The 57,671-nt window shown below is 34.4% G+C and carries 35 protein-coding genes and 2 pseudogenes (1 of these 37 running past the window's edge); 21 read left to right on the top strand and 16 right to left on the bottom strand.

Annotation, left to right across the window (positions count from 1 at the left end; translation table 11 throughout):
* From recA to ACHZDT_RS01850, 4 genes are all read right to left on the bottom strand, one after another.
* Window positions 1-64, bottom strand: the start of a protein-coding gene (gene recA / locus ACHZDT_RS01865) for a recombinase RecA (RefSeq protein ID WP_394773037.1). It extends 944 nt beyond the left edge of the window; the window shows 64 of its 1,008 coding nt (coding positions 1-64); the start codon lies at window positions 62-64; its stop codon lies off the left edge, out of view.
* Between the two features lie 194 nt (window positions 65-258).
* Complete coding sequence (locus ACHZDT_RS01860) at window positions 259-768, bottom strand: acyl-CoA thioesterase (RefSeq protein WP_394772966.1); 510 nt, start codon at window positions 766-768, stop codon at window positions 259-261.
* A 144-nt stretch (window positions 769-912) separates the two neighbouring features.
* On the bottom strand, window positions 913-1,296 hold the full coding sequence (locus ACHZDT_RS01855; RefSeq protein ID WP_394772965.1) for a DoxX family protein: 384 nt from the start codon (window positions 1,294-1,296) through the stop codon (window positions 913-915).
* A gap of 7 nt (window positions 1,297-1,303) precedes the next feature.
* Window positions 1,304-2,452: an ATP-binding protein gene (locus ACHZDT_RS01850; protein ID WP_394772964.1), complete on the bottom strand. Its 1,149-nt coding sequence runs from the start codon at window positions 2,450-2,452 to the stop codon at window positions 1,304-1,306.
* Window positions 2,453-2,886: 434 nt separating this feature from the next.
* Here ACHZDT_RS01850 and ACHZDT_RS01845 point away from each other — a divergent pair.
* The 11 genes and pseudogenes from ACHZDT_RS01845 to ACHZDT_RS01795 all read left to right on the top strand — a co-directional run bounded on the left by ACHZDT_RS01845 (window position 2,887) and on the right by ACHZDT_RS01795 (window position 35,095).
* Window positions 2,887-3,340: pseudogene (locus ACHZDT_RS01845) on the top strand (hypothetical protein).
* 203 nt (window positions 3,341-3,543) lie between these two features.
* The gene (locus tag ACHZDT_RS01840; protein ID WP_394772963.1) at window positions 3,544-4,836 is read left to right on the top strand and encodes a hypothetical protein; all 1,293 of its coding nucleotides are present in this window, start codon (window positions 3,544-3,546) and stop codon (window positions 4,834-4,836) included.
* Window positions 4,837-4,939: 103 nt separating this feature from the next.
* Window positions 4,940-5,356, top strand: coding sequence for a hypothetical protein (locus ACHZDT_RS01835; RefSeq protein ID WP_394772962.1), 417 nt, complete (start codon window positions 4,940-4,942; stop codon window positions 5,354-5,356).
* Window positions 5,357-5,427: 71 nt separating this feature from the next.
* Window positions 5,428-6,807: a gliding motility protein SprC gene (gene sprC / locus ACHZDT_RS01830; protein WP_394772961.1), complete on the top strand. Its 1,380-nt coding sequence runs from the start codon at window positions 5,428-5,430 to the stop codon at window positions 6,805-6,807.
* Window position 6,808: 1 nt separating this feature from the next.
* Window positions 6,809-11,620 carry a PorP/SprF family type IX secretion system membrane protein gene (locus ACHZDT_RS01825; RefSeq protein WP_394772960.1) on the top strand — a complete coding sequence of 1,604 codons (4,812 nt, stop codon included), beginning with the start codon at window positions 6,809-6,811 and terminating at the stop codon, window positions 11,618-11,620.
* Window positions 11,621-11,750: 130 nt separating this feature from the next.
* On the top strand, window positions 11,751-29,309 hold the full coding sequence (locus tag ACHZDT_RS01820; protein WP_394772959.1) for a T9SS type B sorting domain-containing protein: 17,559 nt from the start codon (window positions 11,751-11,753) through the stop codon (window positions 29,307-29,309).
* Window positions 29,310-29,353: 44 nt separating this feature from the next.
* The gene (locus ACHZDT_RS01815) at window positions 29,354-30,325 is read left to right on the top strand and encodes a type IX secretion system membrane protein PorP/SprF (protein ID WP_394772958.1); all 972 of its coding nucleotides are present in this window, start codon (window positions 29,354-29,356) and stop codon (window positions 30,323-30,325) included.
* A 146-nt stretch (window positions 30,326-30,471) separates the two neighbouring features.
* Window positions 30,472-31,659 carry a phosphoglycerate kinase gene (locus tag ACHZDT_RS01810; RefSeq protein WP_394772957.1) on the top strand — a complete coding sequence of 396 codons (1,188 nt, stop codon included), beginning with the start codon at window positions 30,472-30,474 and terminating at the stop codon, window positions 31,657-31,659.
* A gap of 110 nt (window positions 31,660-31,769) precedes the next feature.
* Entirely contained in the window at window positions 31,770-33,608 is a 1,839-nt protein-coding gene (locus tag ACHZDT_RS01805) for a LysM peptidoglycan-binding domain-containing protein (protein ID WP_394772956.1), read from the top strand.
* Window positions 33,609-33,655: 47 nt separating this feature from the next.
* Complete coding sequence (locus tag ACHZDT_RS01800; protein ID WP_394772955.1) at window positions 33,656-34,624, top strand: DUF4837 family protein; 969 nt, start codon at window positions 33,656-33,658, stop codon at window positions 34,622-34,624.
* Window positions 34,625-34,648: 24 nt separating this feature from the next.
* The gene (locus ACHZDT_RS01795) at window positions 34,649-35,095 is read left to right on the top strand and encodes a GNAT family N-acetyltransferase (protein WP_394772954.1); all 447 of its coding nucleotides are present in this window, start codon (window positions 34,649-34,651) and stop codon (window positions 35,093-35,095) included.
* On the opposite strand, the gene ACHZDT_RS01790 is transcribed toward ACHZDT_RS01795, so the two are convergent.
* Entirely contained in the window at window positions 35,096-35,425 is a 330-nt protein-coding gene (locus tag ACHZDT_RS01790; protein WP_394772953.1) for a helix-turn-helix domain-containing protein, read from the bottom strand. It abuts the gene before it with no gap.
* A gap of 293 nt (window positions 35,426-35,718) precedes the next feature.
* Here ACHZDT_RS01790 and ACHZDT_RS01785 point away from each other — a divergent pair, with 293 nt between their 5' ends.
* The 4 genes from ACHZDT_RS01785 to ACHZDT_RS01770 all read left to right on the top strand — a co-directional run bounded on the left by ACHZDT_RS01785 (window position 35,719) and on the right by ACHZDT_RS01770 (window position 38,588).
* Complete coding sequence (locus ACHZDT_RS01785; RefSeq protein ID WP_394772952.1) at window positions 35,719-35,907, top strand: hypothetical protein; 189 nt, start codon at window positions 35,719-35,721, stop codon at window positions 35,905-35,907.
* Between the two features lie 61 nt (window positions 35,908-35,968).
* A complete protein-coding gene (locus ACHZDT_RS01780) occupies window positions 35,969-36,448 on the top strand; it encodes a glycine-rich domain-containing protein (RefSeq protein WP_394772951.1) in 480 nt (159 codons plus the stop codon).
* Window positions 36,445-37,347, top strand: a complete 903-nt coding sequence (locus tag ACHZDT_RS01775) for an alpha/beta hydrolase family protein (protein ID WP_394772950.1) — start codon at window positions 36,445-36,447, stop codon at window positions 37,345-37,347. Before ACHZDT_RS01780 ends, ACHZDT_RS01775 begins: the two co-directional genes overlap by 4 nt.
* Window positions 37,348-37,595: 248 nt before the next feature.
* Window positions 37,596-38,588, top strand: a complete 993-nt coding sequence (locus ACHZDT_RS01770) for a hypothetical protein (RefSeq protein ID WP_394772949.1) — start codon at window positions 37,596-37,598, stop codon at window positions 38,586-38,588.
* 45 nt (window positions 38,589-38,633) lie between these two features.
* Here ACHZDT_RS01770 and ACHZDT_RS01765 read toward each other — a convergent pair whose 3' ends face one another.
* The 5 genes and pseudogenes from ACHZDT_RS01765 to ACHZDT_RS01745 all read right to left on the bottom strand — a co-directional run bounded on the left by ACHZDT_RS01765 (window position 38,634) and on the right by ACHZDT_RS01745 (window position 42,622).
* Complete coding sequence (locus ACHZDT_RS01765; RefSeq protein ID WP_394772948.1) at window positions 38,634-40,271, bottom strand: S41 family peptidase; 1,638 nt, start codon at window positions 40,269-40,271, stop codon at window positions 38,634-38,636.
* A gap of 2 nt (window positions 40,272-40,273) precedes the next feature.
* Window positions 40,274-41,077, bottom strand: coding sequence for a DUF4349 domain-containing protein (locus tag ACHZDT_RS01760; RefSeq protein ID WP_394772947.1), 804 nt, complete (start codon window positions 41,075-41,077; stop codon window positions 40,274-40,276).
* 80 nt (window positions 41,078-41,157) lie between these two features.
* A pseudogene (gene rnpA, locus ACHZDT_RS01755) lies at window positions 41,158-41,561 on the bottom strand (ribonuclease P protein component).
* Window positions 41,562-41,612: 51 nt separating this feature from the next.
* A complete protein-coding gene (locus ACHZDT_RS01750) occupies window positions 41,613-42,365 on the bottom strand; it encodes a hypothetical protein (protein WP_394772946.1) in 753 nt (250 codons plus the stop codon).
* On the bottom strand, window positions 42,353-42,622 hold the full coding sequence (locus tag ACHZDT_RS01745) for a hypothetical protein (protein WP_394772945.1): 270 nt from the start codon (window positions 42,620-42,622) through the stop codon (window positions 42,353-42,355). The genes ACHZDT_RS01750 and ACHZDT_RS01745 overlap by 13 nt, the downstream gene beginning before the upstream one ends.
* Window positions 42,623-42,830: 208 nt before the next feature.
* Between ACHZDT_RS01745 and ACHZDT_RS01740 the strand changes: the two genes are divergently transcribed.
* From ACHZDT_RS01740 to ACHZDT_RS01730, 3 genes are all read left to right on the top strand, one after another.
* Complete coding sequence (locus ACHZDT_RS01740) at window positions 42,831-43,571, top strand: lysophospholipid acyltransferase family protein (protein ID WP_394772944.1); 741 nt, start codon at window positions 42,831-42,833, stop codon at window positions 43,569-43,571.
* A gap of 53 nt (window positions 43,572-43,624) precedes the next feature.
* Window positions 43,625-44,617: an acyl-ACP desaturase gene (locus ACHZDT_RS01735; protein WP_394772943.1), complete on the top strand. Its 993-nt coding sequence runs from the start codon at window positions 43,625-43,627 to the stop codon at window positions 44,615-44,617.
* Between the two features lie 221 nt (window positions 44,618-44,838).
* Window positions 44,839-45,492, top strand: coding sequence for an HD domain-containing protein (locus ACHZDT_RS01730; protein ID WP_394772942.1), 654 nt, complete (start codon window positions 44,839-44,841; stop codon window positions 45,490-45,492).
* 79 nt (window positions 45,493-45,571) lie between these two features.
* Here the strand turns inward: ACHZDT_RS01730 and ACHZDT_RS01725 are convergent, their stop codons facing one another.
* Complete coding sequence (locus tag ACHZDT_RS01725) at window positions 45,572-46,969, bottom strand: di-heme oxidoredictase family protein (RefSeq protein WP_394772941.1); 1,398 nt, start codon at window positions 46,967-46,969, stop codon at window positions 45,572-45,574.
* Between the two features lie 64 nt (window positions 46,970-47,033).
* On the bottom strand, window positions 47,034-48,212 hold the full coding sequence (locus ACHZDT_RS01720) for an imelysin family protein (RefSeq protein ID WP_394772940.1): 1,179 nt from the start codon (window positions 48,210-48,212) through the stop codon (window positions 47,034-47,036).
* A gap of 130 nt (window positions 48,213-48,342) precedes the next feature.
* On the opposite strand from ACHZDT_RS01720, the gene ACHZDT_RS01715 reads away from it, so the two are divergent.
* Genes ACHZDT_RS01715 through ACHZDT_RS01705 form a run of 3 tightly spaced genes read left to right on the top strand, consistent with a single transcriptional unit; the run spans window position 48,343 to window position 53,238 of the window.
* Window positions 48,343-49,464 carry an imelysin family protein gene (locus ACHZDT_RS01715; RefSeq protein WP_394772939.1) on the top strand — a complete coding sequence of 374 codons (1,122 nt, stop codon included), beginning with the start codon at window positions 48,343-48,345 and terminating at the stop codon, window positions 49,462-49,464.
* Between the two features lie 2 nt (window positions 49,465-49,466).
* Window positions 49,467-50,834, top strand: coding sequence for an HTTM domain-containing protein (locus ACHZDT_RS01710; RefSeq protein ID WP_394772938.1), 1,368 nt, complete (start codon window positions 49,467-49,469; stop codon window positions 50,832-50,834).
* A complete protein-coding gene (locus ACHZDT_RS01705) occupies window positions 50,815-53,238 on the top strand; it encodes a TonB-dependent receptor domain-containing protein (protein WP_394772937.1) in 2,424 nt (807 codons plus the stop codon). Before ACHZDT_RS01710 ends, ACHZDT_RS01705 begins: the two co-directional genes overlap by 20 nt.
* 864 nt (window positions 53,239-54,102) lie before the next feature.
* Here the strand turns inward: ACHZDT_RS01705 and ACHZDT_RS01700 are convergent.
* The 4 genes from ACHZDT_RS01700 to ACHZDT_RS01685 form a co-directional block, all read right to left on the bottom strand.
* Window positions 54,103-54,225, bottom strand: coding sequence for a FeoB-associated Cys-rich membrane protein (locus ACHZDT_RS01700; RefSeq protein ID WP_394772936.1), 123 nt, complete (start codon window positions 54,223-54,225; stop codon window positions 54,103-54,105).
* A 6-nt stretch (window positions 54,226-54,231) separates the two neighbouring features.
* Window positions 54,232-56,331, bottom strand: coding sequence for a ferrous iron transport protein B (feoB, locus tag ACHZDT_RS01695; protein WP_394772935.1), 2,100 nt, complete (start codon window positions 56,329-56,331; stop codon window positions 54,232-54,234).
* Window positions 56,328-56,570 (bottom strand): ferrous iron transport protein A, encoded by a 243-nt coding sequence (locus ACHZDT_RS01690; RefSeq protein ID WP_394772934.1) that lies wholly within the window; start codon window positions 56,568-56,570, stop codon window positions 56,328-56,330. The genes feoB and ACHZDT_RS01690 overlap by 4 nt, the downstream gene beginning before the upstream one ends.
* A gap of 104 nt (window positions 56,571-56,674) precedes the next feature.
* Entirely contained in the window at window positions 56,675-57,340 is a 666-nt protein-coding gene (locus ACHZDT_RS01685; RefSeq protein ID WP_394772933.1) for an SCO family protein, read from the bottom strand.
* Window positions 57,341-57,671 lie beyond the last annotated feature (331 nt).

Genomic DNA, 57,671 nt, shown 5'->3' with positions numbered 1-57,671 from the left:
TCTTATCTAGTTTGTCAAGCGTAAGTTGGAGCGCTTTTAATTTGGCTTCTTTTTCTGAACTCATCTCTTTTTTTTCTTTTACTTCTTTTACTTTTTCTTTCATCTAAATTTTTATAATTCTTTCATTTTCAAAAACAAATCCGAAAATTTAAATAACTTCCTGACTTAGATTTCTATGGGCTTATATTTTTTTGTAAAATTAGTTCTTTTTTTTGGAGTTTGATTGTCTCAAATTGTTACAAATTGTCACAAATTGTACTACAAAAATAAAGCCTTTAATTCTGTTGCTTCGGATGGTTTTATTTTACCTGCAAGCAATAAACTCAATTGTTTACGACGAAGTGCAGCTTCAAAACGTTGTATTTCAAGGTCTGTTTCCGGAGCAATTGGCGGAACTTCAACAGGTCTTCCGCTATCATCTACTGCAACAAAAGTATAAATGGCTTCGTTGGCTTTGGTTCTGCTTCCGGATTCACGGTCTTCTACCCAAACATCAATAAAAACTTCCATAGAACTTTTAAAAGATCTAGAAACCTTTGCTTCTATTGTTACTACAGCTCCAAGGGGAATGGCTCTGTTAAAAGCAACGTGATTTACAGATGCCGTAACCACAATTCGGCGTGAATGTCTGCGAGCCGCAATACTTGCCGCGCGATCCATTCTGGCTAATAATTCGCCACCAAAAAGGTTATTTAAAGGATTTGTTTCGCTCGGTAAAACTAAATCGGTTAAAATAGTTAGTGATTCTGAAGGATGTTTTGGATTCATTTTTTTAATATAAAATTTTGTTTTGCTGTCCGCTTAAAGCGAACTATTTTTTTTGCCACAGATTTCATAGATTAAAATGATTTTTCAGTTATTCTACTTTTTAATCGGTAAGAATCTGTGAAATCTGTGGCTTTTTTTTTAAATTTAATTCAGCCAGTAAACCGCCATTACAGCAGGGATGAAATAAATGACAATGGTTCTTGCGCCATCATAATCTTTTGCTAATCGTTGTCCGAAAAGCATCATTAACAAAGAAATGCATGAAAATATTGCGCCGTAAAAACCAAATTCACGTCCGCTATTTGTTAACAATTGTATGGCACCAACTACACATAAAATCCCGGAAATTAATTCCAAAATTAAAAGATGAAATAAGGCAAGAGGAACTTGATTTTTTAATGGTGTTTGAGCAAAATGTCCTTTAAGCCAATCGACATTATCTTGCCAATAAAATATTTTTTCATATCCTGATTGTAAGAACGTTAAGGCTAAAAATGCTAATAATAAAATGGAAGCAACATTATTCATTTGAAAATTATTTTTTATGAATTAAACGAGTCAGTTTTATAGATAAATCGGTTAGGATTATTTTTGCATTTCCGTTTCTTTCAATGTGATACATCGCATCTGAAAGTTCTTTGAAAATTTCGTGAATATTATTTCCGTTTACGAAAGGAGCAAAATTTTCCAGTTTGAATTTATCGACTTTCGGTTCAATATAAACCAAAGTTGGAGTCTGATAATTGAGCAAAAGTGCCTGACGAAACATTTCGATACAAAACTGAATAAATTTTTTCTGGCTTTCGCGACCCAAACCTGCAATTTCTTCACTCCAGGAAATTAAATCCTGAATTGCGGCTGCATTTCCTTTTGCCCTGAAAGCGGCACGAACCCAATTGACGAACCATTGTTCAAAGGGATATTCAGAATCATCATCTTTTAAAAGATGTAAAGCTTTACTGAAATTTCCCTGTGCCTGATGCGCAATTTTATAAGCTGCTTTTTCGTCGATATTTTCTTTTGAAATTAAAGCTTCGGCAATCACCTTTTCCGGTAATCCATTAAAGTGAATTACCTGACAACGAGAACGTATGGTTTGAATAATATCTTCTTCATTTTCAGAAATCAGAATAAAAATTGTTTTATCGGATGGTTCTTCCAGCAGTTTTAATAATTTATTTGAAGCGGCGATATTCATTTTATCGGCCATCCAGATAATCATAATTTTGTAACCTCCTTCGTACGATTTCAGCGAAAGCGATTTTAAAACTTCTATTGCATCTTCAACCCTAATTTCTCCTTGTTTGTTTTGAACGCCCAGAATTTTGTACCAGTCAAATAAACCTCCATAAGGCATTTCGTGTATAAATGTGCGCCAATCCTGAATAAAATCTAAGCTTTTGGGTTTAGTTTTTACGTCTTCGGTTGTAACCGTGGGATAAATAAAATGTAAATCGGGATGAGAAAGGTTTTGAAACTTCAAATTGCAGGAATCGTTTCCGTTTGAGTTTTCGTTTCCTGTATTGTTACACAAAATATATTGCGCGTAAGCAATTGCCGTTGATAATGTACCGCTTCCTTCTGGCCCAATGAATAATTGTGCGTGCGGAATTCGTCCGGAAGCTGCACTTTTTATCAAGTGGCTTTTGATGTAATCTTGACCTAAAATTTGAGAAAATTGCATGAAGCAAAGATAGAAGAAAATGATGTAGTCAAAAATTTTCAACTAAAAGTTTATCACTTACATTTTATTTTGTGTTGTTATATGATTTTTTTTTATAACTTTTTGAAGTTTGTTAACCAACTTTTGTTAATAACGAGCATAAATCGAGCAGATATCAATAGTTTTTTGTTAATAGTTTTTTCGTTAAACCGATAAACGTAAGGTTTTTTTTGTTATTAATTTAAAGGAATTGATTTTTTTTATGGCGAATATCTTACGGTTTAAATTTTAACAAATTTAACAAAAACCTCGTTAAAACGCAGATTTTCTCGACATAGGACGACTTTTTAGGGTTTCTTTAAGCTTTTTTTTTGAAAAAAGAAATCAATAAAGTTGCAATTTAAGTTAATTTATATATTTTTGTTTTCATCAAGAACCATTTATAAAAAGAATCTATGAAAGGGAAAATTATTTTATTAAGCGCAGTTTTTTTCATGACAACCGGAGCTATTTCGGCTCAGGCAAAAAAATGCTCCAAGAAGTATTATTAGCACAACGGCTCTTATTCGTAAATACCATGATCAAAAAGAATTGAGTGGTATGCAGAAAGGGGAACTTTTGGAATTATACATTGAGCGTATTAAAGTTTTGGTTAAAACCCTTCCTTACATTGCTTTGGTTACTAAACCAGGTGTTACAATGGCAGACTTAGGTATTCCGGACGATGGTGAACACAAAAAAGTATTAGATGCTCAGGCTGTTGGTACAACTACGTTTTTAGATACTACAGTTGAGTTTCAAAGAAAGATGATGCCATATTCTGACAAAGGAAATTTAATTGCTGCAATTTTATTTTACGAAAACACATTGAAATCTTTACATGAGTTCAACGAATTGAACGAAATGTAATAAAGTATAATTTTTTTAAAACCTTTTTTGAAGTGTTTACGTAAATGAGTTAAATTTTTTACGCCATGTTTGAGAAAGATATAAAAAACAACTCGTTCTCGATGTGTTCTGATTTTTATCAGAAAAGTCGAGATGAGTTTTTTCATTTACGCATACGATTACGCATACCCAAATTTATTATTAACCGTAATACCCCCCTTATCATGAAAAAAATTACTCAAATGATCTGCGTTCTTTTGACAGTTACTGCTATGAGTGCTCAACAAGAAAAAGGAATTATGGGCTACAACAATTGGTTGAACAACTGGACCGAATTTAAGCCTCACAAAGTAGAATATGGAGAAGCAAACCAAATTTTAGCAGGAAACATTTCTGTTAATACTAAATTGCTGAAAAGGAATATTTATGTTTTGCAAGGGAACGTTTATGTTACTAACAATGCTGTTTTAACAATTGAACCAGGAACTTTAATTATTGGTGATTTTGAAACTAAAGGAACATTGGTAGTTACAAAAGGTGCTCAACTTGTTGCAGACGGATTAGAAACTGACCCAATTGTATTTACATCAAACCGCAGCCAGAAAAAAGCTGGTGACTGGGGAGGAATTGTAATGCTTGGTGATGCGCCAATCAATAAATTTGGAAATGTAGGTTCTTATAACTTAGATCTTGACCCAACTCTTACTACCTACGGTGGAGACAATGCGGCTTCAAACTCTGGAGTTTTAAGATATGTAAGAATCGAATTTGCAGGAAAAAAAGTAAAAGGACTTGATACTTTCAACGGTTTAACTTTAGCTGGTGTTGGTAACAAAACAGTTCTTGAAAACATTATGGTTAGCTACGCTGGTGGAGATTCATTTGGATTTTTAGGTGGTGATATCAATGCTACAAAATTTGTTTCTTACAAATCAATCAACGACGATTATAAATTCACTCAAGGAGTTCAATGTCGTTTTTATAACTCTTTAGCTGTTAGATCTTCATACTTTTCAAGTACTAAAGACGGTTCTCGTTGTATGGAAGTAAAATCTTACGAAAAGAAAAGCGAAACTGATTTTACTAAAAAACAGACTTTCGTAGTTGCAACTAATATTACTATGCTTAATGACAGTGAAAACATCAAAGCAGATATTCAGGCTGGTTTAGTAAAAGAAGCTGTTTATGTAGCTGAAAATGCTTCTCTTGAAATGAAAAGAAGTGTAATCTCCGGATTTAATCCTGCGGTATTACTAGACAGCAAAACAGAAATCAATGATGCTAATCTTAAGAAAATCAAAATTGAAGAAATGTATTTAAACCTATGTAATGGAAACATCTTTACAGAATACAATTCTAACAATGAAGATTTAGAAAGCTGGTACGGAAACCCTGTGTTTTTCAATGTTATGTCACAAAGTGATAACAAAGAAACATTCATTGACATCTACAATGCTAAAAAACCTGATTTCAGACTTCAATTAGGAAAAATCACAGCTTCAAGCGGAAACAGATAAATAGATTTAGATTTTTATTTCAAAGCGTAAATTTTATTAATAAAGTCCCCAGACACAATTTATGTATTCGTCTTAAACCGGACCAAATAAAGATCAAAACATAATGGCTCAATCTAGAAAAAGATATTTTTTAAATATAATATTTTTGGTTTCACCTATTACGTTAAGTCTGTTTGCACAAAGTTCAGTAGAGAAGCCTACGGTTTCTATTGAATCTAGCTGTGTAATGGCTGCGTCTAATAACCAAGAAAATAGTTCAGCTGATAAAGTTATCGGCAAATTAGATACTAATTCTAATCAGTTTATAGTAGGGCTATCCAACCCCAAGGATAGCCTTGTTATGGCGACTGAAATGAATAATGATCAGACTTTAAATTGTGATGAAAACATATCAGTAACAGCTTTTCATTCTGTTCTTGCAAAAGACATTATAGAAAACTATAAGTATGATTTTTCAGAAACATTTATAGATATTTTGTTTTTTGAGAATATAGATTTGGCCAGAAAACGCACTATATGATTCGAAAAATTACTCTATCTTTAACTAATTGCTTTCTTTTTTTGAGTGTCTTTTTCGTTGTAAATTCAAAAATGCAAGCGCAAACTATTGTACCACAAACACTTGATGGTCTGGAAAAGTTATGCGCGGGTAATAATTTCAACGAATTTTACGCCACATTTAGTTATATAGATTTTCCTGCGGGAACTACCTTCGTGATTGAACTTTCAGACAGTCAGGGTAATTTTACATCTCCTATAGCTACTACTAAACTTTTAGCTACAGATGTTTCTGCTACTTCACAAACTATAAAATTTGCTGTACCAACTACATTAGTTGGTGCAGACACTTATAGTTTTAGGGTTAAAAGTTCTCTTGCAAGTGCACAACCAAGTGCGAGATTCAAAAACACGTTAGGAAACACCTCTTTCCCGGTATATTTTAAAGAATACGAAGGATCTTTTATTATTAATAATAAAAATGATACTGCATTGATATGCGCAGGCGGAAGCCTGACACTTTCTATCAATAATGATACACCAACTGATATCAGCTCATCACCAGTTAATTATTCAAAAATTAAATACAAATGGTATAAAGATGATGTTGCAATTGCAGGACAAAGTTCTAAAGAGTTAGTAATAACTACTCCTGGAAAATACTACGCAGAAATTGATTACGGTTCATGTTCAGATGTGAATTTTAGTTCTAATCGTGTTACTGTAACCACATCAGGTTCTGGAGGATCAGCAGTTACAATTACTTCAAGTTTAGGAAATCCTTATTGTGCAAGTGTTGACGGTACTGTTTTAACAGCCACCAGCGGTAATCACTATGTTTGGAAAAAAGATGGTGTTGCGTTTGCAGGTGATACGCGTACAGTTACTGCAAAAGAATCCGGAGTTTATACCGTTGCTGTTGATTTTGGAGGATGTAGCGCTACAGGAACTATCGATCTTAAAAGCAATAGTTTTAATGCCAGTATTGACGTAGCAGAGGAATTTGAACTTAATGAAGGTGAAACTATAAACGTTACTGTAACAACGGATGCTTCAATCCCAAGTTTTGAGTGGTATTTAAACAATAATCTAATTTCGACAGCAACAACAGATTCTTTTTCTGTTACAGCTATCGGAACTTATAAAGTAAAGATTTCACAGGTTTCAGGATGTTTGTCTTCAAGAGAATTTATTTTTAAAGCTACAGGAAAAGCAGGTCCTTCGTCAGTTATACCTAATATAATTAATTTAAGTGGTACAAGTCCATATTGGAATATACCAGATGAATACAAAAATGCAAGCACCAAGGTTATGATAATAAGTTCAAATGGAGATATGGTGCTCGATGTCAGCGATTATCAGGGAGATTGGCCTCAGACCGCAATAGATTTTAAAAATGTAAATCCAGTATATTACTATGTCATTCAATCCGACACAGGTGAAAAAAAAGGATCAATAACTGTGATAAGATAATATGAAGAAAATTTTACTATTCATAACTTTATTTTACGGTTTTTCAAATGCACTCTATTCACAGGAAACTCCTGAGAATGGAGTTGTTTCGTTTTCGTTACCTATCAGAAATTCTTTAAAGTTTAATAGATATTTAATTAACCCAACATTCAGTTTTGTTCGTGAAACTAATGCCTATGCAAGTTTTTATAATAAAAGACAATGGGTTCAATTTGAAGATGCACCAAACACATATTTAGCTAATTATTCAAGTCGTTTTAGAGAAAATGAAGCGTTTGCTTTTGGCTTATTCCAGCAAAATTATGGTCTTATGACCGTTTTTGGCGGAATAGGAAACTTTGCACACAACATCGTTTTAGAACAAGATAGTAATTTAACTTTTGGTATGAACGTTGGTGTTTATCAAAGTGGTTTAAACAAAGGAAAAATTATATCTGATGATCCAACTTTATTAACAGGCGATTATCCTTCGAATACATTATTGACCGTTAATCCCGGGATCAACTACGGAACAGCGTTTCTTGATTTTGGAGCTTCGGTAAACAATTTGATTCTGTATAATTTTGGCGGCGGAATCGTTAAAAAAGATCCGGAAAGAGCAATCGAACTGCATGCTATGTATACAGGATATATTGATAGTTTCGGATTTTTTGACAGAAGTAAATTCTCAGGAATCTTAAAAACTGAAGTAAAACAAGATAAAACGATAATTTCAGGTCTTGCCATGATTGCTATTCCAAAAGGAGTTTGGGCACAAGCAGGATACAATACTTTATATGGAGTTTCAGCAGGATTAGGATTAAACATTTCTCCTAGTATCGCAATCGAGTACAACTACGAAAGAGGAATGGGCAATTTCACTAATCTGGGAGGTTCACACGAATTTGCAATTGCCTATAAATTCAAAAACAGAAACTACTATTATGGTGATGACGAAGAAGGTTCATTAATAGATCCATCTAAACCAAAAGCTGTATTGGCAAAACCATCCGCAGCTACAACAGCAGCCAGAGCCGATGGTGCAGAAAAAGCTAGATTAGCCGCAGAAGCAAAAGCTGTAGCAGATGCCGAAGCAAAAGCCACAAGACTTGCCGCATCAGAAAAAGTGAAGGCTGATGCCGAAGCTGCTGCAAAAGCAAAATTAGAAGCAAGTAATAAAGCTAAAGCAGATGCTGAAGCCATTAAAATAAAATTAGCCGCCGATGCTAAAGCTAAAGCCGATGCCGCAGCCGCAGCAAGAGCGCAAACAGCAACAACAAACAGAGCAGTTGGTGCAGAACAAAGAACACAAGCGCAGTTAACTGCAGATAAAGTAAGAGCTGATGCCGAAGCACGCAGAATAAAATTAGCTGCTGATAACAAAGCAAGAGTTGATGCTGCTGCTGCTGCGAGAGCACAAGCTGCTGCGAATAAACCAAGCGCAGGAGCTACGCAAAAAACACCGGCGCAATTAGCTGCTGATAAATCAAGAGCTGATGCTGAAGCATTGAGAATTAAGTTAGCCGCAGATAAATCTAAGGCCGATGCCGAGGCTGCTGCAAAAGCAAAAGCTGCTGCAACTGTAACACCACAAAAAACAGCTGCGCAATTAGCTGCTGATAAAGCTAAAGCTGATGCTGAAGCAATGAGAAATAAGTTAGCTGCAGATAAATCTAAAGCAGATGCTGAAACTGCTGCAAAAGAAAAAGCTGCTGCAACGGTAACACCACAAACAACAGCGGCACAATTAGCTGCTGAAAAAGCTAAAGCTGATGCCGAAAATGCTGCAAAAGCAAAATTAGCAGCCGATGAAAAAGCAAAAGCCGATGCTGAAGCATTGAAGATTAAATTAGCTGCAGATGCAAAAGTAAAAGCAGACGCTGCCGAAGCAAAACGTAAAGCTGACATGAAAGCAAAAGCTGAAGCTGCAGATTTACAATCTATTTTAGCTGCTGATGCAAAAGCAAAAGCAGATTCTGATGCTTACCAGGCAAGATTAGCTGCTGAAGCTAAAGCTGCTGCTGCACTTTCTGCAAACACTAAAGCAAATGTTGATGCTGCTGCAAAAGCAAAATTAGCTGCTGCTGCAAAAGCAAAAGCTGCCGAAGATGCTGCATTAAAAGAGAAACTAGCCGCTGATGCAAAAGCGAAAGCTGACGCAGAAGCCAGAAATGCAAGAATAGCTGCAGATGCAAAAGCAAAAGTTGATGGAGAAGCTGCTGCGAAAGCGAAATTAGAAGCAGATGCAAAAGCCAAAGCTGATGCAGAAGCATTGAAAATAAAATTAGCTGCTGATGCAAAAGCGAAAGCAGACGCAGACGCAATACAAGCAAAATTAGCTGCCGATGCTAAAACAAAAGCTGATGCAGACGCGATACAAGCGAAACTAGCTGCAGATGCAAAAGCGAAAGCAGACGCAGAAGCATTACAAGCAAAATTGGCTGCAGATGCAAAAGCAAAAGCTGACGCAGATGCAATACAAGCAAAATTAGCTGCCGATGCTAAAACAAAAGCTGACGCAGATGCAATACAAGCAAAATTAGCTGCTGACACAAAAGCAAAAGCTGATGCACAAGCTTTACAAGCGAAACTAGCTGCAGATGCAATACAAGCAAAATTAGCTGCTGACACAAAAGCGAAAGCAGACGCAGATGCAATACAAGCAAAATTAGCTGCTGACACAAAAGCGAAAGCTGATGCAGACGCAATACAAGCAAAACTAGCTGCCGATGCAAAAGCTAAGGCAGATGCACAAGCATTACAAGCAAAATTAGCTGCAGATACAAAAGCAAAAGCTGATGCAGACGCAATACAAGCAAAATTAGCTGCAGATGCAAAAGCAAAAGCTGACATGGAAGCATTACAAGCTAAGTTAATTGCTGACGCAAGAGTAAAAGCAGATGCTGAAGCAACGGAAAAAGCAAAAGCTGATGCAGAAGCACAGAAATTACAAGAAGCAGAAGACGCCCGTCTGGCAAAATTAGCTGCTGATAAAACCAAAGCTGATGCAGAAGCACAGAAAGTAAAACAGGCTACTGATGCAAAAGCGAAAGCTGATGCAGATGCACTTCAGGCAAAATTAGCTGCTGATGCAAAAGCGAAAGCAGACGCTGACGCAATACAAGCGAAACTTGCAGCAGATGCAAAAGTGAAGGCTGACGCAGATGCTCAACAAGCTAAGTTAGCTGCTGACGCAAAAGCGAAAGCAGATGCAATGCAAGGAAAATTAGCTGCCGATACAAAAGCGAAGGCTGATGCACAAGCTTTACAAGCGAAACTTGCAGCAGATACAAAAGCAAAAGCTGATGCTCAAGCTTTACAAGCAAAACTAGCTGCTGATGCAAAAGCGAAAGCAGATGCAGACGCAATACAAGCAAAACTAGCTGCTGACGCAAAAGCAAAAGCTGATGCAGAAGCGCAACAAGCGAAACTTGCAGCAGATACAAAAGCAAAAGCTGATGCAGACGCTTTAAAAGCAAAATTAGCTGCCGATACAAAAGCTAAGGTTGACGCAGCTGCACTTCAGGCTAAATTAGCTGCAGATGCAAAAGTAAAAGCAGATGCTGACGCAAAACAAGCTAAACTAGATGCTGATACAAAAGCTAAGGCTGATGCAGATGCAATAAAAGCAAAACTAGCTGCTGATGCAAAAGCGAAAGTTGATGCAGCTGCACTTCAGGCGAAATTAGCTGCCGATGCAAAAGTAAAAGCAGATGCTGACGCAAAACAAGCCAAACTAGATGCTGATGCAAAAGCAAAAGCGGATATGCAAGCGGAACAAGCAAGATTATTAGCAGATCAAAAAGCGAAAGCTGATGCAGAAGCTAATGAAAAATTAAAGGCTGAAGAAGAATCAAGATTATTGAGAGTAGCTGAAGAAGCACGTGAAGCAAAATTATTAGCAGATGCAAAAGCAAAAGCTGATGCGGCTGCAGATGCTCTTGCAAAAGCGGCTTCGGCTCCAAGAGATGATACAGCGAAAGCTATTGAGGATTTAACTCAATCTATTGAGAATTCAACTAAAAATCAAAAAGATTTATTGTCTCAGTTCAATACAACAGTAGCTAATAAACAAAGAGATTTGAATGACTTGAGAGAAGAGAATGACTTAAGTGAAAAAGGAATTTATAAAGAACCAAAACCATTTAAAAGTGTTGCGGCAGAAAATAGTCAGTTAGAGGCTTTAAAATTACAACTTGCTGAAGCAAACAGAGCTCAGAAAGATGAAATCAATAAGCTGACTAATTTATATAACGAAAGACTTAAAAAATTCCCGAATAAAAATGATGCTTTGAACAAGGCTTATCTTGAAAAGATCAACCAGTTGAAAGCAGCACAATTAAAAATGGAAGAAGACAGTGCTACATTACTTTCGAATTTAGAACGTATTAAAGCAGAAACTGAAATAGAGAAAAAACGTAGAATTAAACGTGCAGCTTACGAAAATGATCAGGGAAGATATGCACAGGACGTTGCCGCTCTTAAACGTATAAAAGAGACAACAAAACCAAGTAGTACTCCATTAACTGCAAGTGATTTTGATTTTGGTGAAGACCAGTCAAATATGCAGATTATCAAGAATATTAAAAATTCTGATAGTGGTTATTATTTAATTATTGCTGTTCACAGCAGTGTTGAAAAAAGAGATCAATTCTTAACTAAAGCGGTTGCAGCAGGACGTTCAGATGTTAATTTCTTTTACAATGTAACAACAAGTAAATATTACATCTATTACGAGAAGTTTGAAGGTTTATCTGAAGCAACTAAGGCATTAGAAGCAAAAGGAAATAAACCATACAACGGGAAAATGGCTATCGTAAAAGTGGAGAATTAATAAGAATAAGATTGAGTCGGTCCTTCTTAAGAAATTAAGAAGGGCATAATAATAAATGTTATAGAATACTAATTGTTTTATTCACTAGTGCCCCTTAGAGGATGAGATGTAAGTAAACAAAAAAATGATTATGAAAAAACCTACTAACCTAAGATTGATTTTAATAGCTTTGATTTTCTTTCAAAGTTACTTTGTAATTTCTCAAAATCTTAAGTCATTTTCGCCAAGATTTGACAAGAGATTAAAAGGAGATATGTTGCTTATTGGTAACAATATCTTAAACAGAGAAACCAATAACAGGAGTCCAAAAGACGCTTATAATGGTGCTGGATACAATTCTGATTTCACTATGAAATATATTGATGTCGACAGTGATAATACTACTTTCAGTTCTAGTAGTGCTACATTGACTGTGCCTAAACCTGCCTGTTATAAAATCGTCTACGCCGGTTTGTATTGGGGAGCCATTCTTCAGCAAAATGATCGTACAGATATAGAAAAAGTAAAACTTAAGTTGCCTACAGGTGGCTATAATGACATTACTGGTCAGATTATTCATGATGCAAGTGCAGCGCCAATTGGTGGTGATAATAACAAAGCATATGCCTGTTATGCAGACATTACTTCGTTAGTTGCGGGACAAACAAATGCTCAGGGATTGTATACTGTTGCAAATGTTAAGTCGAGTGAAGGAACAAATGGTGGAACAGGATTATCTGCTGGTTGGTCCATTTTTGTTGTTTATGAAGATCCAACATTACCTGCAAAATTTATTACTTCGTTTGACGGTTTTAGCGGAATTGGAGGGGCTACAACTTTAGATATTGCGGTTTCCGGATTTAAGACCATTCCTACTGGTCCTGTTCGTGTGAAATTTGCTTTTGCAGCTTTAGAGGGAGATCAACCAATTTCTGGAGATTATTTAGAGATTAACAGTACAAGAATTACTGCTACAAATGCAGCAAATGTAATTATCAGACCCTCAAATAACTTCTTTAATAGTAGTGTAACTTATGTTGATCCGGCTACGGATAAAACAGAAGATTTCTTAAATCGAAATCCCGCAAGTACGAATACATTAGGGTATGATGCAGGTATTTTAAATATTAATAATCCGGGAACACTCTTAAGACCCGGGGGTATAGTAATTGATAATAATGAAACTTCGGCAAATATTAGGTTAGGAAGTACGCAGGACGTTTATTTTTATTATTTTAATGCCTTTGCTGTTGACATTATTGAACCGCATATTGTACTTACAAAAATTGTAAAAAATTCTGCGGGTGTAGATATTGGAAACCAGGATGTAACATTAGGCCAACAATTAAATTATGAAATAGGTTTTAAAAATACTGGTAATGATGATGCTAAATCTTTAACGATTAGAGATCAGTTGCCTATTAATATTATTTTTAATTATCCTACTGATATAAATCCTTTACCAGCTGGTGTATCTATTCAAAGTTATAATCCTGCGACCAGAAGTATTGTATTTAAAATTGATGATTCGGTAGTTAAAGCAAATACGCTAACGGATAAAGTTATCAGTTTTAAAGTTAAGGTTGTCCCTGATTGTAATTCATTGAGTGAAGCATGTTCTAATAGTATTGATAACTCGGCATATGCAACTTACAAAGGAACTTTAAATCCTGATTTTCAAATTTCAGATGATCCAAGTGTTAATACAAATACAGGATGTATATTAACTCCTAAAGCTACTAACTTTTTAGTAGGTGTTGATGGTTGTAAATATACTGCAACTGCTACTTTGTGTAAAGACGATGTGGATTTGGTTGCTGCTAATGGATATACTTCTTATACCTGGTATAGTGACGAAGCTCGTACTAAACAAATAGGAACAGGACAAATTCTTAAAGTAAAAGATCCTGGAGTATATTATGTTTATAATTTAGCTGCCGCGCCATGTAGATCAATTTATCAGGCTTTTACGGTAACCAGATTTGGTACAACAACTACTAATCCGGTTCTTCCATATGCAAAAGCTCCTTATAAAGGTGAAGTATTAATTTGCCCTAATAACGGAAAAGAATTACCTAATCTTTTCTTGTGTGGTGCAAATGATTCCAGATTAATTGAAACTCATGTATCTGATGGTTCTACTCTTGTTTGGGAAAAACTCGATGAGGCAAGTTGTGCTGCTCCAATTAGTGCAAGTTGTGCTAATGAAGGTACTTCATGTTCATGGACTCAGGTTGCGACCGGACCAAATTATGAAGCTAAAATAGCAGGACAATATAGGTTAACATTAAATTATGCAGGTGGTTGTTTTAACCGTTTCTACTTTAATGTATTTACCAATTCATTAAATCCTACCGAAAAACATACAGATATTATTTGTGGAAAACCTGGAACGATTACAGTTGGCGGTGTTCCTGCAGGATATGAGTACAGTATTAATGGTACAACTTATCAGGCAAGTAATATTTTTAATGTAACTACAGCAGGATTTTACACGGTATATATTAGATTAACCGGTGTAACAGGAAACACTTGTATTTTTACTGTTCCTAATATTCAAATCAGACAAAGAAATTTTGCTGTTGTTTCAGAAGTAACGCAACCATTGTGTTATGGAGAAAAAGGTAAAATTAAAGTTGCAGTAAATGATGCTAATGCTCAATATTATTATAAACTATATAATAATGGATTATTATTATCTAATGTTGGACCGGTTCCTGAATCTGAATATACTTTTGATAATTTAACTACAGATCAGAATTATGTTGTAGAAGTTTCTACAGATGATGGTTGTAAAGACACTAAATATATATATGTAGGAAAGGTTTGGAATGAGTTCAAAGCAACTGTTGCTTTAATCGAACCTCTAACTGCTTGTAGTACCGGAAAGATCAGAATAACTACAGAAGGTGGTAATTCACCTTATAATTATTTTATAAATAGTGATACTGTTTTTCAATTAGAAAATGAATTTGTTGTTACAACTCCCGGAGTCTATAACATTAAAATCGTTGATAAAAATAACTGTACAATAACAAGAACGATTACAGTTGCAGATAACGCAAAACCAACTTATACTATTGATCATACTAATAGTACTTGTTATAATGATAATTCTCAAATAAAAATAAATCTTATTAATGCTAATGGATATTCAATGTCATATAGTATTAATAATGGTGGAACATATGTAACTAATCCTGTTTTTTCAAATTTACAAGCAGGTACGTATAATGTAATTGTACGATATGGTATGACTTATACACCGCTTAATGGGCAACCAACTGTTAAGTATTGTATGGACACTGCTGTAAAAGTTGTTATAACAGGGCCAACTTCTGCTGTGACTGCATCTGCTGGTGTTGCTGAATTAGCAGGATGTACCTTAGCAGGATTAGGTGGAAAATTAAGAATTAATAATGCACAAGGAGGAACCGCTCCTTATCAATATAGTTTTGATGGTGGAGCAAATTGGCAAAATTTAAATGAAAAAGATGTATTGCCAGGAAGCTACATATTAAAAATTAGAGATGCCTTAGGTTGTGAGTACACTATTCCTTATAATATTATTCTGGACCAAAAACCGGCTGATCCTACTATAAAAGTCGAAGATCCTATTTTTAGTTGTAATGGTTCTGCAAGTACTACTGTAACAGTAACAAACGGTACTTCTAACAACTATACTTATGAATATTACATAGACGGTGTTGCAAATACTCCAATTACAAATAATGTATTTACAAACGTTACTTCTGGAACACATACGATTTCTGTAAAGTACAATGTAACTACGGTATCTACTTATAGTAATTTATTGCAAGAAGATTTTGGTAAAGGTGGTTACACAACAACTCCTGGAATTAGCCCGGTTTATTGTTTCGAAGATGAATCAACACCGCATCCTACAAGTTGGTCACCGTTATGTGGCAGCATTACAGATTATCAAATTAATGATGGAAAGTATGCAGTAGCAAGTTCAATTAAAACTAATTTTGGTAATACATGGATAGTCGCTAAGGATCACACTACACCTTCTGATCCATTAGGAAGATTTTTATGTGTTAATATTGGAAGTTCCGCAGGTGTGGGAGGTATTATATACAGTAAACCAATTAAAGATGTTATTGTAAACCAACCGGTAATTATTTCATTGTGGGCAGAAAATTTAATGAAGAGTACTACTGGAGCCAGTTATTTTGATCCGGAATTAACAATTCAGTTAGTAAACAACCTGAATGGAGTAGGAGGAACAGAAACTATTGTTGCGACAACAGATACTGCAAATCCTTGGAGAGTTCCAAGAAATGAAAAATGGGAATATAAAGAGTTATCCTTAAATCCGGGAGCTTATAATAATCTTAGCTTTGTTATTCGTTCTTATAATACAAAATTTAGTGGAAACGATTTACTTGTAGATGATATTTGGGTTCGTCAGATTCCAAAATCATGTATTGCTCAAAAAGATTTCAAAGTTATCGTTGATAGCAATAAAGCCTTCACGGTTTCAGAACCAATTATTGACAACGCAAGTTGTAGTGATATAACAGATGGTCGTATTACTGTTGCTGTTTCTAATTTTGACACAGTAAAAGGTTTCCAATACTCTATTAATGGTGGAACAACATGGACAACTTCAATGACTTCTCCTGTTATCATTACCGGATTAGCAGCTGGAAGTTATAAAGTTATTGTTAAAAGTGATGATGCAGGAACTTGTTCAAAATCTTTTGATAAAATTATAGGAGCTCCAACAGCTGTTACCACTACAGCTACAATGACTACACCGCCAACATGTACTACAGGGGCTTCAATCACAGCGGTAGCTAAGGGCGGAAAACCTAATTATCAATATGAGCTTCGTCTGGCTGATGGTATAACAGTAGTTGTTGCGTTTCAAAATTTAGCGGTATTTACAAATGTACCGGCAGGAACATATAAAGTAGTAGTGAAAGACCAAGGTCCTTGTTCTTCTCCGGCTTCAGATGTTGTAACAATAGTTGCGCCAACTGCGCCAACTGCATCATTAGATCTTGTAAATTCAGATTTATGCTATGACGCGGCTAACAAAGCGACTTTAGTAGTTACTGTTACCGGAGGAAAAGCACCTTATAATTATAGTCTTGATGGTCAACCTAGCCAAACTACTAATAAATTTATAAATGTTGCACCAGGAACACACAATATTGTTGTTACTGATGCCAATAATTGTACAGCAACAGCGATTACCGGAATTATAATTGCACCAGAATTAACGGCAGTTCCTGAAGTAACTAAAATTATAGATTGTACTACAAGCCCAGATGCTGAAATTACAATTACTGCCTCACAAGGTACTGCTCCATATACTTATGAAGTATCTAGTAATGGAGGAACAACTTATACTTCAATGCCTACTAATATTTATAAAACATCAACTGCAGGTAATTATGTGTTTAAAGTTACTGATGCAAAAGGATGTTCTGTAGTAACTGCTGCTGCAACTGTCAATGCTAAAGTAAATCCAACAGCTACTGTTGATTCAAAAGATCCAAGTTGTAATAATGGTACAAACGGTCAATTTACAGTTATACCGGCCGGAGGTGCAGGAGCACCTTATACTTATAGTTTTAACGGAAGCACAACTTTTGTTTCAGGAGCAACACTTACAGGTTTAGATGCTTTTGTTGGTGCTGTTAATACTAAAAATTATACTTATCAGGTTAAAGACAGTAAAGGCTGTTTATCTCCTGTTTATACAGTGACATTAAATAATCCGACAAAAGTTGTAGCTTCAGCTACATTTACTCCTAATACAACTTGTAGTACTACGACTTTGATTACGTCTGCAGGTGCAGGCGGTGCAGGCGGTTATACTTATAATTTTGACGGAAGTACTAATTACACGGCAACAAATACATTATTAGTTACAAATAAAAACGTTATACAGACTATTACTTATTCTGTAAAAGACGCTAAAGGTTGTATTGATACAAAAACAATTGATGTTCCTGCATTTAATCCTCCAACAGCACTTAATTTTTCTGCACCAGCAGCGATTACGTGTAATACTACTACAGCTAGCACTACTGTAACAACAGTAGGCGGAGTAGCACCTTTTACTTATATAATTACCGCCGGTCCTGGAGCAGGAGCTACAAATACTACAGGATTATTTACAGGATTAGTAGCAGGTAATTATAGTTTTAAAGTTACAGATGCTAACGGATGTACTACGACTGGATCAATAGTAATTAATCCGTCACCAACAATTACAGTTGCCGGATCAAAAACTGATGAATTATGTGTTAGTGCTAACGATGGTACAGCAACTTTTACAGTTTCGGGAGCAAGCACTACAGGTAATTTTACTTATACTTTAACTCCTAATGCAGGAACTGTTAGTGTAACTGCAGATATTGTAAAAGTTACTGGTTTAACTGCCGGGACTTATACTTTAGTAGTTAAAGATAAATCTACAGGTTGTACGTCTAATACTGCTTCAGTAACTATCGTTGCTGCAACAGCTATTACGTTTAATGTAAATGGTTCAAAAATTAGCTGTAATGATAAAATTTCGACATTAACTATTACAGGTCTATCAGGAGGAACACCTGGATATACTTATGCTTATGCAGCTAGTGGATCTACAGTGCCAAGTACTCCTTACGGAACAACATTAACAGTAGATACTGCAGTTTTAACAACTAACATTGATGTTTATGTTAAAGACAACAATGGTTGTACAACTAAGAAAACAGTTGCAATTTCATCTGAGGCTGTTCCAACAATTGACCCAATTGCGGCACAATGTTATACAGGAACTCCAATTAATGTAACAATTACAGGAACATATACAGGAACTGCTACTTTTAGTAAAGATGGTACTAATTATGTGTCATCACCTACTTTTAGTTTAACTCCTGGAACTTATACATTATCTTTAAAAGATAAATTTGGATGTCCTGCTTCAATTACTTACGTAGTTGCACCACAATTAACAATTGGAACAGATATAGTAGATGATACTTCATGTACACCAAATACAACTATTACTTTATCTTCAACCGGAGGAACAGGTGCACATACGTACCAGGTTTCATATAACAGTGGTGCTTTTGTTACTGCTGCAAATCCGTATATTGCAACAGCGACAGGAACGTACCAGTTTAGAGTTACAGACTCAAAAACTCCAGCTCCGGCTTGTACTGCTTTGTCTTCGGTTATAAATGTTACTTTAAAATCAACTGTTTTAGCTATAACTACAAGTAAAGTAGATGTAAAATGTAATGGTGGCGGTACAGGAAGTATTTTGGTTACACCAACTTCTGGAAAAGCACCATTTACTTATACAATTACTAAAACTACAGCTCCGGGTCTGGGTACTGTTTATACAGTAAACAATCCTTCAGGATTGTTTCAAGGAACTTACAGTATTTTAGTTACAGATGCTTTAGGTTGTACTTCGGCTGCAGCATCAGTTACTATAAATGAACCAACTCAGCTAGTGGCTACGGCTCATGCAGATCCGTTTAAATGTAATGCAGCTAATACTAAGCAATCTACTTTAGTTATTATAGACTTACCAACTACTGGTACAGCTCCTTATACTTATAGTTTCAATGGGGGTTCATATACTCCAGCAAATACTTTAACAGTAACTGACAATGGTTTAAATCAAATTGTCAAATATTCTGTAACGGATGCTAACGGCTGTACAACTGCTGTTCAGCAATTAACAATAAATAAATTAGATCCGCCAAAAATAACTTCAGTTAGCGCAACTGCTATCTATTGTGATCCTGTTGCTAGTAGAACTAGTACAGCTACAATAGTAAAAACAGGAGGGGTTGGATTGGTTACTTATGAAATTGTTTCCGGACCGATAATCAATACAACAGGACTTAATAGTGGAATTTTCACAGGACTTACTACGGGAACGTATGTGTTTAAAGCTATTGACGAAAGTGGTTGCTACGATACCTTCTCTAAAAGCATACCTCCAGTTACTTCAATTACAGCATTAGCTACTAAATTAAATGATGTCTATTGTTTTGGTGGTTCAACTGGAAACATTAGATACAATGTAAGCGGCTTTACTTCTACATATAGTTATACTATTAACGGAGGAACTGCTGTAACAGGTCAAACGGCAGGTACATTTACATTACCAAATCTTGCAAAAGGTATATACTCTGTAGTATTTACAGACGAAACTACATTATGTACAGTTCCTACATCGATCACAATTACTGAACCAACAGCTGCAGTATCTGCAACAGTTGCTAAGGTAAATGCGAACTGTATCGTTACAACTTCAAAAGTTACAGTTACAGCAAGTGGTGGAACTCCGGGATATACTTATGCGTACATGCAAAATAATGTTGCTCCTGCAGATTCAGATTATATTCCAAGTGCTACAGCTAATTTAAATCCTGCAACAAATACTGATTGGGATATTTGGGTGAAAGATGCAAATGGCTGTCCTTTTAAAGTAGATGTTACAATTTCAACTGATCCTACTCCATCTGTTACAGCTACGGTTACTAACCAATGTACTGCTTCAGGAAACACATTCCAGATTAAGGCAGTGGGTACAGGTGGTGTTGCACCATATACATATACAATTAATACAGGTGTAACTCCAAGTCCTGCAGATACGTTTACAGTATCTCCGGGTAGTTATGTAGTTACAGTTACTGATGCTAATGGCTGTAAAAACATAGCCTCGGTTACAGTAAGTGATCCAATTTTAGCAAGTGCAGTTTTAACAAAAGGGCTTACATGTCCTGCTGTAACACCTACAGATGCTAGTATAACTATTACGGTAACTGGCGGAAAACAACCTTTTGGTTATAGAGTAAAAGTAGATGCCGGTTCTTATTCAGGAGTGCCAATTCCTTTTACAGGAACATTTTTTGTATATCCTACTGGAACTGCAGGAACATATCAGTTTGAAATAACTGACGCAAATAATTGTATTAAGGAAACGAACACAGTTATTGTTGCCAATCCTGCACCAGTTACGGCTTCTGCTGTTTCAACAAACCCAACTTGTAATGGAGATTCTGACGGTACTATACGTTTAACAGCTCTTACAGGTGTTGGACCATTTAAATACAGTATTGATAATGGTACAACTTTCGTAAATTCATTCATCTTTGGTGGTTTACCAGCTGGAAGTTATCCTTATATTGTTAGAGATAGCAAAGGTTGCGAGGCAACTAATACTGTTATTTTAGCAAACCCTGCTCCAATAAGTGTTTTCATTAAAGAAAACGGAATTACTTGTAATTCTACAGAACCAGGAAGTCTGGATATTAATGTCATTTCAGGAGGTACTGCACCATATACATATTACTTGTATGATAATGCAATGACAGAATTAGCCACTTATACAGAAACTTCTGCGGCAGCGACTCCTTTACATAATTTTGGAGGATTATTTTTCGGAAATTATTACATTAAAGTAATTGATGCTAATGGTTGTAAATTTGAAAGTGCAAGATTAAGAATTCAGCCACCTCCTTATTTAGCCTTAACAGGTGCTGTTGCTGGTGCAACTTGTGCTGACGGTGTTTCGGTAACTGTTAATGTTACAGGTGGTAATCCTAATTTTGTATATTCAATCTATGGTATTGGTACTACATCAGGTCCAATTGCGGCGACTTCATACACTTTTACTCTTTTAGATCAAAATACAACTTATGTTTTTGAAGTAGTTGATAATGGTGGATGTCCATCATATTTAGAGATTCATACACCAACTATTTCTCCAATTGTAATTACTCCAATTACTGTTAAAAATATAACGTGTTATAACGCGGCAAATGGTGAGGTTAGTTTTACTGTACCTAATTATGATGCAACTGTTACTAGTCTTTACTATGAAATACGTGATAACTTAACTAATTTACCTATCACGCCAGCAAAAAACGGAACAGTAACTGGTTTAACAGGTACTCCATTTTCAGCAAGTTTAACAGGATTAAAACCTGGAAACTATACGCTGTATGTTAAAGAGTTAGATGGAACTTTATGTTCAACTGCCGAAACTTTCCAAATTATGCAGCCAGCATCGGCACTTAATTCAGTTATTACTAATGTAGTTCCTGCAAATTGTAAAAGTGGCGCTTTGGTAACAATAAAAACTACCGGAGGTACTGGTCCATATACTTATGGTGCAATCCTTGCTCCGGGAACTATTCCTACTGTTTTTGGAACAAGTAATGTGCTTGAACTTGCATATGATGCTGCAACAACAAATAATTGGAATATAGTAGTAAAAGATGCTAATGGATGTGAATTTCCTTTAGGTCAGATAATTACTTTAGATCCTAGTCCGGTAATTGCGTTACAAGTAGTAAACAAATGTGTTGCCGACGGTGCTTATGTGGTTCGTGTTACTGCAACTACTGCTGGTACCGGTGCATATTCAATTAGTGTAGACAGCCCAAATAATTACACAAGTATTCTAGGTCTTCCTTATGATGTTACAGGACTTGCTTCAGGTTCTCATACTATTTATATAAAAGATGCTAATCAGTGTGTTGATTCTAAAACTATCAATATAGATGCTCCAATTTCAGTAGTTCCGGCAGTTACAACATTGCCAACATGTATTGCTGTTAATGGAGGTGTTGTAACATTAACTAAATCTGGCGGGTCTGCTACTTATTCATATAGCATTAGCCCTAATCCTCCAAGTGCAGTTATAACTGGTGATGTAATCAGCGGTTTACCAGCAGGAAGTTATGTAGTTACAATAACTGATACAAGCAGTTTATGTACTTCAACAGCTCCTTTTACTTTGATACTTCCTACACCTGTTGATTTTGATGCAGTTGTACTTGATGCCTCTTGCTTTGGTTCTAGTACAGGAAGCATTACTGTAAATTTACTTCCGGGAAATGATAATCCGGTTTATACTTATGCAATTTCACCAATTCCTCTTGGAATGGTTCAGACTGATAATGTATTCACAAATCTTCCGCAGGGAACTTATAATATTACAGTAACCTCAGGAAAAGGATGTCCGCTTACTAAACCTTATATTGTTGGACAACCAACTAATTTGGTAACAACGGCTACTGTTGCAGACTTTTCTTGTGATCCAACAAATAATACGCAACAATCAGCTATTGTAACAGTAGTTCTTCCTACTACAGGAACAGCTCCATACAAATACAATTTTGATGGAGGTTCAGTTTATTATGATGCGAATACTTTAAGTGTGGATAATAACGGAGCAGTACAAACGATTCATTATTATGTGCAGGATGCTCACGGATGTACATTTGATGATACAATTGATGTTAATCCGTATCTAAAACTAACGGATATAGCTTTTAATTTAACGAAAGCTCCTGTTTGTCCAACAAATGTAGCCGATGTTACTTTGATAGTTTCCGGAGGATATACTCCTTATGCGAAATATGAAATTATTTCTCCAATTTTACTTGACAATGGTAATTCTAATGTATTTACAAATTTAGCACCTAACAGTTATTTATTTAAAGTAACAGATGCTCATGGTTGTTCTATCGAGAGACCTTATAAAGTAGAGAAAGTTATACCAATTGATATTACAAAAACATCATCAAACAATGTTAGTTGTAATACAGCAAACGGAACTGATAATAACGGAACTGCAACGTTCACTGTTTCTGACTTTAGTGCAACTGGTAATTATACAATAGCGGTAACAAGCGTACCAGCAGGATTGCCATTTAATGCACCAACTGTTGCAACTGATGTCATTACAGTAACAGGTTTAGTGGCTGGAACTTATACAGTAACGGTAACAGATAACACAACAAACTGTTCTAAATCAGCTGATGTTACTATTACAATGCCAAATCCAATTTTATTTACAGCAACAGCTTCAAAAGTATTCTGTTCTGAAGATAGATCGTATATCACAATTACTAATGTAACTGGTGGTACGGCAGGTTACTCTTATGCAGCAGTAAAAGCAGGTGATCCTGTACCAACAACATTTGTAAGTAATACTGTTTTAGAAGTAGATACTAATTTAACAGATTTATCTTGGGATGTTTATGTTAAAGATATCAACGGATGTATTTCTGTTAAAGTAAATGTGCCTGTTGTTCTTGATACGGCGCCAGATATTATAGCTCCTGCGCAACAATGTTTTGTTGGTGCTGATTTAACAGTAGATCTTGATGCAATATCTACAACTTATAATGGAGTAAAATCATTTACAGTTAACGGTTTGCCTAGTGGTGCAATAGCAACATTTAGTGCTGCCGGAACTTATAAATTAGGAGTTAAAGATGATAATGGATGCGAGGATTTCGTAAACTATATAATTCAAAATCAATTAATTGCCGACGCAACATTAACTAAAGACTTATATTGTGTTGCTCCAATAAATGCAACAATAGATGTTAAAATTGCCGGCGGAATTGCTCCTTATACATATCAAATGTATTTAGGCGGAGTTGCTACAGGGCTTCCTGTTAATACTCCAGGTGATTTTACAGCTTCTGTACCAACAGCAGGAAGTTACTACTTTGTAATTACAGATAGTAATACACCAGCTTGTTCCGTAACAACTAATACTGAAATTGTACATGCAACAACACCACCAACCGGTACAGAAACTCATATTGACGTTACGTGTGCAGGTGGTAATAATGGTAGTTTAACCATTACACCGGCAGATGGTCTTGTACCGTATACTTTTGCACTTACTGGACCTGTAGTTAATACAACAGGCGATGTAACAGGAAACTATACAGGTCTGATTGCAGGTTCATACACAATTGTCATTACAGATAAAAAAGGATGTATTTCAGCAGGAATTCCTGTTGTTATTGCAGAACCTGTAAAACTTACAGCTACACATGCTATACCGGCTAATACAACATGTAGCACAGCAACTGTAATTACAGTTACGGGTCATGACGGTACACCAACAGGTACGGGTACAGGATACTATTATAACTTTAATAATTTAGGTTATGATACTACTAATACTTTTACTGTTGATAATAATGGTGCAATTCAAACTGTAACTTATACAGTAAAAGATGTTAATGGTTGTGAAACAGCTCCGGTAACAATAACTATAAATCCTTTAAATTCTCCAAAAGATTTAACCTTCTCACCAACTGCTGTTACTTGTCTTGCAACAAGCAGTAATGTAACTGTAACGGCTACAGATGGAGTAGGAGCTTTAACTTTTGAAATAATTGAATTTAACGCAACACCAACTGTAGCTTACACACCAATAACTACTGCAAGTAGTGCAGTTCCAGCTGTTTTTAATGGCTTGGTTCCTGGTGATTACTTGTTTAAAGTGACAGACAGCAATGGATGTTCATGGACTGAATTAACTACAGTTTTCCCGGTTACTAAAATATTAGTAACGGCTCATGGAATTGTAGACATGTCATGTAATACTACAAATGACGGAAAAGCAACATTTGATGTTTCTGCTTTTGCAGGTAATTACACTTATACAATTACTAAAGATGGTGCTCCTTTTGTAGCATCAACTACAAGTTCTGCAACTTCAATTCCATTAACTGGATTAGCTTTTGGAGTTTATGAAATTACGGTTACTGATGCTGTTACAGGTTGTCCTGCAACTTATTCAGTTGAGGTAAAACAACCAGATGTAGTACAAGTACAATTAATAGAGAATACAAATGCTAATTGTAAAACAGGAGCAATTGTTAAGGTTTCAGCTATCGGCGGAAGACCAGATTATACATATGCATTTGTTATTGCAGGAAGCGGAAGCGCTGGAGCAACATTCACAGATAGTGGTATGAGGGAATTAAATCCTGCAACGCCTTCATGGGATGTTTATGCAAAAGATGCGAACGGATGTATATCTGCGCCATTTACTGTAAATATTACAACTGATCCGTTACCAGCTGGATTTACAGCTTCTGCAACATCACAATGTGCTGATATTGATGGAAATTATGAGATTATTGTAGACGCTACCGGAGGTACAGGTATGGGACCTTTCCAATACAGTATTGGAAGTGGCTTCCAATCAGGAACTTCATTTATTGTAAAAACACCTAAGACCTACAATTTAATTGTAAAAGACAGATTTGAATGTACATTTGAATTTACTGCAGCTGTAACTATTTTACAACCATTAGGTCTAACCAATACAATTGATGCATTGCCAAGCTGTGCTAATGGTGACGGAAAAGTTACTGCAACAGCAACAGGTGGTTCAGGTAATTATAGTTACACAATAGATGGTGATGCAACTACAACAACAACAGTAACGCCAGCAGTTTTTGATAATTTAAATGCAGGTTCACATACAATTGTCGTAACAGATTTAACAACGCTTACTTGTACTGAAAAAGTTATATTTGAGTTAGGTGCTGCTACGCCAGTAACAGGATTTGATGTCGTTCCTACAGATGTTACTTGTAACGGAGGAAATGACGGAACGTTAACAGCCAGTATGTTTGCAACAACTCCTGGTGTAAATGATAATCCTAAATACATGTACAGTGTAAATGGTGGTATACCTCAGGAAAATCCGGTATTTACAGGATTAACAGCTGGTACTTATACACTATCAGTAATTTCAGGAAGAGGATGTCCTGATGTAAAAACAGTAGAAATTAAAGAACCTTTCTTAATAATAGTTCCTAATCCTGCTGTAGTTCAATATAAATGTACTACAGGTAATACAGGAGATTATGCAACTATTACCGTAACAGGCGTAACTGGAGGTTCACTAACTGGAGCATATATTTATGAATTCATTAGAGATGGTAACCCGGTTCCAGCTCAAAAAGGAACTAACAATGTTTATACAGAATTAGATTTATTAGGAGGTTCTTATACTATAAACGTATATGATGAGAATGGTTGTGTAGGATCTAATGTTGGACCATTTGTAATTAATCCTTATATGAGTTTAGATAAGGTAGATATTGTAGTTACAAAGGCAATTACTTGTCCGGTTGGCGAAGACATTACTGTTTCTGTTAAAACAACGGGTGGTATACCAACGCCTTTAAATTATTCTATTGCTTACTCTTCTGGAGCTCCAGTTGTAGGAAACCCGGATAATCAAGACGGTATTTTCAAAGACTTAGGAGTTGAAGAATATATTATTACAGTTACAAATCCTGCAACAGGTTGTTCAATTCAGGCAATTCACAGAGTATATGAACCAAATACATTTGAAATTAAAGCAATTCCGGTTGTATCTCAAGTTTGTTTTGGAACTAATGACGGAAGTGTGAATTTAACTTTTGTTGATAATCAAACAGATCCAAAAGATGATTCAGGTATATTTGATTATATAATTACAGGTCCTGTAAACATACCTCTAACTCGTTCAGCAAATGCTGGTCCTGTTTTTGTAGGAGGTTTACTTGCTGGTGAATATACTGTTGAAGCTACTTTAGTTGGTAGTCCTTTCTGTAAAGTTGGAACTGTTTTCTCAATAGGTCAGCCTTCGGCAGCCTTGACTGTAACAACAACTAAATCTGCTATCACTTGTATTGAAAACAATAATGACGGTGAGATTTCAGCTTCTGCAACAGGTGGTTGGGATAATAATTACCAATATGAATTAGTATTAAACGGAGCTACAATTGCTCAAAATACTGATGGAAACTTTACAGGATTAAGCGCAGGAAACTATACAATCAATGTTAAAGATGGTCAGGGATGTCCAGCTTCAACAACAGAGTCATTAGTAATTCCTGATCCAATTGTGGTTACTGCTTCTGCAAATGTTACTGTATTATCTTGTTTTGGAGACAGATCAGGTATAATCACAGTAAATCCTCCAACAGGTGGTCAGGGAAGTAATTACATGTATACTTTAAATATACTTTCAGAAACTCCAGTTGTTGTATCAGGGCCTCAAAAAGAGCCATTTTTCACTGGTTTACCAGCGGGAACTTACAGCATAACAGTTACTGACGGATACAGTTGTTCAGGAACAACTACAGGTTCTATTGTTATTACAGATCCAAGTGAAGTGGTGCCAAATCTAGTATTAGCATCAACACAAACTTGTACTACGCAATCAACGCTTACGTTGAGCGCAACAGGAGGTTCTCAACCATACACATATAGTGCTGATAAAACTTTTGCAACAACAATTGGATCGTTTACAACTTTTGTTACTTTCCCGGTAGCAGTTGGTAAATACCAATACTATGTAAAAGATGCTAATGGTTGTGTTGCCACAATTTCGAATGGAGTGAATATTGATCCATTAGAACCATTAAAAGTTGGTTTAGATGTTACTAATGCAGTAATTAAATGTTTAGGACAGGCTACAGGTGTTATTGTAGCTAATGCTACAGGAGGTTTAGGAAACTATATGTATACCTTAGAAAATACTACCGGAGGTGTTATTAGAATAGCACAACCAGAAGGTAGATTCGAAGATCTTCCTATAGGAACTTATATTGTAAGAGTTGCCAGCGGTGATTGCCCTGCTACATCTGGTCCTGTTGAAATTAAAGAACCGGCAACAGCTGTTCAGGCTACATTTACACCAACAAATGTTTCTTGTTTTGGAGAAAACAATGGTAAAATTGTAGTTGACGCATTTGGTGGAACAGGAATTATCAAGTACGCGATTTCTCCTGATTTAGATCAGTTTGATGTTAAAAACACATTTGATAAACTTGCTCCGGGTAAATACACGGTAGTAGCACAAGACGAAAATGGTTGTTACGTAATAGATGAAGTAGAAATTACACAACCTAAACCTCTTATTGTTACAGAACTTGCAAATTCTATGATTCCAGAAGTTTGTAAGGATGATAAAGATGGAGCATTTAGTATTGAAGTTAGAGGAGGTACAGCGCCATATAGCGTAAGTCTTGATGATAAAAAAGGAACTTATACTCAAGGAGCTGTTGGTCAAACCATATTTGATTTTACAAACCTTTCAGGTGGTATTCATACAGTTTATGTTAATGATGCTCAAGGATGTAGTTTCGAGTTTGTAGAGAATATGCCTTTACCGGTAATTCTTGATCCAACTGTAGAAATCAGTTATGATTGTGTGAACAATGCACAATCAAACATGGTAACTATTACAATTGACCAAAGCAATATTGACTTTACGCAAATTGATTATGCACTTGACAATGATGCAGGTCCATTCCAGGCAGGTAACATCTTTACAAATGTTGCTCCGGGCAGACACTTTATTATCGCAAGACATACAAACGGTTGTAAAGTGCCAACGATTAGTTTCGACATTAAAGCATACGATCCATTAACTTTAGCAGAATCTGCTGGAGAAGCAGAAATGAATATAATTTCAGTTACTGCGGCTGGTGGTTCACCTGCTTATGAATACAGTTTCAACGGAGAGCCGTTTACATCTTCAAACAAATACAAAATCTACAAATCTGGAGATTATGTAGTTGTAGTAAGAGATCAAAACGGATGTACAGCGACAATAACTATTCCTGCAACTTATATAGATGTGTGCATTGATAATTACTTTACTCCTAACGGAGATGGTGTTTATGATACATGGGGACCTGGTTGTACTAATATTTACAACAACCTTGAATTCTCAATCTTTGACAGATACGGTCGTGTAATTGCTAAATACCACTACGGTCAAAAATGGGATGGTAGATATAATGGTGCAGAATTACCATCAGGTGATTACTGGTATGTTCTTAAATTGAATGACGAGAAAGATGCACGTGAGTTTGTAGGACATTTCACTTTATACAGATAACAAAATAAGAGCCCCGAATGATGTTATCTAAAAAAATTATTACAATGAAAAAGTTTATTTTATCTTTAGTACTCATGGCTGTAACAACAAGTTACAGCCAAGAGTTAAACCTACCGGTTTTTACACAGTATTTAGCCGATAACCCTTTTGTTATTTCACCTGCCTTTGCCGGTATTGGTGATAACCTTAGAATTAGAGCCAATGGACTTACACAATGGGTTGGTATTAAAGATGCACCCGATAATCAATCGATTTATGCCGATTTTAGAGTTCTGGATCGTTCCGGAGTTGGTATATCTCTATATAATGACAGTAATGGTAATACCAGACAAACAGGTGCTAAAGTTTCCTTTGCACATCACCTTATCTTAGATTATTATTCTAAGCAATATTTATCCTTTGGTATTTCTTATAATTTTAATAGTTTTCGTATAGAAACTGGTAATTTTACTAATCCAGGACCTGTACAAGATCCTACAAAGCCAACTGATAATAGATATACTGGAAACAACAACTTTGACGTTAGTGCATTATACCGAAATAAGAGTTTTTATATCAGTATTAATGCAAATAACATTTTAAAGAAAAATGCAGAAAAATACTTTGTAAGTGAGCCAGATTTACTTTCAAACTATCAGGTATATTCAGGATATGTTTTTAAAGACGGAGAAAACAGTCGTATCGAATATGAACCATCTGTTTATTACCAGTATTTTGCAAGTGATAAACGTTCTACAACCGATTTTAACTTCAAATACAGACGTTACAATCGTTACGAAGATTACTACTGGATAGGAGTTTCGTACCGTTTCTTAAATGACCAGTTCCCAAAACCTTTAGCAGCAGGGCCAATGGTTGGTTTCATGAAGTCTAAATTCTATTTTGGATATTCATATCAGGTAATGTTCAACGATTTAGGAGCTTATAATACAGGAACACATTCAATAACAATAGGATTTGATTTCTTTGGTTCTATTAGTAATTGTCCTTGTACACAAAGTCCGGTTCACGATTAAAGAGCATTTTCAACGATTTACTAGCTAATTTGTTTTTTTTCTTAACTTATAACGTTTTCGCTGTTATAGATAGATTATTTTTATATTTATGATACTTTAAAAGTTCTATATTTGTTTTTCTTTCAAAAAAACTAAAAAATTATCTAATGAAAACTTTAAACGATTTCGATTTTAAAAATAAAAAAGCAATTATCCGTGTTGACTTTAATGTACCGCTGGATGAAAATTTTAATGTAACAGATGCAACACGCATCGAAGCTGCAAAACCAACAATTGATGCTATTTTAGCACAAGGCGGAAGCGTAATTTTGATGTCGCATTTAGGAAGACCAAAAGGAGTTGAAGAAAAATATTCGTTAAAACATATTTTAAAAACAGCTTCAGAAATTTTAGAAGTTGAGGTTAAATTCGCTGAAAATTGCGTTGGAGAAGTAGCTCAGGCTGCTGCCAAAGATTTAAAACCAGGAGAAGTTTTACTACTTGAAAATTTACGTTTTCACGCAGAAGAAGAAGCTGGAGATGTTGCTTTTGCAAAAGAATTAGCTTCACTTGGAGACATCTACGTAAACGATGCTTTTGGAACTGCACACAGAGCACATGCTTCAACAACAATTATTGCACAATTTTTTCCAACAGAAAAATGTTTCGGAACATTATTGGCAAAAGAAATAGAAAGCTTAAACAAAGTATTAAAAAATAGCGAGAAACCAGTTACTGCAGTTCTTGGAGGATCTAAAGTGTCATCTAAAATTACAGTAATAGAAAATATCTTAGACAAAGTAGATCACATGATCATTGGTGGCGGAATGACTTTTACATTCATTAAAGCACAAGGTGGTAAAATTGGAAATTCTATTTGCGAAGATGATAAACAAGAACTAGCACTTGAAATTTTAAGATTAGCGAAAGAAAAAGGAGTACAAATTCATATTCCTGTTGATGTTATCGCGGCTGATGACTTCTCAAATACAGCAAATACAAAAGTTGTAGACGTAAAAGAAATTCCAGACGGATGGCAAGGTCTTGATGCAGGTCCTAAATCATTAGAGAACTTCAAAAAAGTAATTTTAGAGTCAAAAACTATTCTTTGGAACGGTCCATTAGGAGTTTTTGAAATGGAATCTTTTGCAAAAGGAACAATCGCTTTAGGGGAATATATTGCCGAAGCTACAGAAAAAGGAGCTTTTTCACTAGTTGGAGGAGGAGATTCAGTAGCAGCAGTAAAACAATTTGGTTTCGAAGATAAAATGAGCTACGTTTCCACTGGTGGCGGGGCAATGCTTGAAATGTTAGAAGGAAAAGTTTTACCTGGAATCGCTGCGATTTTAGACTAAAATATCACAATTAACATTTTTTTACATAATTTACATGCATAAACTGTTTAAGTTTGCAAAAATAAGGTTTGTATAATCGATTGATTTATAGAATTTTAAAAAAATGTTATATGATTGTAAAGAAAATATCAATAATGGTTTCCGTTTTATTCTCAATGTCGATGTTTGCGCAGGAAATTGCAAAGACAGAAGTTGAAATAAAACCAATTGTAAAAGTATCCTATTTAGATTCAGTTAAAAGCTCTTTCAAAAAAGATGAACTCGCAACACGCGTAGACAGTCTTTGGATGAACGAATTAGTAAGCTTAGATATTTATGACGACCTTACAAAAGACATTCAAACCATAAATACAGACGTTACTGTAGATGAGGAATTGCCAACAGAATTGCTAAAACAGCGTTTACAGGCAATGAATGAGAAATCACCATTTGACATAGAGTACAATCAAGGTTTAGAAAACATAATAAAGTCGTTTCTTAAAAATCGTAAAAAATCGTTTTCCCGATTAATGGCTTTATCAGAATATTATTTCCCAATTTTTGAAGACGCTTTTGCCAGACAAAACGTGCCTTTGGAAATTAAATATTTAGCCGTTGTAGAATCTGCTTTAAATCCTAAAGCAGTTTCTAAAATGGGCGCCACAGGACTTTGGCAATTCATGTACGGAACAGGTAAACAATATGCCCTTAAAATAGATTCGTATATTGATGAACGCAGCGATCCGCTTAAAGCTACAGCCGCATGCTCACAATACATGACAAAAATGTATAGCATGTTTGGCGATTGGGAACTAGTTTTAGCATCCTACAATTCAGGACCAGGAAATGTTACCAAAGCAATTCGTCGTTCTGGCGGAAAAACAAAATACTGGGACATTCGTAACCACCTTCCAAAAGAAACCCAAGGTTATGTTCCCGCTTTTTTAGCAACAATGTACCTTTTTGAATACCATAAAGAACACGGAATCAATCCTGAAAGAGCATTAGTTAAAAACTTTGAAACAGATACAGTTCAAATTAAAGCTCAAATGTCATTCAAGCAAATCGCAGATTTGTTAGACATGCCACAATCTCAAATACAACTTTTAAACCCTTCATATAAATTAAACGTTGTACCTTTTTATCAAAGTGAAGCACATTATTTACGTTTACCGAAAAATAAAGTAGCAACATTTGTTTCAAACGAAGACAAGATCTATGCATACGCTGCATATCAATCACAAAACAAAACAATGTCAACTCGATTAGCATTGAAAGTTACGCCTAAAGCAAAAGCAAAACTAGAGAACATTATCGATACAGATTATAAATCATATAAAGTTCAAAAAGGCGATAATTTAGGTACGATTGCTACTAAATACCATGTTGATGTTATTGATTTAAAAAAATGGAATAACCTTAAATCAAATGCAGTTGCACTTGGAAGAAACTTAAAAATTAAAACAGATTACGATCCTGTAACTAAAAGCTTTAAGGAACTAAAATCGAATTCTGCAATAGAGAAAAAATCAGAAGATGCTATTGCTTCAACTGACGATAAAGATAAAAAGAATACACAATCACAAGAATATACAGTTGCATCCGGAGATAATTTAGGAAGTATCGCAAAAAAATTCGGTACGACTATTGCGGAGTTAAAAGAACTTAATAGTCTAACTTCAAATAATATTGGTTTAGGGAAAACTTTAGTTGTTTCTAAAGCAATTCCTGAAATTATTGATGAAAATGCTGTAACAACAGCAATCGCTTCAAATTCTTCGATTGATTCATTCAAGAAAAAAGCGACATCATCTAAAGATCTTGCAGAAGATTATTACGTTAAAAAAGGAGATTCGTTATACAGTATTTCAAAAAAATATCCTGGAGTTACGATTTCAGATATTAAAAAATGGAATAACATGAAAGACGGAGAAATTAAACCAGGAATGAAACTTAAAATAAACGGATAGTTAAAAAATCTTACATAAATTTGGGTTTTATTTCATAAATCAAGAAAATGAATAAAACCCATTTTTTATTGTTACTAATTCCGTTTCTGCTAATATCGTGTTTCAAAGGCGAAAAACAACCGCAACCAGTTTCTGGAAAAACAAATTCGATTTCGATAATTATCGATGATCAATTGTGGTATGGAGAAGTAGGCGATAGCATTCGAAATAAATTTGCCTCACCAGTTCTGGGCCTCACTCAGGAAGAACCTTTATTTACTATAAATCAATATCCTGCACGTTTGCTTGAAGGTTTTGTAACCGATAGCCGTAGTATTATTGTGGTAAAAAAAGCCACTACAGATAAATTCGAAATCACACACAGTAAAGCATTACCGCACAATACATTTCGTATATACGGAAAATCTGTCGATGATATTATTTGCAGTATCGAACTCAATTCAACCCAAATAGTTAAAATTATTAGGGATGCAGAGATTCAGAAAATTCAGGAAGACAACAGCAAATCCTTATTGAATCCCGCGGTTATAAAAAACAAATTCCATATCGATCTGCAAATTCCAACAGACTATGAATACATGTTGCATAAAAAGAACTTTATCTGGCTTAAAAAAGACATAATAAGCGGTAATACAAGTTTACTTATCTATCAAATCCCACTTCGCAATTTTAAGAAGAGTTCAAATGTTGTAAGTAATATTATTAAAATGCGCGATTCTGTTGGGAGTTACATCAAAGGTCGTGAACCAAATACCAGAATGATTACCGGAGAAGCTTATGCACCCTATTTTTCAGCAACAACCTTAGACGGCAAAAATACATATGAAACTAGAGGAACCTGGGAATTAAAAAATGATTTCATGGCGGGACCTTTTATCAATTATGCAATTGTAGATGAAAAGTACAATAGGATTCTAGTTATTGAAGGATTTTGTTATTCCCCCTCAAATCAGGAAAGAGATTTAATGCTGGATCTCGAAGCCATTATAAAATCAGTTAAAGTAGACAGAAGATAATTTAAAGAATATACATTATAAAGAATGGAATTAAAATGGAAAATAAAGCCGTTTGAAGCATTAACGGTTCATGAGTTATATGATTTGCTCAAAGTTAGAAGCGAAATCTTTGTACTTGAGCAAAATTGTGTTTATTTAGACCTTGACGGAAAGGATAAGAAAGCGTTACACCTAATTGGCGAATACGACAATAAAATCGTTGCCTATGCCCGTTTATTTAATGCCGGAATCAGTTTTGATAATGCTTCGATTGGCAGGGTTGTAGTTGATGCCAATTATCGTGACAAAAAGTGGGGACATGATTTAATGCGTGAAGCCATTGCAGGAATAAAAACAAATTTTGATAAAGATAAAATTACCATTGGCGCGCAATTATATTTAAAGAAATTCTACGAAAGCCATGGATTCGTCCAAACCAGTGAAACGTATTTGGAAGATGATATTCCGCATATTGAGATGATAAGAGAATAATTAAATTTTTTTAAATTTTTTTAATTGTTCCTTCAATTTCTTATTTTCTTTTTTCAGGAGCTCAATATGCTCCATTACAAAATCAGGGATGTTAAAATAAACCATGTTTATTTCATCCCTTTTTTCTTTATTTTGTTCGTCCGGTTCAAATATAATTTCTTTATTAACGCCTAATTCTTTAGCGATTTTTTTCCATTCTGCTTCTGTGATACTTGTTCGTCCGCTTTCTCTCCGACTGTAATTAGATTGAGACATGCCAATTAAGTCAGCCAATTCTTCCTGTGAAAATCCCTTCGATAACCTTGCTTGTATAAGTTTTGTCTTGCTCATATTTGACTTTCTTTTCTGACAATATTAGATGAATTATATTTAGAAAACAAAACTCCATACTGAATATTTTTTTAAGTTTAAACTAATCACGTTTATTTTTTGTAAGATATTGTTTTATTTGATAAATAATTATGCAAATAAATTCGCATAATTTCGCATAGGTATTAGTTAGGCTAAATTATAGTTTTGACAATGGGTTTATACATTACTTACATGTAACTTTTAGGTCGACATATTTGTTAGTGTTTAATAATGTGAAACAAAATTAATTAATAACATAAAAGATTTTTATTATGAAATTAAGCTTAGAAGAATTAAAAGAAAAAATTATTAGCGAATTAGTAGAACTGAAAAAAGAAGAATTATCCAAAATTTCTGGAGGTAGAGGATGCTCAGGAAAGAGAATTGGATGTGGACCGGGTTACTGTGTTGGTGATTGCCCTGCAAATTGCCTGAACCATTGTATGGCTCAATCTCAATAAGCATTAAGTAATAAAAGCTGTTTAAAATATATTTAAACAGCTTCAAATATAAATTAGAAAGATGAAAAAGAAATGTACACTAGAAGATGCTTTAGATTACCAAAATGAAGATGTCATTTTTAGATTTGTAAAAGTTTTTAATGTTTCAGAAGAGCAATCGATTTTACTTTTTGAAGAAACAAAAAAATGGCTTTGGCTGTGTTATAAAGCTGTATGTTCAGAGGTAAAAACACCTGTTTTTATTGATGATTCAATTTTGATTATTGATGAAATGTGGCATAATTTTATTTTGTTTACAAAAGATTACGAAAGATATTGCTTAGATAAATTTGGCTTTTTTATTCATCATCTTCCAACTACAAAAAAGGAATCTGAAGAATGGAAAATAGACATTGAAAAAAATGTCAAATCATATTTGAATAGTATAGAGAATCAATATTCTATTATTTTCGATTTGCTTGGTAAAGAAACGCTCTTATTATGGTATAAAGATTTTGCAGTACAGTATTCAGGTGAGAAAATTAAAGAACTTATTAGATGAAAAATTATATACTTATACTGACCTTATTTTTTCTACTCACTACAAATGCTCAGTCAACGATAGAAAATAATGACTATTTTATGATTGAAAGATTTCCTTTTGAAAAATACAGTAAAATGAAAAAAATCCAAAAGCATCTTGAAAATGTAAACATCTATGATATAACCTACAGTTCTTTCGACAAAACAAAAGTTAAAGGTTTTTTATTATTACCAAATGAAAATCAAAAAAAGTATCCTGTAATCATCTTTAATCGTGGTGGAAATGGCAGTTATGGAATGGTAAATGATCAATACATTGTAACTTTTTTGTCTAAAATAGCCAGTAAAGGATTTATTGTAATTGCGTCTCAGCTAAGAGGATCAGAAGGAAGCGAAGGTGTTGATGAATTTGGAGGTAAAGATATTGATGATGTAATGTCACTATTTGCTATCATTAACAAGATTGAAATAGCAGATACTTCTAAAATTGCGCAAATAGGCTGGAGTAGAGGAGGTATTACTAATTTTCAATTATTAAAAAAAACTAACAAAATAAGAACCACTATTAATATCGCCGGACCAAGTGATATTTTGAAAACAAAGAGAAAAGAAATGTTTGTTGTTTATCAAAATAGAGTCAAAAATTATTCATTAGATTCTGTGTATTATTCCAATAAAATATCTCCTATATTTCAGATAGATTCAATTTTAAATAAAAAAGAAAGCTTTCTGTTTATTCATGGAGATCAAGATGAGAAAGTGCCGGTTTCTGATAGTAGAGAACTTTATGTAAAGACTAAGGAATATGGTTATAAGTCAAAGTTTATACTCTTTGAAAATTCAGAACATAGTTTATTCAACCAATTTGAAAAGTTGATAAATGACATTATATTTTGGCTTAACACAGAATTTATTTAAAATGTCTTAGCAATATGGCAGTTTCAAATTGTTTTATATTCAGTTTGATTAGTTTAAAAATTATATTTTAAATATATAAGACATATTCGATTAGTCGTAATCTGTTAGTTTAATGTCTTTTAGTGTTAAACTACTAAAATGTTTTAAGGTAATTTCGCATTTTATTTTTGTAACTAATTAGTTAACAATGATTTGTAAATCATTCTAAATAACATAATTATTTCAAAATGCAATTGAAATACTTTAAAATGGATATTAACAACAGCATTGTATTTATTAGCGATCTTACTCACTATCAGTTAAAAATGATTCAGCCACATCTATTAAACCGCTGGCCAGGATTTAATATTTTCGTTTTTCGTGTAATTCCAAAATATAGATTTGTGTTCAATTACGACAATAATCTGCATCCGGCATTTTTTCCATGCATTAAAGATCCTGTCTATAAACCTGATATTAAAAAAAAATATGGGATGGTTTTGCATATCACCAATGAAAGTATAAAAGTTAAAAGATACAATGCGATAGCCATACTTAAAAATGCTAATACAATTTCATATTTAGGTCATTTGTGGTATTCGTCTATTATTAATTATAATATTTTATTAAATGAATATCTGGATGTTCATGCGGCGAATGAAAGATTAGTAATTGTACCCGAAATTTTTACTGATCAGGGAATTGAATATGCTCTTTATAATTCTGTTACCACCAAAGATCCGAAATTTTCTAAGTTACAGAATGCAGGAATGGCAAAACGTTTTTTTGATTTTAATTATAATTTCAATTCACTTCATTTTTTTAATATATGTTTACGCAAAACAAGAGTAACAAAAAAAGATTATAGTGTAAGTAAATATTCACTGCAACTTTTATATGAATTACGCGAAAGACGACCAATGACTGCTGGTAAAGCTATCCTTATGATGCAGGACTGGAAAGGAAGCGGAACTTATCTGCCTTCTATCTTTGGGATTGGTAATCCAGATTCAGTTGATTCAATTATATGCGGACTTTTAGATTCAGGCTTATTGAAAAAAAATAAAAATGAACGTTTAATTGTTAGTAAAACAGGCAATTCATTTTTAGACATGCTGGATCCCGGATGCAGAGATATTGATTTGCCCGGAAAATTACAAGTGTGGCAGGAAAATTGGCCTCATTCACAACAAGAAATAGAAATCTATATAACCAATTATTTCAATAACCAAAAAACCTTTATGCAAGATATTATTGATTAAAAGGTTTTCAATTTTTGAGGTTAAATTAGTTTAATTAACGATTTTCTACATTTTTAAAATCGTTTTATACTCGGTTTGATTATTTAAAACGCTTACGGCTTTTTTAATTTCTGAATTGTTTTTAATGTAATATTGGTACAAACCTTCCTGATATTGATATCTCTTTATCAATTCTTCCTGAATCAGGATTCTAATTTCCTTTTGATTTTTATCTAACAAAGTAGTTTCACTTTTTTCCAAAGCAGCTAATAATTGTTGGTATTCCGGAGCAATGGTTTCGTCTATTTTTTCATTTTTGGCTGCAGCCAAAGTGTTTTTCAACGCCACCTCAGTTTCTGTATCAAAACTTATTTTATTTGCTTTCAGGTATTGTTTGAAACTCATGTAATCAGTATCAGAAACCGTTGGGATTTTATCACCTAAATTCTGATTCTTATAATAATATGTCGTAGCATAATCAAAGATTCCGTCGTTTTTCAATAAAGCAGTTGTAATTGGGCTCATTTTAGCTTCGTCTAATTCAATGTCCGGTAAAACACCTCCGCCATCATAAACCGTTCTTCCTTTTCGGGTTTTAAAAGCAGTGAAGTTTTTAGCATCTGTTTTTTGAGCAACACCATTTTTATCTTTATGAGCATAATCCAGCGCTTGAATACAACGACCAGAAGGAGTGTAATATCGGGAAATAGTAACTTTTAACTGCGTTCCATAAGTCAGGTCAACAGAACGTTGTACAAGACCTTTACCAAAACTGCGGCTTCCTAAAATCACCGCACGATCTAAATCCTGTAGAGCTCCCGAAACAATTTCAGATGCTGATGCACTTCTTCCGTTTACCAAAATTGCTAACGGAATTTCAGTATCAATAGGTTCTTTCGTAGTTTTATAAGTACTGTTGTGTTTCTCGATTCTTGATTTTGTAGTAACAATAACTTCATTTTTTGGAACAAATAAATTACAGATATCAATTGCTTCACTTAATAAACCACCTGGATTTCCTCTTAAATCAAGCACAATTTGTTTAGCTCCATCGGCTTTTAGTTTTTCAAGAGCGTCTTTTACTTCATTTGATGCTTTTCGGCTAAAATGTGCCAAAACAATATAACCCGTTTTGTCGTCAATTTTACCAAAGAAAGGAACTGATTTAATATCAACTTCATCCAAAATCAATTCGGTTGTAAACGTTTTTCCCTGACGAACATATTTGATCTGAATTTTAGTGTTTTTTGTTCCTTTTAATAATTGCGAAGCATCATCTTTAAAATCAGCAATCAAAACATCGCCAATCTGAATAATTTCGTCACCGGCTTTTAGTCCGGCTTTATCAGCAGGATAATTTTTATAAGGTTCGCGAACAATTAAACGGTCTTTTTTTCTTGATATCAAAGCGCCAATTCCGGTATATTCACCAGTATTATTGATCTTGAAATTTACAACATCCTGCTCATTAAAGTAAACCGTATAAGGATCTAAACTCCCCAACATGCTTTTAATGGCTTTGTCCATCAAATCGCCGGGATTGGTTTCATCCACATAATTAGTATTTACAGCTTTGAACAGCGTTGTGAAGATTTCGATTTGTTTCGCAATTTCAAAAAAGTCGTCTTTGAAACTGGCTCCAATAAATAAAAATACTGCCGCAACAGTTGGTATGATGAATTTCTTTTTGAAATAAGGATACATGATTATATTTTTTTTCTTTTAAATCTTTTTCTAATAAAATAGGCGAATACGCAAAATAGTATAATAAATGGCCAAAGACTAATGATTGATATTAAAAATTCTGAAAGGCTAAAAAATCCGGATTGAATCGCAGTCCAGACTTTAGATCCGTAGGAAGTTTTAACGCCTTCTTTTTGGGCAATGGTTTTGTAAAATTCAATTGTAACAGTACTTTCAGAAACACGGTTTTCTAAATATTTCAGTTGCCCTTCTTTAGCTTCAATTTCTTCACGAATGGTCGAAATTTGTTTTTCTATTTCCAGAATCTCACTAATTTTTGTGGCTTTTTGTAATATTTCTAAGTAACGCTCTTCAAGTTTTCGTTTTGTTTTCAATCTCGAATCAAGATCAATATATTGTTCAGTAACGTTTTGCGAAGAAATATCTTTTTGATCAAAATAGTAAACACCTTTGGATATTGATTCTAAAAAAGTATTAAAGTTTTCAACAGGAACTCGAACCGTTATAGTTCTACTAATATTATTATAGTTTTTTTGCTGAGAATCACTTTGAATATTTGCCTTATTTGTTTTAGTTGCAATCTGAATTTGATTATAAGTACCTTGTAGATCACTGATTTCAAATTTAAGATAAGCTTGTTTGATTATTTTTTGAGGAATAATGGCACTTTCATCATCATTTGGTTGATTGGGCGATGAGACTCTTACCGCTGCAATCGACATATTAGAAACAGCAGCATTTTCAGCTTCTTTTCCGCAACTTGAAAAAGTAAATACAGCAAATAATAAAAAGAAAAAATTTCGCATAAAATTTCAAATTAGAGCTAAAACTACAATTTTTTTATAATTCTGGATCTAATTTGATTCATAAAGTTGTAATTGAAGGATTACAAACTGATTTTATCGTCAGAATCCGGAGTTTTGTTTACCTGAAGAAGGAATTTCTCAAACAACTGAATCGTTTTAGTATTGATTTCTTCGTAAGATAATCTGTCTTTCGTCTGATAAAAAAACATAATAGAATACGGTTGTTCGATATTATCCAGCAGTAAATGTTTGTTTAAACGGTACGTTTCTCTCAGAACACGTTTAAAATAATTGCGATCGACGGCTTTTTTAAAATATTTCTTAGAGACCGAAACGCCCATTTTGATTTTTTCTTCTGCATCACCTTCCGCTTGACGGTAAACCAAACGCAACGGATATTTAGAAACCGATTTCCCATCAGAAAAAAGTAAATCAATTGTCGTTTTGCTCTTTAAGCGTTCATTTTTGGGTAAGTAAAGTTCATTTAATTCAGAAAAAATTTGCAATTTTTATTGCAAAGGTACAATAGCTCTTTTTATATGAAGTGATTTAATACAAATTCTTTAAACCAATTTGGAAAATCTTCCTCGTTTATATGAAGTTTTAATGATTTAGCATTATTTATTTCAGCTATTAAAATGATTTTCTCTCCAGAATTATCAAATAGATACGCCTTATTTGAAATTTCTATTGCCGGAAATAAATTATTTAGAGTTCGTGTATATCGGTTTTTTATAATTTCACTATCAACAGCGTGCCCACCTTTTTGAACTCGGTTTTCAACACGGGAAATATTTACTTCAGGATCATCTATGCATACAAAATAAAGGTATGAAGTATATCCTAAAGAATTTGCTTCGGTAATATCTTCTAATTTTGAAACGTGGCTCATGACAGTTTCAAAGCAAAAGCTTTTATTTTCTTTAAGTAATTTTTCTCTCAAAAAAGAGGATATTAGTGAGCCTTCGTAGCTATTGGGGTTTTTTGAGATAGAGATTATAAAGTTTTCCTTTATCTCAATAGAAATTTGAAATCCCTTTTCGTTCGCAGTTTTTATTAAAGTGTTTGTGTTTTCTTTTTTGTAGAAATTTATTAATTCTTCCTGTGATGATTTTATGTCATAGGAATCTAAATCTATTAAGCCTTTAGTTCTTAATATTTTTTCTAAATAATCTGCATTTATAAAATGTCCGGTATTATAGTTTTTAGAAAATTCTTCAAAAAGAGTGCTTTTTCCAGATCCGTTTGGTCCTGCAAATATTCTCAGTCTTTTTTTTATCTCCTGCATAAAACCATTCCTTTTTTCAAACCTATTTCAGTAGTATGTTTTCCCTGAAGATCTCGAAGTATTTTAATTTCTCCGTTTGGAAGTTTTTCAATTATTTTTTTTCCTGAGATTGATTTTATAGTTAGCCCTAAAGCTTTAGATTCTCTAATGGCATAACTTGAACTTCTTGAAGCAGATTTTATAAGAATATCTGTTTCATTAGGATTAAGTTTTTCTTTATGTTGCTTTATAACAAAGCGGGCGATCTTGCTTTTCATGACGTACTTAAAAGAAGTTTAATTTCAAATTTACGATTTTTTATCTGATTTTGAACAATCAAATATCCTGTGCGAACGTCATTTAATTCAGAAAAAATTTGCAATTTTATAGTACAAAGGTACAATTAAACAATAAAACGGTTATTGTTTTCAATTTTTATAAGGCTAAAAATTTATTTATTACTTTTGGGCATTAATTTTTTAAAGCATGCAAAAAATAATTTCATATCCAATATCTGCTATATACTACATAATATTTAGTTTGTGTTTACTTGTATTTCATCCAATACAGTGGATTTGCCTAAATGTTTTTGGTTATCAGGCTCATAAAAAAAGTGTAGATTATTTAAATTTTTTCCTTTTAAGATGTACAAATCTCGTGGGAACAACGTATAAGATTGAAAACCGAGAAACAATTCCAACAGGAGTTCCTATTATTTTTGTTTCAAATCACCAAAGCATGTACGATATCATAGCAATGATTTGGTACTTTAGACGTTTTCATTGTAAATTTGTAAGCAAGAAAGAGTTAGGAAGCGGAGTTCCAAGCGTGTCATTTAATTTACGTCACGGAGGATCAGTGCTAATTGACCGTAAAGACCCTAAACAAGCCATTCCAGCAATCAAAGGCTTGTCAGAATATATAGAGAAATACAAAAGATCTGCTGTTATTTTTCCGGAAGGGACAAGAAGTAAAACAGGAAAACCGAAAGAATTCGCTCAAAATGGTTTGAAGATTCTGTGTAAATATGCGCCTTCAGCGTATATAGTACCAGTAAGTATCAACAATTCATGGAAAATGGTGCGATATGGTTTTTTCCCTGTTGGTTTAGGAAATCGCCTTACCTTTACCGTTCATAAAGCTATTGCAGTAAAAGACTATAACTTTGCCGATTTAATGGAAATGACAGAGAAGGCAGTTGTAGAAGGAGTAAACGAGTATAAATAGATTTATGATTTTAGAAATTATTCTAAGCATAAATCCCAAATCTAAAATAAGTAATGTCTATAAAAAACATTAGATTAGAAGTAATGCAGTTTTTGGAAAAAAACGTGGATAGCTTCGTTGAACAGTATTTAATTCCTGTGGAAAAAATTTGGCAGCCGTCAGACTTTTTGCCTAATTCTGAAGGAGAAAATTTCTTTGAGGAGGTAAAAGAGTTACGTGAAATAGCCAAAGAATTGCCATATGATTTCTGGGTAACGCTTGTAGGTGATACAATTACCGAAGAAGCTTTGCCAACATACGAATCGTGGTTAATGGACGTAGAAGGAATTAATCAAATAGAAAACGGTGGAAACGGTTGGTCAAAATGGATCAGACAATGGACTGGAGAAGAAAACCGTCACGGTGATCTTTTAAACAAATACTTGTATTTGTCCGGTCGTGTGAACATGCGTGAAATCGAAATGACAACACAACATTTAATCAACGACGGTTTTGATATTGGAACTGGATCTGACCCATACAAAAACTTTGTATATACTAGTTTCCAGGAATTAGCAACTTATGTTTCACACAATAGAGTAGCTCAAATGGCGAAGAAATTTGGTGATAACAAGTTGTCTAAAATGTGTAAAATGATTGCTGGTGACGAAATGCGTCATCACCATGCATACAGCGAATTTGTTACCCGTATTTTTGCAGTAGATCCAAGCGAAATGATGTTAGCGTTTCAATACATGATGAAACAAAAAATCGTGATGCCGGCACACTTTTTAAGAGAATCTGGTCAAAAGATCAGTTCTGCTTTTGAACAATTTTCAGATTCTGCACAGCGTATTGGAGTTTATACAGCAAGCGATTATGTAGATATCATGCAGAAATTAATGGATAAGTGGGAAATTGATAAAATGTCCGGTTTAACAGATGAAGCAGAAAAAGCACGTGATTATTTAATGAAATTACCAGGTCGTATGGCAAGAATCTCAGAAAGATTGGTAATTCCGCAAGAATCACACATCTTTAAATGGGTTGAACCTGCCAGATTGTAAAAATTTTAGATTGCATTCCTGATAGCTATCGGGATAGATTTAAAATTGATTTTTGCAATTGATATTGATATTGAAAATGTTGATTGTTGAAGTTTAATAACTTTGACAATCAACATTTTTATTTAAAGGATTTTATAAAGTGTAAAGTATAAAAAGAATCTGTGTAAATCTGTTTAATCTGTTAAATCAGTGGGCAATTTACCAACAACAAAACACCAGCAATGAATAACACCGACCTACTAAACAAAACAATTGCTTTTGTAAAAGAAAAACTAAATGATGCCGAAGGTGGACACGATTGGTTTCACATCGAACGCGTATATAAAAATGCACAATTAATAGCAAAAGGAACAGAATGCGATTTGCTCGTTGTTCAATTAGGAGCTTTGCTTCATGATATTGCCGACAGTAAATTTCATAATGGAGACGAAACCATCGGACCAAAAACTGCGCGTTTGTTTTTAGAATCAGAATCAGTTTCAGAAGATATTATTCAACATGTCGTGAATATCATCGAAAACATCTCCTATAAAGGCGGAAATTTCGAAAAGAAATTCTCATCGATTGAATTAGATATCGTTCAGGATGCAGATCGTTTAGACGCAATAGGAGCAATAGGAGTTGCAAGAGCGTTTAATTATGGAGGATTTAAAAATCGTACCTTATATAATCCTGAAATTGCTCCAATAACTAATATGAGTAAAGAAGAATACAAAAAGAATAATGCGCCAACTATAAATCATTTCTACGAAAAGCTTTTACTTTTAAAAGATAAAATGAATACTCAAACCGGAAAACAAATCGCTGCCGAAAGACATCGTTTTATGGAAAATTTCCTGGCTCAGTTTTATGCAGAATGGGAAGGAGTGAAGTAGATTTTTAATATCAGTCTCAGTCTTCAGTCTCGATTTACTTTGCGACTGAAAACTGAAAACTGAGACTGCGACTAAAAACTTATAAACTATTAATAAACGCTAACAAATCGTCACGTTCTTCTTTTGAGAGTTTTTTGTATTTGTCTTTTGCAGTTTGAGCTTCTCCGCCGTGCCATAAAATAGCTTCTTCAACATTTCTGGCTCTTCCGTCGTGCATTAAACTTGTATGACCGTTCACTATTTTTATCAAACCAATTCCCCATAAAGGCTGAGTTCTCCATTCAGATCCGGTTGCTTTAAAATCAATTGCATTATCAGATAATTGTTCGCCCATATCGTGAAGTAACAAATCAGTATAAGGTCGAATAGTTTGATTGCGAAGAGAAGCAATAGCATGCGTAGTTCCTGTTTGAATTTTCGGAATATGACAACCCGTACAATTGATCGTTTCAAAAGTCTTTTTTCCTTTCAGAACATTTTGATCCGTATAATTTCTTCGTGCCGGAACTGCTAATGTTTGAGAATACAAAGCCATTCGGTTCAGGTTAATTTCTGAAATTTCAGGAGTTCCACCATTCGGAATCGTATTTAAATCGACTCCAAAAGGACCACTTTCGTTAGGGAACAAAGTTGAGGTAATCCCCATATCACCAGATAAAGCACTCGCCACTTGCTGACGAACATTCGGCTGATTTGATTTCCATCCAAAACGCCCTAATTGAGTTGTATTAGTTAAAAAATCATGAACATAATTTGGTCGGCCTGAAATACCATCTTTATTAGAATCATTTTCATCGACAAAACCTAAAATAGTACTTTCAGGAATCGCTTCTAATAAACCCAAACCAATAATCTGGTTCGCAACTCTGGGTGAAACCTGCACATTTGCTAAAGGTCCGTAACCTAAATTAGTAACTGCGTATGTTGGTTTTTGTAAAGTAATCACAGTTCCGTCAGCCAAAGTCTCCTGAATTTGCTGATAACTTACCGTAAATTGCCCTTCGGGAGTTTGCCCTAAAATTGCATTGTCTTGTAATTGTCCGCCATAAACAGGATCAGTAAATGCAAGACCATTCGCATCTTGTCCGTTAACCGAAAATCTTAAAAGCAATCCTTTTCCCAATTCTCCATTAAATAAAGGCGCTCTTCCTCGTCCGTCTTTAAAATGACAACTTGCACAGGAAACAGCATTAAAAAAAGGGCCCAAACCATCTCTTGCAGTAGTTGAAGACGGAGCAGAAACCCAACTTTGCCTGAAAAAAGAATTTCCTACCCCAAAATCTGTCTGTTCATCTAAAGTTAAACTGGTGATCGAAAAACCAAAAGCCTCTTCGCTAACATTAAAAACTGTAGCATCGCCGCCTGAAAATTGTTCGCGGTCTTCAGCAGTTAATGGAGTGTAATTATCATCGTTATTACTGCAGCTGTAAAAGTTAAGACTCAGAATAACAAGAAAATAAGTGGTAAAATTCTTCATGGTATTATGCTAAAAAAGTGCTCCCGTAAAGGAACACTTTTTGTTTATATTTTTTATATTTTGATTAACCGTTTACGATTATTCCAATTTTTGCAGCTCCAGCCAATAAATTAGCTCCAAAGTTAAGTAATTGTTGTACAGCTACTTTTACTTTTGCACCTTCAGCAGATTCAGTTCCTCCCGAAATCGCTAGATCAAACGGAGTCAAAATTGCAGCTGTTTTTGTAGTAGAAGCATTTAATGAAGTCTGAGTATCAGTATAAACAGTAACATCAGCTTGTTTTACTAAATCCTCTAAAGATGGTCCGTCAATAGAACCGTATTTTCCCTGATAAACATTAATCACACCTTGTAAATTCAAAGCAATATCTCTGTGTGTATTATCACTAAAACAAGAATGTTCATCTTCCTGATCCGCATTTTCCAGCGCCACTTCCATACGCTCAATAGGTAATTCGGCAGTAACAAGAGTAGTAATTCCTAAATAAATGTTTTTAAGAGCAACATCTTCTGACAAAGCTAAAAATTTAGTTCTGTACACACCGCTTGGTTTCCATTGGTCAACTAAATAAGTTAAATTATCAGTCAACAAATCAGCACATGCATTTAAATAAGCAGCTCTGCGAGTTTGATTTGCAGCAGTTCCGGTTGCACCAGTTACATAATCAGTAAATTTTCTTTGTCCGGGTAATTTTGCAGAAGGCGCAGTTAAATCCTGTCCCCACAATAAAAATTCAATTGCGTGATATCCCACACTAATATTTTTTTCGCCACCATCTTCGTTTAAGCCTTCAAGAACAGCTTTGTTGATTGCAGGATAATCTGTTAGATCATTGATAATTCCGGCATTTGCAGCTCCATCAACATAATCAATAAAGTTTTCATCTAATGGCCATGAATTCATAAGTCCTTCAGGACTATCTTCGTCACCATCAATTGGTCCATTTGCAAAACGGAAAGCTTCAGTAGTACCATAACTTTCTCTTGAAGTTTTCCAGGCAGTTTTTGCTGCAGTAAAATTAGCATCAGTAGGCGTAGTTGTAAAAGTTTTAATAGCAGTCTCTAAAAGAACCGCATCATCAAATGCTTTTTTGTAATTAGCATAAACAATATCAGCATAATTTGTAATAACTTGTTTTTTAGTTACAGTAGATGACCCAGAGTTATCATCGTTGTTGCTACAAGCAAAAAAAGTCAATCCTGCAAACACTGCAACACCAACTTTTAAATATAAGTTTTTCATATCTTGGTTTTATTTAGAATGATTAAATTTAGGCAAAAGTAATAAATTCTCATATGCAAGTAGATTTTATTTAGAATAAATATACATTAGTTTGATGCTCTTTTGTATTTTTGTCGAAATATCAATCAAAATGAAAAAAATAATTTTCCTTTTAGGTTTAATTATAACCATAATAGCTTGTTCATCAGGTGATAATAATGGAGATAATTCAAGCGGAAACAATTACGATCGCGCCGTTCTCTTAACTAATTGGGCAGATAATATCATTATCCCGAGTTACGAAAACTACCAAACCAAAGTAACTACACTTTCTACAGATGCTGCAACTTTTACAACGACACCAACAGCAGCTAATCTTCAAACATTAAGAACAAGCTGGTATGAAGCTTATAAAGCCTATCAATACGTTGGAATTTACGGTTTTGGAAAAGCATTGGACATTAATTTTAAAGAAATAGCCAATACATATCCAACAAGTGCAACTGGTATTGAAGAAAACATTACTTCAGGAACATACAATTTAATTTTGCAGGCACAATATTCAAAACAAGGTTTGCCGGCATTAGATTATTTACTAAATGGTTTAGGAGCTGATGATGCGACAATTGTAACTTTTTATACAACAAATGCAAAAGCGACAAATTATAAAAAGTATATAACAGATGTAACAGCGAGATTAAAATCAACAATCGATTTAGTAGTTACAGATTGGAAAACGGGCGGATATAGAAATGCTTATGTCGCAAACACAGGAACATCTGTAAGTGGCGCGGTAAACATTACAACCAATAACTTTGTTAAAAATCTTGAGAAAGATATCCGAACAATAAAATTAGGAATTCCCGCAGGATTGTTTTCTAACGGAGTAAAATATCCTGAAAAAACAGAAGCGATCTACAAAGCAAATGTTTCAAAAGAATTACTGAATATTTCACTTAAAGCATCACAGGATTTTTTTAACGGAAAACATTTTAACTCAGCCACAACAGGCGAAAGTTTAAAGACTTATTTAGATTTTGTAAATGCTGTTCGTGATGGTAAAAATTTAAGCGAATTAATTAATACACAATATGCTGCGGTGTTTACTTCAACCAATGATTTAAATGCAAGTCTGGCAAATCAAATAAACACAGACAACTCAAAAGTTACTGCAGCTTATGATGTCCTGCAGAAAAATGTTATTTATACAAAACTAGATATGATGCAAGCACTAAACATAACAATTGATTATGTAGATGGCGATGGCGATTAATAATGAAAAATAGCATTATAAAATATTTAGAAAACAATACTCATGCCGCAACGCTAGCTTTTTTTAGGCTGGCGTTTGGTTTTATGATGAGCCTCAGTTTGATTCGATTTATGAGTTATAATTGGGTAGATAAGTTCTATATCAAGCCGCTTTTCCATTTTACGTATTATGGTTTCGAATGGGTGAAGCCTTTAGGGACGTGGACTTACCTGCTTTTTGGGGTCGCAGGAATTGCTTCCATTGGTATTGCCATTGGTTATCGCTACAAAGTTGCATCAACATTATTCTTCCTGAGTTTTACTTATATTGAGTTGATGGATAAAACAACTTATCTCAATCATTATTACTTTATTTCGGTTATTAGTTTTGTCTTGATTTTTCTTCCGGCGAATGCTTATTTTTCCGTAGATGGGTATCGAAACCCGAAAATTGCCTTTCAGAAAATTCCACGTTGGACAACGGATATTTTAAAACTCCTTTTAGGAATCGTTTACTTTTATGCAGGTTTGGCAAAGATAAATTCTGACTGGCTTTTTAAAGCAATGCCTTTAAAAATCTGGTTGCCTACAAATCATAATCTTCCAATAATTGGAAGTTTCCTAAACGAAAACTGGATTCATTTTGCCTTTAGCTGGAGCGGAATGATTTACGATTTAAGCATTCCGTTTTTACTGCTTTACAAACGAACGAGAACATTTGCCTTTGTTATTGTAGTTGTTTTTCATGTATTGACCAAGATTTTATTTCCTATTGGCGTTTTTCCATATGTTATGATTGTGAGTTCATTGTTGTTTTTTGAAAGTGATTTCCATAAAAAATACCTCAATTATATCGCACAATTACTTCGTTTCAATTTGAATATATTCGAAAATGGAAAAGAAAAAATAACATCATTTACAGGATTCTATAAAGCCAAAATAGCAATTCTGGTTTGTTTTTTAGTTTTTCAACTCACATTTCCATTTCGTTATTTACTATATCCCGATGAATTATTCTGGACCGAAGAAGGTTTTCGTTTTTCGTGGCGCGTCATGTTAATGGAAAAAGCAGGTTATACCCAATTTACAGTAACCGACAGTAAAACCAAGAATCAGATAAAAATAAACAACGGACATTTTTTGACCGCGTTTCAGGAAAAACAAATGGCATTTCAACCTGATTTTATATTAGAATATGCCCATTTTTTACACGATTATTATCAAAAACAAGGCATTAACGATCCGGAAGTTAGAGTAGAAAGCTACGTCGCACTCAACGGCAGATTGAGCAAACTTTATATAGACCAACACATAAACCTCGCAAAAGAAAATGAATCATTCGCGCACAAAACATGGATTTTACCTTTTAACGATGAAATTAAAGGATTTTAGTTGTCTTTTATTTCTCCTGTTTTCATTCAACGCAATTGCTCAAACCCATATTTCAGGAGTTTTAGTGGGAGAATCCGGTGAGAAATTATCCTACGTTGAGGTATATAATACATCAAACGGAAGTAAAACTTCAACCAACAAAGACGGAGTTTTTGATGTTGTAGTTGCCAATTCAGGAACTTATACTTTTGTATTTTATAAAGATAGTTTCTCTGTTTTAGAACAGGAAATTGCAGCTCCGGCTTCAGATTTAGTGATTACTTTAAACAAGATTACAAACCTTTCTGAAGTTGTAGTTAAAAACGAAAGAGAGAAAATCTTTGCGCTTCATAAACTTAAAGACATTGAAGAAACTGCGATTTACGCGGGTAAAAAAACAGAAGTAATTCAGCTTGATAAATTAACAGCCAATAAAGCAACAAACAATGCGCGCCAGATTTACGGGCAAGTCGTGGGTTTAACCATTAACGAAAGTTCTGATGGAGGTTTGCAGTTGAGTATTGGCGGCCGCGGTTTAGATCCAAATAGAAGTGCCAATTTTAATACACGCCAAAACGGTTATGATATTAGTGCCGATGTTTTGGGTTATCCCGAAAGTTATTACGCAACTCCAACCGAATCTCTCGAAGAAATCCAGATCGTTCGTGGCGCAGCTTCTTTGCAATACGGAACTCAGTTTGGTGGTTTGGTCAATTTTAAAATCAAAAGTCCGAGTAAAAAACCAATCGAATTTTTAACCCGAAACACAATTGGTTCTTACGGATTGTTTACCAATTTCACCAGTTTAAGCGGTACAAAAGGAAAATTCAGTTATTATACTTTTTTCAATTATAAAAAAGGAGATGGTTTTCGTCCTAATTCGGATTTTGAAAGCAAGAACTATTTTGCAAACCTGAATTATCAGTTTACAGATAAAACCTCTGTTCATTTTGATTATACCCATTTTGATTATTTAGCGCAGCAAGCCGGCGGACTAACAGATCAAATGTTTGAACAAGATCCAACACAAAGCAACAGAACCCGAAATTGGTTTGCCGTAAACTGGAACTTATTTGCCTTAAGATTGAAACATCATTTTGACAATGATGCCGATTTCTCGTTGCAGTTATTCGGTTTAGATGCGAGCAGAAAAACAGTAGGATTTCGTCCAAATCGTGTTGATTTGCCAGATTCTGGCGGAGTTCGTGATTTAATTGTTGGGGATTTTGTCAATTGGGGAGCCGAAGCGCGTTACTTGAAAAAATACAATTTCAACGGAAACTCCAATGCTTTTTTAATTGGTGCCAAATATTATCAGGCACAAAATACAGGAATTCAAGGTCCCGGAAGTTCAGGAAGTGATGCCAATTTTAATTTGGCTACAGCCGAATTTCCACAAGCACCAAACCAATCTGATTATAAATATCCAAACCTGAATTTTTCGATTTTTGGAGAAAATATCTTCAAATTGTCTTCAAAATTCTCGATTACGCCCGGATTTCGATATGAAAACATAAAAACACAAGCAAATGGAACATATCGAAAAATTAATCTGGATGGTGCCGGAAACGTTATTTTAGACGAAACCGTTGCCGAAAGCAATATCAAAAAACGTGATTTCTTTTTGTTTGGAGTTGGATTAAGTTACAAACCACAAAATGGAATTGAATTCTACGGAAACATTTCGCAAAATTATCGTTCGGTTACTTATAGTGATCTTAGAACGGTTTATTCAAGTTATGCAATTTCAACAGATATTACAGATGAAAAAGGTTTCACTTCAGATATTGGAATTCGTGGTCAGATAAACGATAAAATCAGGTTTGATTCGAGTGTTTATGCGTTATATTACAATGATAAAATTGGAGATTATTGGACAGAAAGCCAAGGCCGACCAATTATTTTAAGAGATAATATAGGAACGGCAATTACATATGGTTTTGAAACCATGATTGATTGGAGTTTGAGTAAAACCTTCTTTGAACAGAATGCTAATTTAAGCTGGAATGTTTTCTCGAACGTTGCCATTACAGATTCTGATTATTTAAAATCTGAAGCGCCCGGAGTTAAAGGAAATAAAGTAGAATTTGTTCCGCTTTTCAATATCAAAACAGGAACAAGCGTAGGATATAAAAACTTCATGTCAAGTATTCAGCTTACATATGTTACATCGCAATTTACCGATGCAACCAATCAGAACGTAGCATCAAGCTCAATAAGTAATGGTATTTCAGGTAAAATCCCAACGTATTATGTAGCCGATTTTTCATCTTCATACAAATGGAAAAACTGGAAGCTAGAAGCTGGAATTACCAACTTTACAGATAATAAATACTTCACTAGAAGAGCCACAGGATATCCCGGTCCCGGAATTATCCCATCTGATCTAAGAATGTTTTACACAACTTTAGAGTTTATTTTTTAGGTGATGTTCAAGAATAAAACTTTGTCGATTAAAAAATGACGGGTTAAAATCCGTCTCTACAATATGTTTCGAGCCGATGGCTCTTTTAACAAGTTCTGTAGGAACGTTATATTTTGTAGCGACGGATTTTTAATCCGTCTGCATAAGGAATTGTGTCAAGGATTATCGTATAACTTTGCGGGCTTCGACTCCGCTCAGCCTGACAATCAAAACCTTTATAATACATGTGTTGAAATGACGGATTGTAATGGATTTTAATCCGTTGAAGACAAAGATTATTACAAACAGAATTAAATCCATTTGATGTCTACGGAATAAAATCCGTACCTATAATATATTGTGAAGAAATATCGTCACACAACTTTGCGGGCTTCTCCCGAAGCTTCGGGATCGCTCGGCCTGACAACTAAAATTTTTATAATGCATGCGTTTGAAATGGCGGATTAAAATCCGTCTCTACAATATCTTTCGAGCCTATGGCTCTTTTCAGCAAAAGTTCCAGAGGAACGTTTTATTTTGTAGCGACGGATTTTAATCCGTTGAAGACAAAGATTATTACAAACAGAATTAATCTATCTGATGTGTACGGAATAAAATCCGGACCTAATAATATATTTTGAAGAAATATCGTCACACAACTTTGCGGGCTTCTCCCGAAGCTTCGGGATCGCTCAGCCTGACAACCATAAGCTTTATTAAACTTTGCAGACTTATCCCGAATCCTCAAGATCGCTCAGCCTGACAATCGGGCGATAAAAAAATCTTGGTGAAACTCTGCGAAACCTTTGCGTAAGTCTTTGGCAGAAAAAAAACCAAATATAAAACCTCAGAACCTTTGCAACTTTGAACCTTAGTATCTTAAAACTAAGAACACCCACAATTTCCATCACCGCAATCCTTTTTCTTTTTAGATTTCCAAAAGAACTTTTTAATCAAAAAACCAACGGCGATAAATAATATAACGAAGGCAATAATTTCTTGTACCATAATCGTTTATTTTAAAAGTTGATACGCAAACAGTGCTACAAAATAAGCAAGGCCACTCATTAAAACCAGCTGCATTGCAGGCCATTTCCATGAATTGGTTTCTTTTTTGGTAATCGCGAGCGTACTTGCACATTGCATGGCAAAGGCGTAAAATAATAACAATGAAATTCCGGAAGCAAAATTGAAAATCTTCTGACCCGTTTCCGGATTTATTTCCTCCTGCATTTTACTTTTTATAGTTGCTTCATTATCGCTGCTTCCCACGCTGTAAATTGTAGCAAGAGTTCCCACGAAAACCTCACGCGCAGCAAACGAACTGATAATTGCGATCCCAATTTTCCAATCATAACCAAGTGGAGAAATTGCAGGTTCGATAGCTTTACCCATAATCCCGATATAGGAATTCTCTAATTTTTGAGAAGCCACTTCGTTTTCAAACGTTGCTTCGTCAAGCGGAGTATTTACGAATCTTTCTTTTACAATTTCTTCAGCTTCGTTAAAATTCTTTCCAGGTCCGTAAGAAGCTAAAAACCATAAAATAACAGATATCGCTAAGATTATTTTTCCTGCTCCAACAACAAATGCTTTTGTTTTTTCAACAACATTGATTGCAACATTTTTGAAAAGCGGTAATTTATAACTCGGCATTTCAACAACGAAATACGTTTTAGCGCTTATTTTTAATATCTTATTTAAGATATAAGCCGAAAGAATTGCAGTTCCAAATCCTAATAAATACAACAACATCAAAGCCAATCCCTGCATGTTTAGAAATCCAAAAAGGCGTTCATTTGGTATGACCAATGAAATAATGATAGTATAAACAGGCAATCTCGCAGAACAAGTTGTGAACGGAGTTACTAATATCGTAATAAGACGTTCTTTCCAGTTTTCAATATTTCGGGTCGCCATAATTGCCGGAATCGCACAAGCAGTTCCTGAAATTAAAGGCACGACACTTTTTCCGGAAAGACCAAACTTACGCATGATTTTATCCATCAAAAAGACAACACGACTCATATAACCGCTTTCTTCCAAAATAGAAATAAACAAAAACAAAAAGGCAATTTGCGGAATAAAAATAATAACACCGCCAATTCCGGGAACAATTCCCTGCGAAAGTAAATCGGTTAAAATACCGCTTGGTAATTCTTGCGCAACCCAACTGCTTAAAGAAGCAAAAGTGCTGTCAATGAAATCCATCGGGATAGTGGACCAACTAAAAATCGATTGGAAAATCACAAATAAAATGGCTAAGAAAATAACGTAACCCCAGAATTTGTGTGTTAATACACGATCAAGTTTAGCTCTGATATCTTTTGCCATCGTGGCATCAACTTTTAAACCTTCTTTCAAAACATCATTGATGAATTGATATCTTTTAATAGTTTCTTTTTGTTGTAAACGCTTTAATTCTGAATGTGATTTTGTAAAAGTACTTCGGATTTCATTTCGATCTAAATTCAAAAAGTTGACATCTTGCGTAATCACCAGCCATAATTTATACAAAAGCTGATTTGGAAAAGCGTGTTGTAACTTTTCAAAATATTCGGCATCAATAACCGAAGCATTTAAACAAGGTTGATGAGGAAGCGTTTTATAAGAAACAATCAATTCCTTTAATGCGTCAATTCCTAAACCTTTGCGCGAACTTACCAGAGCAATTTTAGTCTGAAGTTTTTCTTCCAGATACGGAATATCTAAAGTTATTCCTTTACTTTCCATACGATCCGACATATTAATGACTAAAATCGTTGGAATTTCAAGGTCTTTTATCTGAGTATAAATCAGTAAATTTCGTTTCAGATTTTCAACATCTGTAACAACTACAGCAACATCAGGATATAATTTGTCGTTTTTATTCAACAAAAGTTCAATCACAACGCTTTCGTCCATAGAACTTGCGTTCAAACTATACGTTCCGGGTAAATCCAGAATATTCGCTTTTATATTATGAGGAAGTTTACAAAACCCAATTTTTTTCTCAACGGTGATTCCGGGATAATTCCCAACTTGTTGATTTAGTCCTGTAAGCTGATTGAAAACTGAAGTTTTTCCCGTATTTGGATTCCCAATAAGGGCAACATTAATATTTTGAATGCTCATTGCAAATTGGTTTTGATAATTTCAACTTCAATTTCACGAGCAGTTTCAACACGAATGGCTACGTGCGAACCATTAATGTCTAAATATAACGGATCTCCAAAAGGAGCAATTTGAAGCAATTCGACTAAATTTCCCGGCAAACATCCCATCTCTAATAACTTTAAAGGAATCAAATTGATATCAAAATCTTTAATAATGGCTTTTTCGCCTTTTTTCAGAGTATGGATTGTATTTTGCAAAGCTTATTTAGATTGAATTTAGATTGCAAAAGTAGGCAATTATTCTTTATTCAAAGGCATTTAACACTTTTCTAAATGCTAAATGTTTCTAAAAATAAGGCATTCTATTCTTGGCATAAGAAATCGATGTCTTCTAAAAGTCGTTTGATTTCTTCTTTATTTGTTCCGTCATAAAAACCGCGAACACGTCGTTTCTGATCTACTAAAACAAAATTCTCAGTATGAACCATATCATACAATTGATCAGGCCGGCCTAATTTCACGGCGAGATACGATTTTCGCGCCATTGTATAAATCTCTTTTTTATCTCCTGTAATCAGATTCCACTTACTATCAACAACATGATGTTTTATGGCATAAGCTTTTAAAACCGGAATGCTGTCAACTTCAGGAAAAACGGTATGCGAAAGCAACATAACCTTCGGATTGTTTAAAATTGCTTTTTGAACTTCTTCAAGATTCGTTGACATTTTTGGACAAATAGAACCGCAAGTCGTAAAGAAAAAATCGGCTACATAAATTTTTCCTTCGTAGTTTTTTTGAGTAATCGTATCACCATTTTGATTTACAAACTTGAAATCTGCAATTGTATGGTATTTGCTTTTATATTGAATTGTACTGTCAACCAATTCAGGATTTACGTCAGCAGGATTGTAGATTGGCAATGTTTTTTGTGGCTTTAAAGCCGAATAAAATAAGGTTATGGTTACAGCTGAAAATACAATTAGAACAATAAAGAATTTTCGGTATTTGTACAGAAGAGATTTCATAAAAACAATTTGGCGCAAAAATACAAAAAGCACTTTTTAAAACGCTAATTAAGTATTGCTTTTAACAAGTTCAATATTTAGACATAGTAAACCCGACAGGTTTTTAAAACCTGTCGGGTTTCGCGAACGGACGAAGTAAGTCATATCAGAAAATTCCGAGTTGAATGTCGCCAATCTTTGTAGAATTCTTGTGTGATTTCTCTCTTTGATCGAAATGACAACCCTTTAGACTTAGTAAACCCGACAGGTTTTAAAAACATAAGTGTTCGGAAGAGTTAAATTGATTTACATATATTAGTATTAAAGTCTAATTGTATGGAAAAGAAAGTCA

The sequence above is a fragment of the Flavobacterium sp. genome, assembly GCF_043722275.1.
Taxonomy (GTDB): Bacteria; Bacteroidota; Bacteroidia; order Flavobacteriales; family Flavobacteriaceae; genus Flavobacterium.
Note: the sequence above shows the minus strand (reverse complement) of the source record. Positions and strands in the feature narration are given on the sequence as shown.

What these genes read in the sequence shown, in the direction of transcription:
- ACHZDT_RS01860 (WP_394772966.1), bottom strand. Translation starts at nt 768, where the DNA reads ATGAATCCAAAACATCCTTCAGAATCACTAACTATTTTAACCGATTTA.
- ACHZDT_RS01855 (WP_394772965.1), bottom strand. Translation starts at nt 1,296, where the DNA reads ATGAATAATGTTGCTTCCATTTTATTATTAGCATTTTTAGCCTTAACG.
- ACHZDT_RS01850 (WP_394772964.1), bottom strand. Translation starts at nt 2,452, where the DNA reads ATGCAATTTTCTCAAATTTTAGGTCAAGATTACATCAAAAGCCACTTG.
- ACHZDT_RS01840 (WP_394772963.1), top strand. Translation starts at nt 3,544, where the DNA reads ATGAAAAAAATTACTCAAATGATCTGCGTTCTTTTGACAGTTACTGCT.
- ACHZDT_RS01835 (WP_394772962.1), top strand. Translation starts at nt 4,940, where the DNA reads ATGGCTCAATCTAGAAAAAGATATTTTTTAAATATAATATTTTTGGTT.
- sprC (WP_394772961.1), top strand. Translation starts at nt 5,428, where the DNA reads ATGCAAGCGCAAACTATTGTACCACAAACACTTGATGGTCTGGAAAAG.
- ACHZDT_RS01825 (WP_394772960.1), top strand. Translation starts at nt 6,809, where the DNA reads ATGAAGAAAATTTTACTATTCATAACTTTATTTTACGGTTTTTCAAAT.
- ACHZDT_RS01820 (WP_394772959.1), top strand. Translation starts at nt 11,751, where the DNA reads ATGAAAAAACCTACTAACCTAAGATTGATTTTAATAGCTTTGATTTTC.
- ACHZDT_RS01815 (WP_394772958.1), top strand. Translation starts at nt 29,354, where the DNA reads ATGAAAAAGTTTATTTTATCTTTAGTACTCATGGCTGTAACAACAAGT.
- ACHZDT_RS01810 (WP_394772957.1), top strand. Translation starts at nt 30,472, where the DNA reads ATGAAAACTTTAAACGATTTCGATTTTAAAAATAAAAAAGCAATTATC.
- ACHZDT_RS01805 (WP_394772956.1), top strand. Translation starts at nt 31,770, where the DNA reads ATGATTGTAAAGAAAATATCAATAATGGTTTCCGTTTTATTCTCAATG.
- ACHZDT_RS01800 (WP_394772955.1), top strand. Translation starts at nt 33,656, where the DNA reads ATGAATAAAACCCATTTTTTATTGTTACTAATTCCGTTTCTGCTAATA.
- ACHZDT_RS01795 (WP_394772954.1), top strand. Translation starts at nt 34,649, where the DNA reads ATGGAATTAAAATGGAAAATAAAGCCGTTTGAAGCATTAACGGTTCAT.
- ACHZDT_RS01790 (WP_394772953.1), bottom strand. Translation starts at nt 35,425, where the DNA reads ATGAGCAAGACAAAACTTATACAAGCAAGGTTATCGAAGGGATTTTCA.
- ACHZDT_RS01785 (WP_394772952.1), top strand. Translation starts at nt 35,719, where the DNA reads ATGAAATTAAGCTTAGAAGAATTAAAAGAAAAAATTATTAGCGAATTA.
- ACHZDT_RS01780 (WP_394772951.1), top strand. Translation starts at nt 35,969, where the DNA reads ATGAAAAAGAAATGTACACTAGAAGATGCTTTAGATTACCAAAATGAA.
- ACHZDT_RS01775 (WP_394772950.1), top strand. Translation starts at nt 36,445, where the DNA reads ATGAAAAATTATATACTTATACTGACCTTATTTTTTCTACTCACTACA.
- ACHZDT_RS01770 (WP_394772949.1), top strand. Translation starts at nt 37,596, where the DNA reads ATGGATATTAACAACAGCATTGTATTTATTAGCGATCTTACTCACTAT.
- ACHZDT_RS01765 (WP_394772948.1), bottom strand. Translation starts at nt 40,271, where the DNA reads ATGTATCCTTATTTCAAAAAGAAATTCATCATACCAACTGTTGCGGCA.
- ACHZDT_RS01760 (WP_394772947.1), bottom strand. Translation starts at nt 41,077, where the DNA reads ATGCGAAATTTTTTCTTTTTATTATTTGCTGTATTTACTTTTTCAAGT.
- ACHZDT_RS01750 (WP_394772946.1), bottom strand. Translation starts at nt 42,365, where the DNA reads ATGCAGGAGATAAAAAAAAGACTGAGAATATTTGCAGGACCAAACGGA.
- ACHZDT_RS01745 (WP_394772945.1), bottom strand. Translation starts at nt 42,622, where the DNA reads ATGAAAAGCAAGATCGCCCGCTTTGTTATAAAGCAACATAAAGAAAAA.
- ACHZDT_RS01740 (WP_394772944.1), top strand. Translation starts at nt 42,831, where the DNA reads ATGCAAAAAATAATTTCATATCCAATATCTGCTATATACTACATAATA.
- ACHZDT_RS01735 (WP_394772943.1), top strand. Translation starts at nt 43,625, where the DNA reads ATGTCTATAAAAAACATTAGATTAGAAGTAATGCAGTTTTTGGAAAAA.
- ACHZDT_RS01730 (WP_394772942.1), top strand. Translation starts at nt 44,839, where the DNA reads ATGAATAACACCGACCTACTAAACAAAACAATTGCTTTTGTAAAAGAA.
- ACHZDT_RS01725 (WP_394772941.1), bottom strand. Translation starts at nt 46,969, where the DNA reads ATGAAGAATTTTACCACTTATTTTCTTGTTATTCTGAGTCTTAACTTT.
- ACHZDT_RS01720 (WP_394772940.1), bottom strand. Translation starts at nt 48,212, where the DNA reads ATGAAAAACTTATATTTAAAAGTTGGTGTTGCAGTGTTTGCAGGATTG.
- ACHZDT_RS01715 (WP_394772939.1), top strand. Translation starts at nt 48,343, where the DNA reads ATGAAAAAAATAATTTTCCTTTTAGGTTTAATTATAACCATAATAGCT.
- ACHZDT_RS01710 (WP_394772938.1), top strand. Translation starts at nt 49,467, where the DNA reads ATGAAAAATAGCATTATAAAATATTTAGAAAACAATACTCATGCCGCA.
- ACHZDT_RS01705 (WP_394772937.1), top strand. Translation starts at nt 50,815, where the DNA reads ATGAAATTAAAGGATTTTAGTTGTCTTTTATTTCTCCTGTTTTCATTC.
- ACHZDT_RS01700 (WP_394772936.1), bottom strand. Translation starts at nt 54,225, where the DNA reads ATGGTACAAGAAATTATTGCCTTCGTTATATTATTTATCGCCGTTGGT.
- feoB (WP_394772935.1), bottom strand. Translation starts at nt 56,331, where the DNA reads ATGAGCATTCAAAATATTAATGTTGCCCTTATTGGGAATCCAAATACG.
- ACHZDT_RS01685 (WP_394772933.1), bottom strand. Translation starts at nt 57,340, where the DNA reads ATGAAATCTCTTCTGTACAAATACCGAAAATTCTTTATTGTTCTAATT.